This is a genomic window from Vibrio sp. SALL6 (assembly GCF_002002385.1).
Classification (GTDB): Bacteria; Pseudomonadota; Gammaproteobacteria; order Enterobacterales; family Vibrionaceae; genus Vibrio; species Vibrio parahaemolyticus.
This window is the reverse complement of sequence record NZ_MQVK01000015.1, coordinates 57672-115342: the sequence shown is the minus strand read 5'-3', so window position 1 is coordinate 115342 and position 57671 is coordinate 57672. Positions and strand designations below refer to the sequence as shown.

The following is a 57671-nucleotide window of genomic DNA, read 5'->3' as shown; positions in this document are numbered from 1 at the left end:
AATGCCAGCAGGTTCTGAGTTTGGTAGATCGTTTTGCGCTAGCGTTACCCACCACGGTGCGATTTTGTCATCAGCGTCAGTGATTTTCTCTGAAATTTCAACGAAGAACGTGTTGTCGCCTTTTAGCGGGTGACGAACAAGATGTGCTACAACCCAATCACCTTCTGCGAAGTTGTCAGGCTTTAAACCTTTCTTCAGTTTCGCTTTTAGAGACAATTTCTTTAGTTGAGGATGGTCAGGCACGACATTTAGCTTGCCTTTGAACATCTTTACTCGACCGATAAAGCGAGTAAGAGATTGTTCGATCAGCTCTTGTGGTTCTGCGACTTCACGTTCATTTTCAGTACGGATGATGGCCACGACTTTGTCGCCGTGAATGCACTTTTTCATGTACGCTGGTGGGATGAAGAAGCTGGTCTTGCTGTCCACTTCCAGGAAACCAAAGCCTTTATCTGTTGCTTTGATTGAACCTTCTTTTTTAGGCAGGTTTTCTTGGATTTGCTGCTTAAGCTGGGTTAATAGCGGGTTATCTTGAAACATCTTTTCTTAACTTACCAATGGAGTTGGCCACACTATAATCATTGCGGGCTATTATTACTACCTAAAGCACACAAATTCGCTGTGAATTATTGAGGAATTAAACAGCTCAACGGTGCTTTTCTCTTCGGAGAAACGGGCGGTAGGTGGATTTTTATGCGGATATTACCATTAGTGAGAATAAATTGTGATGTAATTCAATTTTTTCTAGCTTTTTTTATGCATTTAAGGAATAATCCGCCTCCCTTAGTCGTCCCTAATGGCTTATCGCGGTTGTGTACTGTGCTAACTCCTGTCTGAATGGATTTAGTAACTGGATGAATCAGTATCGAATTGGAAGAGCATATGGGACTGTTTTTTTGTTTAATTAAGTAGGATCCCAATGCAAGATTCTGTTATTCAATTCAGCGATTTATCTCTGAATGATTCTATCCTTTCTGCTCTAGACGGAATGGGTTTCGTGTCACCAACTCCAATTCAGGCTGCGGCAATCCCACACCTATTGGAAGGTGCTGACGCGCTGGGTAAAGCACAGACGGGTACAGGTAAAACGGCAGCATTCTCTCTGCCTCTTCTAAACAAGCTAGATCTTGATCAACGTAAACCACAAGCAATCGTTCTTGCTCCAACTCGTGAGCTAGCGATCCAGGTTGCGGCTGAAATGAAAAACCTTGGTAAAAACATCAAGGGTCTTAAAGTTCTAGAAATCTACGGTGGTGCATCTATCGTAGATCAAATGCGTGCTCTTAAAAACGGTGCACACGTTGTTGTTGGTACTCCTGGCCGTGTTCAAGACCTTATCAACCGTGAACGTCTACATCTTGACGAAGTGAATACTTTCGTACTTGATGAAGCGGACGAAATGCTAAACATGGGTTTCGTGGACGACGTAACTGCAATCATGGAGCACGCTCCTGAATCAGCACAACGCGTTCTATTTTCTGCAACTATGCCACCAATGCTGAAAAACATTGTTGAGCGCTTCCTACGTGATCCTGTAACTGTTGACGTTGCTGGTAAAAACCACACTGTAGACAAAGTTCAACAACAGTTCTGGGTAGTGAAAGGTGTAGAGAAAGATGAAGCTATGTCTCGTCTTCTTGAAACTGAAGAAACTGACGCGTCAATCGTATTCGTACGTACTCGTCAAGACACCGAGCGTCTAGCTGACTGGCTATCTGCACGTGGCTTCAAAGCTGCTGCACTGCACGGTGACATTCCTCAGTCTCTACGTGAGCGTACTGTTGATCACATCAAACAAGGTGTTATCGACATCCTAGTGGCAACTGACGTTGTTGCTCGTGGTCTTGATGTTCCACGTATCACTCACGTATTTAACTACGACATCCCATTCGATGTTGAGTCTTACATCCACCGTATCGGTCGTACTGGCCGTGCAGGACGTAAAGGTAAAGCGATCCTTCTAGTTCGCACTAACCAAATCCGCATGCTTCGCACTATCGAGCGCGTGACTAAGTCATCTATGGAAGAAATCCAACTTCCTCTACGTGACCAAGTTGCAGAAGCTCGTCTAAACAAGCTAGCGGCTGAACTGGAAGCTGAGAAAGAGCACAAAGCACTAGACAAGTTCGCAGAGCTAGTAGAGAAACTACAAACTTCTCTAGAAATCGATCCTGCGATGCTTGCTGCAATGCTTCTTAAGCGTCAACAAGGTAAACGTCCTCTGTTCTACATTGGCGAAGACCCAATGGTTGAAGCAATTGAGCGTGACAAGCAGCGTCGTAAAGAACGCCGTGAAGGTGGTCGTGAAGGCGGTCGTAGCTTCAACAACCAAGACTGGGATACTTACCAGCTTCAAGTTGGTCGCGAGCAAGGTGTTCAAGTTAAAGATATCGTTGGCGCTCTAGCAAACGAACTAGGCCTAGGTAAAGGTTCTATCGGTGCGATCAAGCTAGCGCAAGGTCACACATTCGTTCAGCTACCAAAAGCAATGACTTCTGAAGCTGCGAGCAAACTAAGCAAACTGCGTATTCGTCAACAAGATGTTGGTGCTGTAGTATGTGACTTCGACGATTTCCGCGAGTCTCGTGGTGGTCGCCGTGACGGTGGTCGTCGCGATGGCGGTCGTCGTGAAGGTGGTTTCCGTGGTAACCGCGAAGGTGGCAACCGTGGTGGTGAGCGTCGTGAAGGCGGTCGTCGTGAAGGTGGCTTCCGTGGTAACCGTGACGGCAACCGCGAAGGTAACCGTGAAGGTGGCGAACGTCGTTTCGATCGTAACCGTGGTGGTGATCACCGTGGTAACTACCGTGGCGAACGTGGTCACGGCCGTAGCCGTCGCACTCAAGACGCATAATCAGCGCAGTACTACACAGTTACATAAATTGTTGTAGAGATTGATTTGAAAGCCGAGCATTAAGCTCGGCTTTTTTATGCGCGTCGGGTATGACTTTGTTTGTCGTCGTGCTCGTTAACCCAATTAATCACTTCATTCAGCGGCAGCGCCGGGCAAAATAGGTAGCCTTGAATAATGTCGCAGCCTCTGCTTCTTAAAAAATACAGCGTGTCCATGTCCTGAACGCCTTCCGCCACCACTGAGTACCCTAAACCATGTGCTAAAGCTATCGTGTTCTCTACGATGGAACGAGAGCCTTCTGTGCGGTTTGCTGTGCACAAAAACGAACGGTCGATTTTAATTTGATCCACAGGTAGATCCCGCAATAAAGAAAGTGACGAGTACCCCGTACCGAAGTCATCCAAACTGATTTTAATACCCAACCCTTTAATTTGGTGAATGAGTGGGTTGAGTTCCACAACTCTATCTATTGCCATGGTTTCTGTGATTTCCAAACTGATCAGATCGGCAAATTGCGGATTGTTTTCAAGCAGTTTCTCAAGACGATGGAAAAGAAGGTTCGAAGAGAGGTCTTTGGCTGAAAGGTTCACGTGTACAGGCAACTTAATGCCTTTTTCGATAAAGGTTTTGAGATCTTTTTCTACCTGGCCCAATACCCACATGGTGATGTTGTGGACTTGGTTGCTGCGCTCCGCGATAGGGATGAAGTCGTTGGGTGAGATAGTTTTCCCGTTTTCATCGTGCCAACGAATCACTGCCTCGAATCCGACAGCTAAATTGGTGTTCGCATCAATCAAGGGCTGGTAGTACAACTGAAACTCTTCTTTCTCTAACGCGCATTGAATGCGAGAGGAAATTTCAAGCTGGTACTTGGCGCCTACGTTCATATCATCATGATAAAATGCGAATAAATTGCCGTTACGTTTGGCGTGATACATGGCAATGTCGGCATGTTTAATCAAAAGATCATTTGAGATCGCGTCGTAAGGATAGGTGCTTATCCCAAACACGACACGTGAAGATACTTGGAACTCATCTAGGTGAAAGCGTGCAGAGAGGGCGCAATCTAGGCTTTCGATAAGTTCTGTGCCCGTTTTTTCACAGGCGGAAGAGGTGAGAATGACAAATTCATCGCCCCCCACACGGAAGATCTTGTCGCTCCCTTTGAGCTTGTCTTGCAATCGTTGACCAATCTGAATCAGTAACTGGTCTCCGCAGAAGTGTCCCATCGCATCGTTCACTTGTTTAAAGTTCACTACGTCAAACAGAATGACAGAGAAAGGGTCACCAGATTGTATTCTGTCATCAATCAGTTCGAAGCAATACTTGCGATTGGGAAGCCCTGTCAGGGAGTCATGAACCGCATTGCGTTTTTCTCGCTCCGCGACGCTGTGTAGCTCTAAGATGGAATCGTTGCTCCACTTGATGACTAAAACGACAAAAATACTGCCACCGAATAAGAGCAAAGAAACACCAGTTTCAAGCAATGATGCCACCGGTTTTTTCATGATTGCGTGCAAGAAAGCAGCATACGCAAAAATGAAGCAACTTATTAACATCAACAGCCATGTCCACCCGGGTACCTCTGTTTTCGAGCAAATATTTTTTGTCATCTGCCATCCCCAGCAGAGCAAAATCAAACCTAAGATCACTAATAAAAAGGCTATTGTGGGCACGCTATTACCCCGAATTATTGATGAGATTGTTATTTTTATACATCCAATAAACAACGTAGCTCATAGGTTTGAATTTGTACAAATTGACCAATTCATAAATTAGCTTTAACAAATCATATTTTTTAGACTTCAAATAAAATCAAAACTTGCTATAGATCAACAAAATTTGTTCAATCAAATCGCTTTCACTAAAAGATTGTTGAAAGATTAAAAAATTATTGAATAATAGGGGAGCAAACAAGAAGTACGCAGCGCGGAAGCGCAATTACAACCTCTGCTCCACAACAGGATAACTACATGTCTAATTCGTTTGTACTGGTGATCAACTCTGGTAGCTCTTCACTAAAATTTGCAGTCATCGATTCCGTATCGGGTGACGCGGTGCTAAGTGGTCTGGGCGAATGCTTTGGTCTATCAGACGCTCGTATGAGCTGGAAATTCAACGGTGAAAAAAAGGAAATCTCCATCGAAGGTGACGATAGCCATCACAAAATCGCTATCGGCAAACTAGTAGGTTTAACCGAAGAGTTAGGTCTAGCTCAAGACATCGTTGCTGTGGGCCATCGTATTGTTCACGGCGGTGAGAAATTCACTAAAACCGTTCGTATTACTGAAGAAGTTACACAAGAAATTGAGAAGCTTGCAGACCTTGCTCCACTTCACAACCCAGCTGGTGCTATCGGCATCCGTGCTGCTGTTGAAGCGTTTCCAAGCCTTCCACAATTTGCAGTATTCGATACAGCGTTCCACCAAACAATGCCTCAACGTGCGTTCACTGGTGCAATCGCTAAAGAACTTTACACTGATTTCGGCATTCGTCGTTACGGGTTCCACGGCACAAGTCATTACTTTGTAAGTCGCGAAGCTGCGAAGATGATCAACAAGCCGATTGAAGAATCGAGCTTCATCTCTGTTCACTTAGGTAACGGTGCTTCTGTTTGTGCAATCAACAATGGTGAATCTGTAGATACGTCTATGGGCTTCACTCCGCTGTCGGGTCTAATGATGGGTACACGTTGTGGTGACCTTGACCCAGGCATCATTGAGTACCTTCTGAAGAAAGGTTGGTCTCAAGAGAAAGTGTTCAACTCACTGAACAAAGCTTCTGGCTTCTTAGGTGTTTCTGGCCTAACAAGCGACGCACGCGGTATTTTGGAAGCAATGGAAGAAGGCCACGAAGGCGCTGCCCTTGCATTCCAAGTGTTCACATACCGTGTGTCTAAATACATCGCTTCTTACCTTGCTGCGCTTGATTCATTCGACGGCATCATCTTCACTGGCGGTATTGGCGAGAACTCTATGCCAATTCGTCGTGAAATTCTGAAAAACCTAAAACTGCTAGGTTTTGTTGAAGATGTGAAAGGTAACGAAGACGCTCGATTTGGTAACGCAGGTGTGATTGCTACATCTGAGTTGCTAGGTGCGAAAGCACTGGTTATTCCTACCAACGAAGAGTGGGTAATCGCTCAACAGTCGGTGGAACTGCTGTAAAACGGCAAAAATTTTGGGAACTAAGTCAAAGCTCTTTCCGTAAGGAAAGAGCTTTTTTTTGATCTATCACTTCACTTTCCTCATATAAGCGTCTTGCCCGAATCTGATTGCGATTTTGTCGTTCACATTGATTAACAAATGTCCTCTAGTGATATTAATGTAATTAATTGTGAGCCAAGTCTAAATTCCAGTATACTGCTACCTGAGTAATATCGAGCTGTATAGATATAAATAATAAACCTTTGATTAATCAATAGATTGGTCGAGTAAGGGAAAGTAATGTTTTTTAATAAGTCGCTTCAACAAGAAAACCAACGATTAAAACAAGAGCTCTACAGCCTACAACAGATCCAGCAAAGCCTAGACGAAGAAATGTTAAGGCTGACGTTGGATGCGAAAGGCAAAGTTACATCGGCAAACCAAAAGTTTTTGCAGCAACTTTCACTGTCAGATAAGGCCATCTTGGCGAAGCATATTTCTGACCTTGTACCATCAAACGTTAGAAATACTGACCACTTTTACCGCATGAAACAGTCGGTTCAAGCAAAAGCATTCTGGAATGGCGCGTTTCAAATCACCAAGGGGGATGGTGAAGAGGCGTGGTTAAGAGTGGTTATTCAGCCTGTGCGAAACACAAGTGACCAGGTGGAGAGCTTTTTTGTGTTTGCCTCTGAACTGACTCGAACGATCACGACATCGCGCGAGTACGAAGACATGCTGAATGCGCTGAGCCGCTCGATGGCAGTCATTGAATTTACGTTAGACGGTACAGTGCTTAAAGCAAATGATAACTTCCTCAGCACGACGGGTTACAAGCATGAACAAATCGTGGGTAAGCATCACCGAATTTTCTGTTTGCCAGAAGAGGCAAACTCTTCGGCGTATCACGATTTTTGGAAAAGGTTGGCAAGTGGGCAGTTTGTTACCGACCGATTCAAACGCGTAGACCAATATGGCTCAGTCGTGTGGTTGGAAGCTTCTTACAACCCGATCCATAACGACAGAGGCGAGCTGTACAAAGTGGTCAAGTTTGCGACCAACATTACTCAGCAAGTGCTTCAAGAGCAATCCATGGCGCAAGCGGCGCAGTTGGCGAATGAAGTATCTCAGGAAACGGGCACTCAAACCGTCCAAGGCCGTCAAGTAATCGGTTCTACCCTTGAGAAAATGCAGACCCTTTCAGAGCAAATGCAGCAAGCCAACGCCGCCATTGAAGATTTGAAAGCACACTCATCGAAAATTAGTGAACTGGTGAATAGCATTAGCGGAATTGCTGACCAAACGAACTTGTTGGCGCTCAACGCGGCAATAGAAGCTGCTCGTGCCGGCGATCATGGACGCGGTTTCGCGGTGGTTGCCGATGAAGTACGCCAGCTTGCCATGCGCACCAATACCACGACAGATGAGATTGTCTCGATGGTGACGGAAAACCTAGAGCGCACCAATAATGCTGTTGCACTGATTTCTCAGTGTCAAAAAGAGGCGCTTGATACGCTAGAGCTCTCTGAAAAGGCGGGCAATGTTATGAACGATATCCAAGACGGAGCAAGCCGAGTGGTTGAAGCTGTCGCACAGTTCAACCGCACCTTGTAATTAATCGCTTCAAAAACTTCTGCTTCAAAGAGCCCATTCTCGGTTCTAGTTTCCCTTCCTCGCTTCGCGAATACCGTTTATAGCGAGGAAGGCAACACGCTGTTATTTCTCGATGAAATCTCACCTGCAATGTATAATGCCGACGTTTCGCAAACGTTAACATCTTCCATTCTTATTACACACCTCGTCAGCATTTGCGATACGAATATAAATAACTTTCGTAGATTAAAATCGATATAAATATCCCCACTGATGACGATTCATCAGGCCTTTTTGTGAGTAATTATGTTTAACTCAGAACGCAAAGCGACCGTGATTCTGGTGGCCACTACGATGATAGCGGCACTGGGCTGGATTTTTTCCAAAGAAACGATACAAGGGCTGCCTCCCTTTGGTTTTATTGGCTTGCGATTTACCATCGCCTCTCTCTGTTTACTGCCATTGTGTTACCGACCACTCAAAGCGGCACGGTTAAAAGACGTGTTGGCGGCTAGCGGTGTTGGTTTGCTGCTTGGCGGCGCTGTGATGACGTGGATTTATGCCATTTCAATCAGCGATACGCTAGGCGAGGGCGCATTTATTATGAGCCTCTCGATGCTGTTCGTGCCAATCGTGGCTTGGGTAATGTTTCAACAACGCCCTCAGCGCATCTTTTGGATCTCGTTACCTATTGCGGTGATTGGTTTAGCGTGCCTTTCATTGGCTGGAGGTTGGAAGCAGTCTGCGAGTCAACTCTGGTTTCTTGGAGCGGCGCTTATCTTGGCGCTACACTTTAATGTAAACAGCAAATATTCGCAGAAGTTGCCCGTTTTACTACTGACTTGTGTGCAGCTGTTTTCAGCAGGCTGTCTAGGTCTGTTGGTGTCGTTCTTGATGGAATCACGACCAGAGCAGGTGGATTCATCCATTTGGTGGTGGTTTGCGCTCAGTACGTTGCTTGCGACGAGTTTGCGTTACGTTATGCAGACGATGGGGCAAAAGTTTGTCCAAGCAGGGAATGCGGCACTAATTATGATCTTAGAGCCGGTTTGGACGGTTGTTCTCAGCATTCTTTGGTATGGCGAAGTTCTGACGGCCAATAAACTTGTTGGTTGTCTGCTGATTCTCTTTTCTTTGGTGATTTACCGCACTGGCGGCAGATTCCGCTTCCCCAAGCGAGCGTAAATACACGCTCTAAAGATGAACGACGATGGCAAATACTGAACATCAAGAAACATTAGATTTTTTAGATAAGCTGAGCGTTTGCTTGTATCGCGCTGGCATCAGTGTGTTTGCCATCGCTCTGTTGGGGTTGGCTGCGTTGGAAAGTCAATGGCTCGACGGGGTGGATGGCAGATATAGAGCAGTCTTTGCGGTATTCGCCATTGCTGGTGCAATGTCTGCGAGTAATATTCACGTTTACAGTAAGTCAGTTCGCACTATCATCAGTTGGTCTGGTTGGATAGGAGCGATCTTGATGGTCTGCGACCCAGAGTTAAATCGAGTGTGGCTCGCATTAGGCTTTATCTTTGTCACCTTTTCTGGGATTGCGTTGAAAGAGTCGTTCTGTTTCAAAGTCCTTGGCTTGAAATTGGTACCTACGCTGTTGGTTGTGACGACATTTGCGTTGTGGTTCGAACAGTCAACCATTGTTGCAATCTCTGCGCTTCTTGCGGGTTTGATCATGGCCTACTTATCTATAGCAAAATGGCGCATGCCACTGCACTTTGATATCGGCATCAAAGCGAATTATGAAGTCTAATGGGCGGGTTAGTTGAGCCCGTCATGCAAAGTGCGTTATTCCATTCTATGACGTAATGCCTGCGAAACCTTCGATGTTGGTTGGCGTTGCAGTTCATCGCTTATCATCCATCCTGCTTTGGCTAACAGCTCCAAATCCACGCCAGTTTCAATGCCCAAGCCTTGGCATAAATACAACACGTCTTCTGTAGCGACATTGCCAGATGCACCATGCGCGTATGGACACCCTCCCAATCCTGCGACACTGCTGTCTACCGTGGTGATGCCCATGCTTAAGGCTTGGTAGATATTTGCCAGCGCTTGCCCCCATGTATCATGAAAGTGTACGGCTAAACGTTGGTTTGGAATGCTCGCTAACACCGATTCCAGCATTTCTTTTACACGATTAGGCGTACCGGTTCCGATCGTGTCGCCCAAGGACACCTCGTAGCATCCCAACTCGATCAACGCTTGCGATATGTTGGCCACTTGTGTTGGAGATGTCGCCCCATCGTAAGGGCAGTCGACGACGCACGACAGATAGCCTCTAACGGGAATATGGTATTTATCGGCCTGAACCATTAATGGCTCGAAGCGTTTCAAGCTCTCTGTAATTGAACAGTTGATATTATGCTGGCAAAAGCCTTCTGAAGCCGAAGTGAAAATGGCGACCTGATTGGCGCCAGCATCTAAGGCTTGCTCTAACCCTTGGAGGTTAGGGGTGAGTGCCGAGTAAGTCACCGAGGCTCTTCGCGTGATATTTTGCATGACTTCTTTGGAATCTGCCATTTGCGGAACCCATTTGGGTGAGACAAATGAGCCGGCTTCGATGTGGCTCAAACCCGTGTCAGAAAGCAAATCAATCAGCCGGATTTTAGTGCGAATCGAAACTGGAGATTCATTTTGAAGTCCATCTCTAGGGCCAACTTCAACAATGGTTACGTTAGTAGGCAGTGTCATTCTTCCTCCGCATCAGGTTGATGGACCCAGCTCGGAGGCCGTTTTTCTAAGAAAGCTTGTAAACCGTCTTGCCCTTGAGGCGATACACGGATATCGGCGATCAATTGGCTGGTGTAGCGGATAAGCTGAGAATCAATGGGATTTTGGTGGCATTGTTCGCACAGTGCTTTCGCTTTTCTCATCGCATCTGGGCTATTGAGTAGCAAAGAAGCGACGACTTCGCTTACGCATGATTCAAGCTCGTCATCTTTTTTCACTTCATGCACGATGCCAAATTGTTGCGCTTTAACCGCAGGGATGACTTCACCACTGAGGATGTAACGACGTGCTTGTCGATTGCCCATCGCACGCATCACGTATGGTGCAATGGTGGCGGGCACCAATCCCAGTTTGACTTCACTCAAGCAAAACTGAGCGGAGTGGCTGGCGATAGCGATATCGCTGCAGCAAATTAGCCCCAATGCGCCACCAAAGGCTGAGCCTTGTACGACAGCGATGGTGGGTTGAGGGAAGGCATCCAACGTTTCCATTAAGCGAGCGAGGCTTTGTGCATCGACTAGGTTTTCTTTTCGGGTACTATTTGCCATCGATTGCATCCAAGCTAAATCCGCACCAGAGGAAAAGTGTTTGCCATTACTGCGCAGCACTAAGCAACGCACATCGGTTCTTAGTGCAAGATAATCTAAGCGATGGATGATCAAATCAATCATGCAGGCATCGAAGGCATTGTGTTTCTTTGTCCGATTCAGCGTCAGTGTTGCAACACCGAATTCGTCAACCTGCCAAAGCACATCATTGTGTCGTTGAGCGTTTGGAACAATGCTTGGTTGTCTTTCCTGCATAATGATTTCCTTGTGAACGTTTATTTCAATTGCGCGGTTACATTCTAAAGATGCCAAATTCGCTATCAGGTATTGGCGCGTTGAGCGCGGCCATTAACGCTTGTGCAAGCACGTTTCGCGTCTCTTTGGGGTCAATGATGCCGTCGTCCCATAATCTTGCACTGGCAAAGTACGGATGCCCTTGGGTCTCATACAAGTCTATGATCGATTCTTTGAAAGTGTGTTCTTCTTGCTCGGACCATTCTTCGCCGCGACGTTGGTTTATCTCTTTGCGCACCTGAGTCAACACGCCAGCGGCTTGCTCTCCGCCCATTACGGAGATGCGTGCGTTTGGCCACATCCACATCATGGTTGGGTCATACGCTCGCCCGCACATGCCGTAGTTTCCTGCGCCGTAAGATCCACCAATGATCACCGTGAATTTAGGCACATCAGCACACGCTACCGCCATCACCAGTTTGGCACCGTGTTTGGCTATGCCTTCTTCCTCGACCTTTTTGCCGACCATGAATCCGGTGATGTTTTGCAAAAAGAGTAGGGGCGTTTTGCGTTTGGCGCACAGTTCGATAAAGTGCGCCCCTTTTTGTGAGGAGTCAGAAAACAAAATGCCATTGTTCGCGACAATACCAATCAACTGACCATGAATGCGCGCAAAGCCGCACACCAACGTGCGTCCGTAGAGGGCTTTAAACTCATCGAAATCCGAATCATCGACGATACGCGCAATGATTTCACGTACATCAAACGACAAACGCAAATTGGCATTTACGATACCGTACATTTCTTCCGCATCGTAACGTGGTGGTAAGATGGCACTGTCTGATTTCGGCGGCTTTGGACGGTTCGCGTTGGCAATCGCCTTGCGCGCCAAGTCTAAGGCGTGCTCATCGTTTTCGGCGTAATAATCTGCCACCCCCGATTTTCGACAATGCACATCTGCGCCGCCGAGTTCTTCACCAGTCACGACTTCGCCCGTTGCGGCTTTTACCAATGGGGGGCCGGCTAAAAAGATGGTGCCTTGTTCTTTCACCATTATCGACACGTCTGCCATTGCTGGGACATAAGCACCGCCTGCGGTGCACAGCCCCATAACAACGGCGATTTGAGGAATGCCTTTGGCCGACATTCTGGCTTGGTTGAAGAAGATACGGCCGAAGTGATCTTTATCGGGAAAAACGTCTGATTGATGAGGGAGATTCGCGCCGCCAGAGTCGACAAGGTAGACACACGGTAGTTGGCAACGCTGAGCAATCTCTTGTGCTCGAAGGTGCTTTTTCACGGTGAGAGGATAATAGGTGCCGCCTTTGACCGAAGGATCGTTGGCAATCACCATGCATTGAACTCCTTCGATCATGCCGATGCCAGCCACGACACCCGCGCATGGGATGGACTCATCGTACACTTGCCAAGCGGCGAACTGACCGATTTCAAGGAAGTTGCTGCCATCATCGAGCAAATGTGAAATTCGTTCTCGAACCGGGAGTTTTCCTTTTTGTCGCTGATGAGCAATGGCACGTTCGCCGCCACCGAGTTTGATGGTGGCGACGTCTTTTTGCAGCTTTTCAACCAGCATTTCCATCGCGGCTTGGTTAGAAAGAAACAGCTCGTCAGTTGGCTTGGTTTTGCTTTTTATGATGGCCATGATGACTTCCTTTTCCTAGCGAGTGAATCAGGAGCTAGCGTGATTCCTCAAACAATTCGCGCCCGATGAGCATTCGGCGAATTTCGGAGGTTCCTGCCCCAATTTCATACAGTTTTGCGTCACGCAGAAGGCGTCCGGTTGCGTATTCATTGATGTAGCCATTACCGCCGAGTAGCTGAATGGCGTTGAGCGCCATTTGTGTTGCCAATTCTGCGCTGTACAAAATCACCCCAGCGGCATCTTTGCGCGTGCATTCACCACGATCACAAGCCGTTGCGACGGTGTAGACGTACGCTTTGGCAGCGTTCATACGTGAGTACATGTCGGCCAATTTGCCCTGCACAAGCTGAAACTCGCCGATGGATTTGCCGAACTGTTTGCGCTCATGCACGTAGGGGACGACGATATCCATACACGCTTGCATAATGCCGAGTGGGCCAGCAGCTAAAACAACGCGCTCGTAATCAAGCCCACTCATCAATACTTCGACGCCACAATTGAGTGCTCCGAGAATGTTTTCTTTAGGTACTTTGCAATTGTTGAAGACGAGCTCAGATGTGTTTGAGCCTCGCATTCCCAACTTATCGAGCTTTTGCGCGTCACTGAATCCGGTAAAACTGCGCTCGACGATAAACGCTGTGATCCCGCGCGATCCCGCATCAGCGTCTGTTTTGGCGTACACCACGACCACGTCCGCATCGGGGCCGTTCGTGATCCACATTTTTGTGCCATTGAGTAAGAAGTGGTCGCCTTTGTCTTCGGCTTTTAGTTGCATGCTGACGACATCCGAACCCGAATTGACTTCGCTCATCGCCAGAGCGCCTATGTGCGAACCATCAACTAATTTAGGCAGATACTTTTCTCGTTGCGTTGGGGTGCCGTTTCGAAAGATTTGGTTTACGCAAAGATTTGAATGTGCGCCGTAGCTGAGCGCGACGGAGGCTGATGCTCGGCTTATTTCTTCCATTGCTACAACGTGGGCGAGGTAACCCATTTCAGCACCACCATATTCTTCGCTGACGGTTACGCCAAGCAAGCCCATTTCGCCAAGAAGTGGCCATAAATGGCTAGGAAACTGATTGTAATGGTCAATATCGGCGGCAATAGGAGCTATATGCTCACTCGCGAACGCATTGACGTGATCTCGGAGCATATCAATGGTTTCACCGAGCCCGAAATTCAGCGGGATGTAGCTCGTTTTCATAACGTCTCCCTGTTGCAGGTGTGTGACTGTGAAAATCGTGCACTGCTTGAGTGAGGGAAATTTGAGTTAGTGGCGTTGTTACTTTTCGTTGTTTTTTAGTGTTTGAAGGCAGCGTTCTTTTGCTGCATTGAGCTCGCCCATGACGACACCAATGTCATTTAACTGCTGTTGCAGCACGGCTTGCTTTTCTTCAATGATATTGAGCATTTTGAGCAGCTGTTCATCCGTTTGTTGCATGTCGTAAAGTTCGAACAGTTCACGTATTTCTGCCAGCGAGAAGCCGAGCCGTTTCCCTCTAAGAATCAGTTTAAGTCGGATTTTGTCCCTACGCTGATAAACGCGCATATTGCCTTTTCGCTCTGGCTCAATCAGGCCGACGTCTTCATAAAATCGAATACTGCGCGTCGTGATGTCGAACTCTTTGGCGAGATCACTGATTTTATATTTTTCCATAACACACTTACCTCGAATAAAAATCCAGCTTCTCGAAATCTGACCATGACTGAATAAAAATTAGGTTGTTATCAATGTGTTTCTTTACCTCACTGTAAAGGCTAGTGCTATGCTTACGTAAACGTCAAGAAATCACAGTGCGATAATTTCGTTGCCGGATAAGGGATAGAGCTTCATCGTTTGAGGTGAGAAAACCTAAATAGGCAATTGTGGTGGGTAAGTTCGTACGCTGTGATACACCGTTAGGGAACGCGAATCATGGGAAACGACATTTGGATTGTCAGTGCGAAAAGAACGCCAATTGGGCGCTTTCAAGGGCTGTTGCAACCGTACTCCGCACCGCAGTTAGGCGCATTTGCCATAAAGGCCGCGATGAAATCGCTGGGTGAAAACGTACTTTCTGAGACCGTAACTGATGAAGTGTTGATGGGCTGCGTACTACCAGCCGGATGCGGACAAGCGCCGGCTAGACAGGCAGCGCTCGGTGCGGGTTTACCACCCAGTACAGGGTGCACAACCATCAATAAAGTTTGCGGTTCGGGAATGAAAAGCGTCATGCTTGCTCATGATTTGATCAAAGCTGGAACTATTCGAACGGCTGTTGCTGGAGGTATGGAAAGCATGACAAATGCGCCCTATTTGTTGAAAGAGGTGCGCAATGGCATGCGATTAGGGCATCACTCCACTTACGATCACATGTTTCTCGATGGATTGCAGGATGCCTACGAAGGGCACTTGATGGGCGTCTATGCTCAGCAAATTGCAGATAGGCTCAAATTCAGCCGTGAGAAAATGGATGAGTGGGCAACCATGTCTGCAAAACGTGCGTTAGAAGCGCAAGAGCGCGGTTTGTTTGATGATGAAATTGCACCCATTGACATCCGGACAAAAACTGCCACAACCCAACTCGATTATGATGAGCATCCTCGCTCCATCGATCTAGAAAAAATTCCTCAGCTCAAACCCGCTTTCGATAAAAAAGGCTCAGTGACTGCGGCGAACTCCAGTGCCATTTCCGATGGCGCAGCCGCGTTGATTTTGATGGATGAAGAGACGGCGCGCCACCAAAATCTTACCCCGCTTGCCATCATCAAATCGCACGCGACTCATGCGAGAAAGCCGGATGAGTTTACGTTGGCTCCGGTCTACGCCATTGAACAATTGTTGTCGCAAATGGATTGGTCGATTGACGAAATTGATCTCTGGGAAATCAACGAAGCCTTTGCGGTAGTGACACAAATTGCGGTTGCGGAATTAGGGCTTGATTCAAGCAGGGTCAATATTAAAGGCGGAGCTTGTGCGCTCGGGCATCCAATTGGTGCCAGTGGGGCTCGCATTTTGGTCACATTGATCCACAGTTTACGACAGCTACAAGCACTGGGGATTGATGGGGATGCAAGTAACAAGAAAGTGATGCGAGGCGTTGCGTCACTGTGTATTGGCGGTGGCGAGGCGACAGCAATAGGTATCGAGATCCCGCTGTAATTTCTGCACAGTTAACAAAGGAGTAAATGATGACTCGTTTGGTTCCCTTATTTATTGATGGTGAGTTTCGTGAGTCTCAAACCTCAGATTGGATTGAAGTCACTAATCCCGCCACCAATGACGTAATCGCGTATGTGCCATGTTCGACAAATGCTGAGATGAAAGCGGCCATCGAAAGTGCGCAAACGGCTTTTCAATCTTGGAAAGAGGTGGCGGTATCAGAGCGAGCGCGTTTGATGCTTCGCTATCAGCATCTTTTGAAAGAACATCATGATGAAATCGCGACCTTGCTTTCGCACGAAACGGGCAAAATCTTTGCCGATGCCAAAGGCGATGTTTGGCGCGGCATAGAAGTGGTTGAGCAAGCGGCCAACATTGCCAGCAACCTGATGGGAGAAACGGTCGAAAATGTCGCGACTGACATCGACAGCTACTCGATAATCCAGCCTTTGGGTGTGTGCTGCGGTATTACTCCGTTCAACTTTCCTGCCATGATCCCGTTGTGGATGTTTCCCATCGCAATCGCGAGCGGTAACACTTTCGTTCTTAAGCCTTCCGAGCAAGTGCCTTTAACCTCGATTCGCTTAGCTGAGCTTTTTGAAGAGGCGGGTGCGCCAAAAGGCGTATTGCAGATCGTTCATGGCCGCAAAGATCAAGTCGATTTCTTGCTTGCTCATCCCGATATTCGCGCGGTGTCTTTCGTCGGCTCAGTGCCTGTCGCGCAGTACATTTTCACCACGGGAACTCAATACTTTAAACGCGTACAAGCTTTTACTGGCGCTAAAAATCACATGGTTGTCATGCCTGATGCTAACAAAGATCACGTCATCAACAACTTGGTGGGATCATCGGTTGGTGCTGCAGGGCAACGTTGCATGGCGATTTCAGTCGCGGTGTTTGTTGGTGAGTCAAAAGCCTGGATTGCCGATCTCAAACAAGAAATGGCGAAAATCCATCCCGGCGCTTGGGATGATGAGGATGCTGCGTATGGTCCTTTGATCAGTGAGCAAGCCAAGCAGCGAGTTTTGGGTTTGATTGAGTTAGGCAAACAACAAGGTGCGGTGTGTGAACTTGATGGCAGCCAATGTGAAGTCGAAGGGTTTCCCGATGGTAATTGGATCGGGCCAACGCTGTTTAGCGGCGTAACGCCGAATATGTCGATTTACACCCAAGAGATCTTTGGCCCAGTTTTGGTGTGTATTGAGGTTGAGACGTTGCAAGAGGCGATCGATCTCGTCAATCGCAATCCTTACGGTAATGGCACGTCGATATTCACCGCTAATGGCGCGGCAGCACGGAAATATCAGCACGAGATTCAAGTTGGTCAGGTCGGTATCAATGTTCCGATTCCGGTGCCTTTGCCATTCTTCTCCTTCACGGGGTGGAGGGGCAGTTTCTATGGTGATTTGCATGCGTATGGCAAGCAAGCTGTGCGTTTTTACACCGAGACTAAAACGGTAACGGCTAGATGGTTTGATGATGACATCCCAACAGGGCCGAATTTGACCATTCAACTGCGCTGAGTGAACAGCAAGGAGCTTTTATGGACTTTGAACTTAATGAAGATCAACGTGCATTTGCCGATACGGCTCAGCAGTTTTCGTTAGAGCGTTTAGCACCAATGGCCGCAGAGTGGGATGAAAAACAGAACTTTCCTAAAGACGTATTGAGAGAGGCGGGAGAACTGGGTTTTCTCAGCCTCTATACGCCAGAAGCACATGGTGGTTTGGGGTTAAGCCGTTTGGATGCGTCGATTGTTTTTGAGCAGCTCTCAATGGGGTGCACGTCGACGACTGCTTTCATGACTATCCACAATATGGTGAGTTGGATGGTGGCGAGTTTCGCGACCGAAGACGTGAGAGCCAACTATTGTCCTAAACTCGTCACCGGAGAATGGTTGGGTTCGTATTGCTTGACGGAGCCCAATGCGGGGTCGGATGCCGCTTCGTTGAGTACAACCGCGCACAAAAAAGGCGATGCATACGTGTTGAATGGCGGCAAAGCATTTATCTCCGGCGCAGGAGAGACGGATGTTTTGGTCGTGATGGCGCGAACGGGCGAAGCGGGTGCCAAAGGTGTGTCTGCATTTGTTGTTCCTGCTCAAGCTGACGGCATCAGTTATGGGCGAAAAGAGCCCAAAATGGGCTGGAACAGCCAACCAACACGCGCGGTTACGTTTGACAATGTCGTTATTCCAGCAAGTCATTTACTGGGCGAAGAAGGGCAAGGCTTCATATTTGCCATGAAAGGATTGGACGGTGGGCGCATTAATATCGCGACCTGTTCCGTTGGTACGGCGCAACAAGCTCTGAATCAAGCTACGCAATATATGCAGGAGCGAAAGCAGTTCGGAAAATCGTTAGCGCAATTTCAGGCGCTGCAATTCAAGTTAGCGGACATGGCGACGGAGCTTGTCGCAGCACGGCAATTGGTGCGTTATGCCGCCAGCAAACTCGATCTAGGCGATTCCGATGCGACGACGTACTGCGCGATGGCGAAACGCTTTGCAACCGACGTCGGTTTTCAAATTTGCGACCAAGCGTTGCAGATCTACGGCGGTTACGGGTACATAAAAGAGTACCCCATGGAGCGTTATTTCCGTGACGTTCGCGTACATCAAATTCTTGAGGGCACTAATGAAATTATGCGTCTGATCATCGCGCGTCGTCTGCTCTCAGAAACGTCAGCGTTGCTCTAACAAGCTATCGGGTCTGCGCCATCAAAAGGGGAAGTCACATTATGTCATCAACGCCACAAGCCATTGAGCACACCATTCAAAATCACGTCGCAGTGATTACGATGAATAATCCCCCCGCGAACACGTGGACGGCAGAAAGCCTTCACGCTTTAAAAGCGTTGGTGTGTACGCTTAACCAAAATAAAGACGTTTATGCCTTGGTCATTACTGGCTGTGGTGACAAGTTTTTCTCGGCAGGTGCGGATCTCAAGTTGTTTGCTGATGGTGACAAAGCACGCGCATTAGAGATGGCGCGCTGCTTTGGTAAAGCATTTGAAACCCTCTCCGAGTTTCGAGGTGTATCTATTGCTGCCATTAATGGTTATGCCATGGGTGGTGGGCTAGAAGTGGCGTTGGCGTGTGATATTCGAGTGGTCGAAGAGCATGCCATACTCGCGCTGCCAGAAGCGAAAGTTGGGCTGCTTCCTTGCGCTGGTGGCACACAAAATCTCACCGCGCTTGTTGGCGAAGGATGGGCGAAACGCATGATTCTTTGCGGCGAACAAATCAGCGCCTCTTTGGCAAAAGAACTAGGCCTAGCGGAGGAGTTAGTGCCAAAAGGGGGAGCCTTAAGTAAAGCGATTGCGATGGCTGAGTCGGTTGCAAATCAATCGCCTTCTTCGGTCGCCGCGTGCAAAATTTTGATTCAAAACATGCGCTCTGCGCCACTCAAACACGGCTTAATGAAAGAGCGTGAATTATTCCTCGATTTATTTGATACCGAAGATCAAACAGAAGGCGTACGCGCCTTTCTTGAAAAGCGTCGACCTAACTGGAAGAACCAATAGGAGGCTTCATGGTAGGAACGGTCACCATTACAGAAACGGATTGTGTCGATGGCGTACATCGCATCGGCGTCGCGACGTTGGATAACACGCCATCACTGAACGCATTGACGTTCGATATGTTGGTTCAACTTCACGATCAATTGATCAAATGGCAACACGATCCGCACGTGGTTTGTGTGGTGTTAAGTGGTGCGGGAGAAAAAGCATTCTGTGCTGGCGGGGATGTGCGGGCGATGTATCACGTCATGCACAATGAGAGCAAAGAAGCGACCGTAGAATTTTGCACAAAATACTTTGCGTTGGAATACGAGTGTGACTATTTAATCCATACCTACAATAAACCCATCATTGGATGGGGTGAAGGCATCGTGATGGGTGGTGGCATGGGGCTGTTTATGGGCACAAGCCACAAGGTTGTTACGCCAATATCGCGTTTAGCCATGCCAGAAATCAACATCGGTCTATATCCAGACGTAGGTGGTACTTGGTTCCTTAGTCAAATCGATCCTGAAGTGGGTTTATTTCTTGGCTTGACCGGTGCGCTCGTTAATTCGAGTGACGCTGTCACTACTGGTCTGGCGGATTGGCTGTTACTGGAAGAGCAATATCCCACTTTGTTAAAAGAGCTACAAAAAGTGCCATGGGGGACTTCTGGTGCGAAGGAACTGGTTAGTGCGCTGTTGGCGTTGTTGGAAGAACAAATCATCGACAGCAAACCAACCACGCAAATCTGCCCTCATCTCGACCAAATAAAAGAAGCTTGCAAAGGCGTAGACCTCAACCTCATTGCTCAACGCATTATGGCGATGGAAGACAGCAGCCCGTGGATTGCAGGTGCGAAAGAAACATTTTCGTCAGGCAGCCCAATTACTGCTCATATCTGCTTTCGACAAGTCAAAGAATATCACCGCTTACCGCTTGCAGACTGCTTCCGATTGGAGCTGAGCCTGTCGGTTCGTTGTGCGCTCTTAGGGGAATTTGAAGAGGGCGTTCGCGCTCGCCTTATCGACCGAGATGGTGAGCCAAACTGGATGTTTAAAACGGTCAGTGAAGTCGATGAAGATGTCATCGACTTATTGTTTACCTCGCTTTGGGCTGACGATGAACACCCGCTCGCCAAGCTCGGTGAACAGCCGCTAGGTTAGCCGTTAGGTCAATAAGGAGAATAATCATGAGTACCATCGCATTTATTGGGTTGGGTCGAATGGGGAATCCAATGGCGCAGAACTTGTTAGCGTCAGGGTTTAACGTGCAAATATTTGACGTGGATGTGGAAGCCGCAAAACAACTGATGCCATTTGGGGCAGTGGTTGCGAGCTCGCTCGAAGAAGTGGTGGATGGTGCAAGCACCGTGATCACCATGCTTCCAGCGGGGTCTCACGTTCGGTCGGTGTATTTAGGGGACTTACACGGGGGCGTTGGCGTGATGAACCTTGTCGCACCGAATACGCTATTGATTGACTGTTCGACGATCGATCCCGATTCAGCAAGATTGGTTGCCAATGAAGCGGCAAACAAGCGTTTGTTATTTGTCGACGCACCGGTTTCGGGTGGCGTCGCGGGAGCTAAAGCGGCTACGTTGACGTTCATTGTCGGTGGCTCGGATGAGGCATTCTCAAAAGCGAACGCCATTTTGCAGTACATGGGGAAAAACGTTTTTCATGCGGGTAAAGCTGGCGATGGGCAGATGGCTAAAATCTGTAATAACCTGATGCTGGGTATTTTGATGTCAGGCACGTGTGAGGCGCTGAACTTAGGCATTGATCATGGGCTCGATCCAAAAGTCTTGTCCAACATCATGTTGCAAAGCTCGGGACGAAACTGGGCGTTAGAGCTTTATAATCCATGCCCGGGCGTGATGGATAGCGCGCCAGCCAGCCATGATTATCAACCGGGCTTTATGAGCAAGCTGATGCTAAAGGATTTAGGTTTGGGATTAGATGCCGCATTGCAAACCCACTCCTCGGTGCCTATGGGAGCGTTGGCGCGTAACCTCTATGCATTCCATAACTCGAGCGGTCATGGCGAACTCGATTTCTCAAGTCTGTTTGAATTCTATAAGAACAACAAATGACCATTGTGCTGGGAGCAATAAGCTCCCAGTTTCGATATTTCGTGTCTGAGCATCGACAAGTTTGGGAGAGCAAATATGGACATAAAAAATAGCGTTATTGCGATTACAGGTGCAGGGCAGGGGCTGGGCCAAATGATGGCGATTACCCTCGCTCAATCCGGAGCTGATTTGGCTTTGCTCGATGTGAATGAAACCGGTTTACGAGAGACACAATCACAATGTCAGATGTTAAGTGCGAAAGCGTTCACTTATCCGGTTGATGTGACAAATGAATCGGATGTGGAAGCGACATTTGACGCCATTCTTCAAGATTTCGGTCAGCTTAATGGACTCATCAACAATGCGGGAGTGCTGCGAGATGGTTTGTTTGTAAAAGCCAAAGATGGCGTTATCAGCAAAATGTCGTTGGAGCAGTTTAATCTCGTCATGAATGTCAATGTCACGGGAACATTTCTGTGTGGGCGTGAGGCTGCTGTAAAAATGATTGAAAGTGGCTCACAAGGGGTCATCATCAATATCTCCAGCGTTGCGAGAGCCGGGAATATTGGTCAAACCAACTATTCCGCCTCCAAAGCGGCGGTCGCTACCATGGCAACAACGTGGGCACGCGAGCTTGCAAGGTACGGCATTCGAGCCGCTGCGATTGCGCCGGGGGTTGTACATACGGCGATGGCTGATCAAATGAAGCCAGAGGCGATCGAACGTCTAGAAAAGATGATTCCGGTAGGGAGAATGGGGGAAGCGAGTGAAATCGCTCATGCCGTCAAATACATTCTTGAGAGTGATTACTTCACTGGCCGCGTGCTTGAGGTGGATGGCGGAATCCGAATGTAAACGTTTTTTTCAGAGAATGATTGCCTCAGGGAGGCATATTTGTCTGCTTAGTGACGAGTCGCATTGAGGGCAGGCTCTGTTTTCTTTTTTAATATCAACACACACATTCACGTAATAAATAAAATTCGTGTCATATTTAATTAAGAATAAATACCATTCAAATACTACGTGAAATCATTAATTTGATGTTGGTCACAATTCTTTAGTTTGATTTTTAATCATCTTATAACTATCACCGGATTTATGATCAATTCATCCGTCCGTTCTTTCCTGTCTATCTAACACCTTATTAAATATGGCGTTTACTCTGTGGCACGTCAATTTTGCGCAAGAGTTTTAGCTGGTGGTTTACATACCTAAATTTCATTATTGGAAGGTTAGTTTCCAGTTGTGACTAATGAGCTTTAACTTTTTACTCCTCATAATGCGCCAAATGTAACATTGTGTTTCAAAGTGTAACATTAAACTCACACTGTAAGTGTGGTTTTAACCACGCTGCAATCCCGTTTGATATTCGATGATCCCAATGTTGCACATGCTCAACACATAAACATTCTAATGACTATAACAACTGGTTCTTAGCTTGATACCGAACGTAATGGCATTTGCTTTGAAACCAGACAACCATCGAGAAAGTTAATGGAAGCCTCAAGATATAAACGCATCTTGTCGAGGGGGAGTTTGGCGTGCGTCATACTTTTGCTCTCAGGATGTAATTCTGCTTTGCTTGACCCGAAAGGTGCCATTGGTGTCCAAGAAAAAGAGCTGATCATCACCGCTCTTTTGCTGATGTTAATCGTCGTGATCCCTGTGATTCTGATGACGATTTACTTCGCTTATCGATACCGAGCAAGTAACACCGATGAAGAGTACGCACCAGAATGGTCGCACTCGACCAAAATCGAAGTGGTGGTATGGACAATTCCCATCATCATTATCGCCATTCTTGCCACCATCACTTGGCGTTCTACCCACGAACTAGAGCCATCCAAACCTCTGGTGAGTGATGTCAAACCGATGACGATTGAAGTGGTTTCGCTTGATTGGAAATGGCTGTTTATCTATCCGGAAGAAAACATCGCGACCGTAAACTACGTGGCGTTTCCGAAAGATGTGCCTGTGACCTTTAAGCTGACGTCAGACAACATCATGAATGCGTTCTTTATCCCGCGTTTGGGTACTCAGATTTACGCGATGCCAGGCATGGTGACTAAGTTGAATCTGATCGCTAACCACGAAGGGGACTACAAGGGCTTTGCGTCGAACTACAGCGGCGAAGGTTTTTCGCAGATGAAGTTCACCGCATCGGCAATGCCGGATCGCGCGGCATTCCTAAATTGGGTGCAAAAAGTGAAAGCAAGCCCTGATCGAATCGAAGATTGGGAGCAATACAGCTCGCTGGCTGAGCCAAGCGTTGCTGCGCCTGTCACTCTGTTCTCAAGTGTTCCTCCGTTTCTGTTCAGCAACGTCGTGACCCAACATCCGGGTTCCATGAACTGTTTGCCTGAAAACCAAGGATAATCACATGTTTGGAAGATTAACTCTGGATTCAATTCCATATCACGAGCCGATCATCATCATCACGCTGGCTATCGTCGCGTTGGTGGGATTAGCGGTGGTGGTTGCCGTAACCAAAGCTGGAAAATGGCAATACCTATGGAATGAATGGTTTACTTCGGTAGACCACAAAAAACTTGGCTTCATGTACATCGCTGTGGCGATGCTGATGCTTGTACGTGGCTTTGCGGACGCAGTGATGATGCGTAGCCAACAGCTACTTTCCTCTGCGGGTGAAGCAGGCTACTTGCCGCCGCATCACTACGACCAAATCTTTACCGCGCACGGCGTGATTATGATTTTCTTCGTTGCGATGCCGCTCGTGATTGGTCTGATGAACATCATCGTACCGCTGCAAATCGGCGCGCGTGACGTGGCTTTCCCGTATCTGAATAACTTAAGTTTCTGGCTGTTTGTAGTTGGTGTGATCCTAACTAACATGTCGCTAGGTTTGGGTGAATTTGGCCGTACCGGTTGGTTGGCGTATCCGCCGCTGTCTGGCATTGAAGCAAGTCCGGGCGTCGGGGTCGACTATTGGATTTGGGCGCTGCAGATATCTGGTGTCGGTACCACGCTAACGGGTGTGAACTTCTTCGCCACCATTTTGCGTATGCGCACGCCGTCAATGCCAATGATGAAGATGCCAGTTTTCACTTGGGCGTCGCTATGTGCCAACATTCTGATCATCATTTCGTTCCCAATTCTGACCGTCACCATCGCACTGCTGACGCTTGACCGTTACTTGGGTATGCACTTCTTTACCAATGATCTTGGCGGCAACGTAATGATGTACGTCAACCTGATTTGGGCATGGGGTCACCCAGAAGTGTACATCTTGGTGCTGCCTATCTTTGGCGTGTTCTCAGAAGTGACGGCAACTTTCTCGCGTAAAAAGCTATTTGGTTACACCTCACTGGTGTGGGCGACGATCGTCATCACCATTCTGGCGTTCGTGGTTTGGCTGCATCACTTCTTTACCATGGGTTCTGGCGCGAACGTGAATGCTTTCTTCGGCATCGCGACGATGATCATTTCCATCCCAACCGGGGTGAAGATCTTCAACTGGCTATTCACCATGTACAAAGGCCGCATTCGCTTTACCACACCGATGATGTGGACAGTAGGCTTCCTAATTACCTTCACCGTTGGTGGTATGACGGGCGTGCTGATGGCAGTACCGGGTGCGGATTTCGTTCTGCATAACTCTGTATTCCTAATCGCACACTTCCATAACGTGATTATCGGTGGTGTGGTGTTCGGCTGTTTTGCGGCGATCACGTACTGGTTCCCGAAAGCGACCGGTTTCACCATGAATGAAACTTGGGGCAAACGCGCATTCTATCTGTGGATTGTCGGTTTCTTGATGGCGTTCCTGCCGCTTTACGCGTTGGGCTTTATGGGTATGACCCGTCGTCTGAGCCAAGACATCAACCCGGAATACTTCCCGCTATTGGCTGTTGCGGCGGCGGGCACGGTTGTGATCGCTCTGGGCGTATTGTCTCAGTTCATCCAAATCTACGTGAGTATTCGTGATCGCGAGCAAAACCGTGATCTAACGGGTGACCCGTGGGGCGGCCGTACATTGGAATGGGCAACGTCTTCACCTCCGCCGTTCTACAACTTTGCTCATCTGCCAAAAGGCGATGTATTGGACGCGTTCTGGTACCAGAAACAAAGTGGTGAGTTCGATCCAATGAAAGAAGTGGAATACGAACGTATCCATATGCCGAAGAACACGGCAACGGGTATTTATGTCTCGGCTTGGGCGCTGGTCTTTGGCTTTGCGATGATCTGGTACATCTGGTGGCTAGCGGCAGCAAGTTTGGTGGGTATCGTTGTGACGTGTATTCAACACAGTTACAACGATGACGTGGATTACTACGTTGAAGTGGAAGAGATCAAGGCGATCGAGGCCGCTCGCCGAGCTCAGCTAGATGAAGTGAAGAAAGGAACCGTGAAAGACAACGAAAACAGCGAAGATCTGGAGGTGACCTATGCAAACTAATGTCGCAGCTCATCATGACCATGATCACCACCATGACACGAATGGCAACAAGCTGTTTGGTTTCTGGGTTTACCTGATGAGTGACTGCGTATTGTTTGCGACTTTGTTCGCGACATACGCGGTGCTGTCTAGCAACTCAATTGCTGGTCCTACAGGTAAAGAGATTTTCGAACTGCCGTTCGTGTTTGTCGAAACCATGTTGCTGCTATTTAGTAGTATCACCTTCGGTTTTGGCATTATCGCTATGAAGCGTAATGACGTGGCGGGTCTAAAGCGTTGGATGCTAGTGACGTTTGCGCTAGGTCTTGGCTTTATCTGCATGGAAGTCTACGAGTTCCATCACCTGATTAAAGAAGGCTATGGCCCACAAACCAGTGCGTTCCTATCGGCATTCTTTACGCTGGTTGGCACGCACGGCCTGCATGTGACCTTTGGTCTGATTTGGTTGGCGGTGGCTTATCACCAGCTTTCTACTAAAGGTTTGAACGACAACATGGCGATGCGTTTCAACTGCTTGAGCCTGTTCTGGCACTTCCTAGACATTGTTTGGATTTGTGTCTTTACCATCGTTTACTTAATGGGGGTGATGTAATGGGCCAACATGTTGAAACCAGCTCGTCGGATTACGTAAAAGGCTTCGTTGCGTCGCTGATCTTAACGGTGATTCCGTTCTACTTCGTCTGGGCGCAAACCTTGCCAGCGAGCACCACCTACGTTGTGATGTTTACTTGTGCTTTGGTGCAGATCTTTGTGCACTTCAAGTACTTCCTACACATGGAAGCGAAAACGTCAGACGGGCGTTGGAACTTGGTGTCATTGATGTTTACCGCCATTGTTGTGTTGATCCTGATCGCCGGTTCGATCTGGATTATTTACAACATGAACGTCAACATGAAGTTGTAGGCACGGGTATGCTGAAAAGTTATTTGTCTATCACCAAACCGGGCATTATTTTCGGCAACCTGATCTCAGTTGCGGCGGGGTTCTTCCTCGCCGCAAAATCAGAACCTGCAAGCCTGACGTTGTTTCTGACAACCTTGGCTGGCGTGGGACTGGTGATTGCTTCAGGTTGTGTGGTGAACAATATTTTTGACCGCGATATCGACCAAAAGATGGCGCGGACACAAAATCGTGAGACCGTAAAAGGGAATATCAATATTGATGTCGCCTTTGTCTATGCCTTGGCGATGTTACTGGTGGGAACGGCGCTGTTGTTCCAATTAGTTAATCCGCTTTCGGCGGTCGTGGTGCTACTCGGTTACGTCTACTACGTGTTCTTCTACACTATGTGGTACAAGCGCAACTCAGTATACGGCACTCTTGTTGGCAGTATCTCTGGCGCCGTGCCACCATTAGTGGGCTACTTGGCGGTGACCAACTTCATCAGCTTAGAAGCGATTTTGCTGTTTACCATGTTCTGCTTATGGCAGATGCCGCACTCCTATGCGATTGCGATGTTCCGTATGCAAGACTATCGAGAAGCGGGGATTCCGGTTTTACCCGTTAAAGAGGGTATTCATAAAGCGCACCGACACATGAAAGCGTATGTGGTGGCGTTTGGTGCAGTATCGCTGGGATTATTTTTACTTGGTGAAGCCGGGTATGAATACTTAGCGGTTGCGGCTGTCGTTTGCTTTATGTGGACGAAAGTGACCTTTCGCAGTATTGACGACAGTAACTACGTCGCGTGGTCAAAATCAGTATTTAAAGTCTCGCTGCTGGTGGTGATGGGGATAAGTGGTGTGCTTGGCGTCGAGTTGATACCTCTTGCTCTTTAGCTTCAGGCTAATCTCTTTAGATAAAATCAAAGCTTACCTCCCTGCAAATACAAGAATGGTCTTACTTTACAGTAAGGCCATTTTACTTTTATGAGTTTTTCGCGTTACAGGCCTTTTGGTACCCCCTCCAGTTTTGCCATCACGTATTCATATCTAGCCATGATAAAAAAGTAAAAACGACCAGTGTGTAGAACATAGTGGAACGAACGACTTCATCAGACGTGTGATAATACCAGCACATAGCAACATTCAACTTTGCGACGAGAAGGTTTTATATGAATTACAGGTCAGTGAAGTTTTAAAGTTGCGGGGTACTAATAAGAGTCAGACAGATGTTTAATTTCATTGGGATGAGTTCCTTGAACGTCATCCACTTTAGAAGCAGTAATCCCACCAAACCTTAACCCAGATTAAAGTTTTGTCCTCCCCGAAACAGTAAGGTGCGCCTTGTTGATGTTAAGTCTCAAGGATTCAGAGAAGGAACAGCCATGCATTATGTATCGCTGTTCCTTTTTCGTTCTTGTTGATTTACAAACGCGTCAAACAATAAAAACGAATTAAGAGGACTGGTTTTGAGTATTTTGTTTTCCGAAGCCCGCATTGGCAGCATGACCCTAAAGAACCGCTTTGTGCGTAGCGCAACGTGGGAAAATATGGCGACGGAAGATGGCCACATGACGGCAAAGCTTTACGATATTTACGAAGAGCTTGCTAAAGGTGAAGTCGGGTTAATCGTCACAGGTTACGCCAATATCGTTGAAGAAGAAAAGCCCAACGCAGGGATGATGGGTATTTACAATGACTCTTTCATCGGAGAATACAAAAAACTCACAGAACTGGTTCATCAGTACGATTCTAAAATTGTGATGCAAATTGCTTATGGCGGTACTAAAACCACCTATAACGTCGGTGAGCGCGTGATCTTTGCTCCGAGTGATGTGCCTGAGCGCGGCACGAATACTCAAGGCAAAGCGATGACGAAGGATGAAATCGACTACATCGTAAAAGCATTTGCATTAGCGAGTAAACGAGCTCAAGACGCCGGTTTTGACGGTGTCGAGATTCATGCAGCGCACACTTACTTAATCAACCAGTTTTTAAGCCCGCACTACAATCGACGCGAAGACGAATACGGAGGCAGCTTAGAAAATCGTATGCGTTTGCTTTTGGAAATCTATTCTGAGACCAGAACGTTGGTGGGGGATGCGTTTCCAATTCTTGTGAAGCTAACCGCGACTGAATTCTTTGACGGCGGTTTAACATTCGATGAAACACGCATCGTGTGTAAGAAACTCGAAGAAGTGGGCGTTGATGCGATCATCGTCTCCGGCAACATTCACGGCAAAGCAAACGAACTTGTTGGTGAAAGATTCGATGGTTACACACTGCAAGAAGAAGGCTATTTTCACGAATACGGGCAAGTGATCAGTCAAGATATTCATATCCCCGTGATTACGGTTGGCGGGTTACGCGATATTGATGCGATCGAGAACATTGCTGACAATACCAACATCCAGTTTTTTGCTGTTTCACGTCCTCTACTCGCTGAGCCACAGTTGATTAAACGTTGGAAAGAAGGCAATCGCGCACCAGTAGACTGTGAACGTTGCTCTAAATGCCGAACTAAGCGCGGCAACTTCTGTGTGGTTTATAAGAACCGAAACCGCCGCAGTTAGTGAGTTTACATAACCAATGAAGAAGCCTCCTCATATCTAAGGAGGCTTTGTTTTTATGGCCGTCTTACCGTAAACACTCGACAGCTGAGTTTGGTTTGGCTTTTCTCATCAACTAAGTCCTATCGATTTTTTAATTCCATCCCATTGATAAAAAATGGGAATAATATTAATCGTCAAAAATGTCAATAATAAGACAGTGTTTCATAGATGAAACTCAATGGCGTTCTAAACTTTAAGCGTTTTTATTTCAAACTAGGCACAAGGGTAAGGTAAAGGATCTGCAATATTGAACGCTCAATGGATTGCCGATTCTGCACTTTAGGTTTCCAAGCTTGTGCCGGAAGTGAATGATGACGCTCGAATGCGGTTTGTGTTGATGCGTGTGTTGTTTACTAGAAAATGGCTACTAAAACGTCACGTTTAACAGTGAGGAAGCTTGTACAAGCTCGTAGTTGCATCACTTTTTACAAGCGCTCATGTAAAACGTGAGAGGCAACTAATATGAAGAGTTTAGAAAACACAACCATTGAACATTTCAAAAGTCACTTTCAAGGTGACGTCGTTTTACCTACCGATTCTAATTACGATGAAGTTCGCCAAATCTGGAATGGCATGATTGATCGCAAGCCGAGTTTGATTGCTCGCTGTAAGTCGACAGATGACGTTGTGATGTCGGTTAACTTTGCGCGAGACAATGGTCAGCTACTTTCTGTACGAGGTGGGGGACACAATATTGCGGGCAACGCTGTCTGTGATAATGGGGTCATGATCGACCTGTCGCTCCTTACCCAAGTCCGAGTTGATGAAAATGCCAAGAGAGCGTTTGTTGAGCCGGGCTGTACCTTGGGCGACTTAGACGAAGCCACTCAAAAACACGGGTTAGCGACCCCGGTAGGAATTAACTCTACCACTGGTATTGCTGGTCTTACTTTAGGTGGTGGTTTTGGTTGGTTGAGCCGTAAATACGGTATGACGATAGATAACTTAGTCTCTGCAAACGTTGTTACTGCCGACGGACACCAATTGCTTGCCAGTGAAACAGAAAACGAGGATCTTTTCTGGGCGCTGCGCGGAGGCGGTGGTAATTTTGGCATCGTTACGCAGTTTGAATTCCAATTGCATCCCGTAGGCCCTGAAGTACTGAGTGGTTTGATTGTCTTCCCGTTTGAACAAGCCAAATCGATCATCACGCAGTTTGCAAAATTCACCGAATCTGCGCCAGAAGAGTTAAGTGTGTGGATGGTGAGTCGTAAAGCACCGCCACTCCCATTCTTACCTGAAAGCGTTCACGGTAAAGAAGTTGTCGTACTGGCGATATGTTATGCAGGCGACCCATCCGAGGGTGAAAAGCTAATTGAACCACTCAGAGATTTTGGTGACGCACATGGTGAGCATGTTGGCGTACAACCATTTGCTGCATGGCAACAAGCGTTTGATCCCTTACTCACTCCGGGCGCACGTAACTATTGGAAATCGCATAACTTTAACTCGCTAAGCGAAGGTATCATTGATGCGGCGATAGAATACGCAGGGAAGTTACCATCGCCTCAATGCGAGATTTTTATCGCTTCTCTTGGCTGCGCGGCATCTAGACCAGAACCTGAATCTATGGCTTATTCTAGCCGTGACGCTAATTACGTATTAAATGTGCACGGAAGATGGGACTCCGCAGAAGATGACCAAGCTTGTATCGCGTGGGCGAGAGACTTTTTTGCCAAAACCAAACCGTATGCCAGTGGCGGTGCGTATATCAACTTCCTTACACAAGACGAAGCTGAACGTACAGAGTCTGCCTATGGCCCAACCTTTGCGCGCTTACAACAAATCAAGAAGAAATACGACCCAACCAATCTGTTCAAAATGAATCAGAACATCAAGCCAGACTGAGTGCTATAGGAACGGAGTGATTTTTAAATGACGGAATTTTTCTCCTAATATCAACTCACAGTTTATATCGACTAATCGTGGCTCCAAAAATCTGATGGAGCCACTGTTAGTTAAGAACCTTCGAACTACGTGTCTTCATCTTGATAGTTTAGATAACGTACACACAAATCATGAAATGCTTTAGCTTGAGGCGAGATCGTGCGATCGGTTAACGTAAATATACCAATTTGCCTTTCAAGCGGTGGATCGATAAGAGGGATCCAAACCAAGCGTGTTTCATTGGTTGGGAAAGCGAGTTTAGGTAAAGTGGTGACGCCAATGCCAAGTTCTAAGACAGAAAACAGCGAAGTGATATTCTCGACCGAATAGAGCGCTTGCTCACTCAGTGCTCTGGCTGGGGTTGGAGCGAGAAGCGTACAGGTACCATTACGAATAAAAGGTTGTTCGAGCAAAGTTTGCCACTCGATTCCCTCTGTTTGATTGGCAATCAAGTTATCTTTTAAACACACCACACCAATGGGGTCGCACAACAGCGGCGTAAAGTCAATGCCGCCTTCATCAAGGTGAGAGGGGTTACCGAGCGCCAAGTCGACTTCACCGGAGAGTAGGCGAGCCTCGACGCCCGCCGCGTTATCATCGATCAAGCTCACTTCTACATTTGGATACTGTTCACAAAAGGCACCCAACACACTCGGGATGAGCTTTGCTGCCACAGAAGGAACGCTCGCAATTCGCACTCTCCCTTGCTGTCCGGCTGCGGCAGCTTTGAGATCGTTGTCCAGCGCACTGTAGATATTGAGAAACTGAACCACTTTGGGCAAACAAATCTCACCAAAGGGTGTTAATTTGGTTTTGTTGCCGGGTTCAAACAGCGTTTGTCCTAGCATTTTTTCTAGCTCTTTTATCGAAGTGGAGAGCGCAGCCTGAGATCGATTTGCACGATGTGAAGCAGCTCGAAACCCACCTTCCTCGACTACCATCACAAAATGCATTAATTGTTGAAGTTTAATACTCATCCCTAATGCCTCTTAATCCCTTTATTTACGTTATTCTCAATGAGGTGATAAGTTTTATTTATCAAATGTAAAAAAATTACCGTTAGATTTATCACCTGTCAATGTGCATCATTTAACTATATTGAAACAAAGCTGTTACAAGGGTTAAAAGGCACGTGAATACTTCTACTAAAAAACATCCAGTAAAAACCAGTCTGTTTGCTTCTAAAGCGCCCCTCGAATGGGCAATTGTTAACAATGGAACTCTGTATACAGCACAAATTCCTATTGATGATACAGGCGCGGTTGTTGAAGGTGGCATCGAAGCACAAACACGCCAAACCTTTAACAATCTCATTCACACTCTGGAGTGTGCCGGGGAGTCTTTGGACTCGGTGTTGCAGGTCCTGATTTACGTGACCGACAGAGAATACTTAAAAACCGTTAACCAAGTGTACACGGAATATTTTGAAGCGCCGTACCCAAATCGCGCCGCCATGGTGGTTGCAGGGTTAGCACGAGAAGAAATGTTGGTGGAGTTTGTCGTCTACGCGTCGGCAAGCCAACCCGAATAAAACCACAACAAGAATAATTAGAGATCAGTGAGCTGATGGCTTGCCATCACAAATCGGAAGAACAAGGAAAGAACCATGACTTTTATTAACAATGTTCAAGCAGAAAAATCCCTCTACATAGCTGGTGAATGGCAATCGGGCATGGACACCATCGCCAATATTAACCCTTCTGATATCAGCGAAAACATTGGTGATTTCGCACAAGCGAGTGTGTCGCAAGTAGAGCAAGCGATTCAAGCGGCTAAATCAGCGCAGCCAGAGTGGGAAAAAACACCAATTGAGCGTAAACAAGCAGTATTGCAAGCAATTGGTGATGAGCTAATCGCACGATGTGACGAATTGGGCACCTTGCTTTCGCGTGAAGAAGGTAAGCCATTTGCGGAAGGTCGAGGTGAGATTTACCGTGCTGGCCAATTCTTCCAATACTTTGCTGCTGAGGTACTGCGTCAAATTGGCGATAACGCTGCTTCCGTCCGTCCAGGTGTCTCCGTTGAAGTTACTCGCGAAGCCGTCGGCGTTATCGCCATTATCTCTCCTTGGAACTTCCCAACGGCAACAGCGGCTTGGAAAATTGCTCCAGCGCTCGCATTTGGTAACAGCGTCGTCTGGAAGCCTGCCAACCTAACTCCAGCAAGTGCCGTTGCACTGACTGAGATTATCCATCGCCAAGGTTTACCTGCTGGCACGTTTAACCTCGTTTTGGGTAGCGGTTCGCAAGTAGGTAATACCCTCATCAATTCGAAAGATGTGAACGGCGTGAGCTTCACTGGCTCTGTGGACACAGGCCGTAAAGTCGCCGCGGCAACGGCACCAAACTTTGTGCGTTGTCAGCTAGAAATGGGCAGTAAAAACGCGCTCGTGGTGGCAGATGATGCAGACATTCAAATTGCTGTCGAAGCAACAATCGCGGGCTCATTCTCCGGTGCTGGTCAAAAATGTACGGCGTCTTCTCGTCTTGTTGTTATGGACGGAATTCACGACGCGTATGTTGAAGCGCTAATCAAACGCATGAGTGAGCTCAAAGTTGGTCACGCACTGGAAGATGGCGTGTTCATGGGCCCAGTGGTTGATGGTAACCAATTGAATGCGAACTTTGAGTGGATTGAAAAAGCGCGCCGAGCAGGGGCTGAGTTGGCTTTCGGTGGTGAGCGTTTAAATCTAGAGCATGACGGTTACTACATGTCACCAACGCTTTTCTTGAACACACAAAATAGCTGGGAAGTGAACCAAGAAGAAGTCTTTGCACCAATGGCCAGCGTGATTCGCGTCTCTGATCTAGACGAAGCGATTGCAGTGGTGAACGATACGCGCTTTGGCCTCACAGGCGGCATTATCACGCAAAGCCTGCGCAACAGCGCGATCTTTAAGCAGCAAGCCCAAACAGGCTGCGTGATGGTTAACTTGCCGACCGCGGGCACGGATTATCACGTTCCATTTGGTGGCCGCAAAGAGTCAAGCTTTGGTCCTCGTGAGCAAGGTCAGTACGCCAAAGAGTTTTACACCGTAGTGAAAACCGCTTATCAGCGTCCTTATTAAGGAGAGGTGGGTAGTTGATGGTGTCAGCTACCCACTCTGAAAGGCTAAGAAATTTTTTAAGGAGTGGTTATGTACCAACAACGGATTGTGATTGACGGATTGCAGTACTGCAATTGGGAGCGAGAGTACTTCCAAACGCTTAAGGCGAGTGGCATTACTGCCGTTCATGCCACCATCGTTTACCACGAAAATGCACGTGAAACCTTAACGCGTTTTGCTGAGTGGAACCTACGCTTCGAGCAAAATGCCGATCTCATCATGCCGATTTATTCAATGGCAGATGTAGAAAAAGCCAAAGCAGAAGGTAAAGTCGGTATCTTTTTCGGCGCGCAGAATTGCTCACCGATCGATGATGAAATTGGTCTGATTGAAGTGATGCGCCGCCAAGGTCTGTTGATCATGCAACTGACGTACAACAACCAAAGCTTGCTGGCGACAGGTTGTTACGAACAAAACGATTCCGGTGTAACTCGCTTTGGTAAGCAAGCGATTGAAGAGATGAACCGAGTCGGGATGATCATTGATATGTCCCACAGTGCGGAACGCTCAACACTTGAAGCCATCGACCTTTCTTCGCGTCCAATTTGTATCAGCCACGCCAACCCGACGTTTGCGCATGACGCACTGCGTAATAAATCCAATACGGTGATTAAAGCGCTGACTGAACGCGGTGGTTTGATTGGATTTAGCTTATACCCGTTCCATTTACCAAATGGCAGCCAATGCTCCTTGGATGATTTCTGCCAGATGGTAGCGAAAACCGCTGACATGTTTGGCGTCGACCATTTAGGCATCGGTAGCGATCTGTGTTTAAACCAACCGCAACAGGTATTGGAATGGATGCGCAACGGCCGTTGGTCAAAAGCGATGGACTACGGTGAAGGTTCAGCAAGCAACTCGGGCTGGCCAGATGCGCTGCCATGGTTCTGCGGCAGTGCAGGAATGGAGAACATCTACAACGGATTAATGCGTCACGGATTTAGTGAATCTGAGGCAGGAAAAATATTGGGTGAAAACTGGTTCCACTTCCTCAAAGAAGGATTAGAGCCTATTTCATAGCATTCCCCAAATTAGGAATCGCCTGTCAAAATAACAACAATACTGCAGGCGTAAAACTCACATTTGTGGCCAGTCTTTGACAGCTGCAAAGAACCTCTGGAGCCAGAGTATGTCTGATTTAACCAATAGCATGAAAGCTTCCACGATGAGCGTGTCATCGGGCAAGTCAAAAGCAAAATACAACACATCAATTGCGGAAAAGACGACGGATAAATTAGGGCTGAATAACCCTGCGTTTTGGTATAGCGGTGGCTTTATCGCGCTGTTCGTTGCTATCGCTCTTTATGATGGTGAACTGTTATCAACGCTCGTTAACGCCGGATTTGGCTGGGCAGTGCTAGTGTTTGGTCCTTATTGGCAGTTACTACTTCTTCTCACTTTTCTTATTGGTCTTGGGTTAGCAGCAGGGCGAACAGGCAAGGTGAAGTTGGGTGGAATGGCAAAGCCAGAAATGGACTCTTTCCGTTGGATGGCAATTATATTCTGCACCTTACTTGCTGGTGGTGGTGTTTTCTGGGCTGCGGCTGAGCCTATCGCTCACTATGTTAGCCCGCCACCTTTGTATGGTGCGCAAGATAACCCGCAACAAGGAGCGGTAAATGCGTTGTCGCAATCTTTTATGCACTGGGGCTTCTTGGCTTGGGCGATTGTGGGCAGCTTAACTTCAATTGTGGTGATGCACTTGCATTATGACAAAGGCTTACCATTGAAGCCGCGTATTTTGCTTTACCCAGTATTGGGTGAGCGAGCGCTTAAAGGGCAAGTCGGGGCGTTGATTGATGCGTGCTGCATAATCGCCGTGGCGGCTGGCACCATAGGGCCAATCGGGTTTCTGGGGTTGCAGGTTAGCTACGCGTTAAATGCTCTATTTGAGATTCCTGATGGCTTTACTACTCAGCTTATTATCATTTTGTTTGCGATTGCGCTCTACACCCTGTCGGCTCTTAGTGGCTTAAACCGAGGCATGCAACTACTCAGCCGTTACAACGTAATTCTGGCTATGGCGTTGATGGTTTACATCCTGTTTTTTGGCCCTACGAACTTTATCTTTAACGGATACATTCAAGGGGTAGGAACTATGTTGGACAACTTCATCCCGATGGCGACGTACCGAGGTGATGAAGGTTGGTTAAGTTGGTGGACGGTGTTTTTCTGGGGCTGGTTCCTTGGTTACGGGCCAATGATGGCAATCTTCATTGCTCGAATCTCTCGTGGTCGCACTATCCGCCAAGTTATTTCAACAATCAGTATTGTGGCTCCGCTAACAACATGCTTTTGGTTCACAATTGTTGGTGGTTCTGGTCTTGCATTTGAAATTGCAGACCCAGGTAGTGTGAGTACGGCGTTTGAAGGCTTCAACCTACCAGGAGCTTTGCTTGCAGTTACTCAGCAACTGCCAATGCCGATGTTGACTTCGATCCTATTTCTGATTCTAACCACGATCTTCATTGTGACGACGGGCGATTCTATGACATACACCATCAGTGTCGTGATAAGTGGTGAAACGGAGCCAAACGCGATCATTCGTACCTTTTGGGGGGTAATGATGGGTGTCACGGCACTGATTCTGATTTCTCTTGGGTCTGGTGGAATCTCTGCCCTGCAATCTTTCATTGTGATAACCGCGGTTCCGGTGTCGCTGATTTTGTTGCCATCACTTTGGAATGCGCCACAAATCGCAATCAATATGGCGAAAGAGCAAGGGTTATAACGATTCGCTAATTTAAACAACGTGGAGCTTGTGCGGCTGTCTTCCTCCTGCATCCGTACAAACCCTAGTATTCTTACAATAACAAATAGGTGGTGAGCAAAATGGATGCACATCGTTCTACTTATACGGAAGCAACTATGCGCGACGCAGAAATTGTCATGGCAGCTGAAAGGCTTGGCGCAATGCACCAAAATCGAATCAGCTTTGTTCGTAGTTTGATTCGCAATATGGCAAGTCAAAACTGGCAAGTAACCAAACATGATTGGCAACTTTGCCCTCGTGGTTATGGTCACGTGATTTATAAATTGGCCACGCCAGCACACGTTTATCATTTGGTGGTTTTTTGTGATGAAATTGCCGACGATGAACGGAATGACCGCGTAATAGCTGAAAAGTGGGACGTCACTTTCGCACTGGTCCAAGGCGATGTTGATGTTACTTTGTTAGAAAGGCTAAGAGCGAATGTACCGCTGCAAGAAGCGGGGCGTAATCCGAATAACGTGCTTGTTCTTGCTCGTGCAAACAAAAGTGTGCGTGTGTTTGAGCACATCGTTAACGCACTTTCTAAAGGAAAGCAGCCCGAGCCTAAAGAGTTGGCGGAAGTGGGGTATATCCTGCGAACCACAGCCGTGTATGGCAATGGAAAATTTGGTATCGCCGATTTCAAACTGATCGAGAACAACCCTGATTTCAGCCAGTCTTTTAGCGCGCAAATGTGTGCGGTGTATATGCTGCGTGAGTTCAGTTTGGATTGGGTGCATTTTCTGGCGCTTCAGAAAGGTGGTGAAAACGCGGTTGCCTTACATCGTGGTTTGCAGCGCTACCTTGGTGTAGGTAATGCAACTGGCTTAGGCATGGCTCCATACTTGATTAACCACCCGTGCATCGTTGACCAATGGATGACTTCTCGCGAGCGTGCAGTAGCGCGAGTCTTTGCCATGCCGTGTGAAGCTTCATTCCATGCTCCATTGCAAGGATTACTGCAAAAAGCACAGCGCCATCTAGAGCAAGTCATCACCATCAATGAACATCAAGACAGGCTCAATCATCAAGCGATAGCAGACATCAAACAACTGCTATCGGAGCTAACAACGTTAATGGCATCACATCCGAACTGGGCGAGTTTGGTCGAGCATAAGAAAACAATGAGTGTGGAAGCCCAAGAAATCCTCACCTCTTGCTTGATCGAACTCTATCCATCTTTGGTGGATGAATTTGCTAGCCAAATGAATACGGATGAAACGCTATCGATTCCGGGCGGGAAAAAGATCCAAGATTTACTTGAGGTGTTGCAAAGCAAATACCGCTGGGCGATTGATGCAGATTACTCACTAGCCGAGAACAACTACTGGTTCTGGTATCGTTCACAAGACAAAGAAGAGCCAAGGCTTGGTGTTCGTGGGGAGGAAGCAGGAGAAGAAAAAGAACTGCCGCTTGATATCGGCAGGCAAGTGAATCGCTTGTACCAGGCCTTGCTTGGTTGTGATGAAGAAATGTCCGTAGCGGAGTTTCTATTGCAAAAACCGGCTTATCGTTCGATCACACGTCGCGTATGGACGTTAGGCAACCGTGCGATGGGGGATATTCAAATGAATGTGCTGCGTAAAGATGCGTTACCAATGCACTTACTGCGCTGTAAGTTGGCGATCTTTGGTGCGACTAAGTTTGATCCGCGCTCGGACCGTTGGGTTCGAGTAACTTTCTTCCAAGGTGCGCCGTTGTTAGATGAAATTCACGCCCCTAAACTGGCAGACACATGGATTTTCCCTAGCATGCCGCCGCGTGACGAAATTGCGCAAAGTGACAATCAAAAAATCAACGGAGGATTTGCATTATGATCGTCTCTCACAACGAATTGGTGGCCGCGGTTAATAAGGCATTTCTTGGGATGCGCCGTCACTGTGGTGAGGCGGATGTCATTGCGAACATGGTGGCGGACTTGCAAATGGTTGGCTTACATGGAGTTCGCCACTTTAATAACGCCAGTCTGTTTCTTGGGTTAGATTCAGACTGCGCCGTATCGGTGACCAACAGCACACCGTCAAGCATAGAGGTAGAACTGCACAACGGGAGTGTAGCGTGTCATTTACCCGCTGTGTTGGATTTCGCGCTCGAGAAAATGATCAACCGTAAGTCGATTACCATTACGTTGAAACAGTGTCATAACCGTTGGCTGGGTTTCAGTGAGTTGTTGAAGCTCTCTGCGAAAGGCATCGCGTGTCGCGCACAATGGGTCAATGGCTCTAGTCCCAAGCGAACGCTTTATGTGTTAAACCGCGGACGAATCGCACCAGAAGTCTTTTTCTCGGATCAGTTTGATGGGCATGATACGGATTTGCATAGTATGGTTATCGAGCTCTCCGTGAACGATTTCGATATCGAGAAAAGTGCACAAGGGTATACCACCCACATTGAAGGTGATGAGTTAAGCCGCACGCAACAAGCTTCTTGGCAAAATGGTATCTTTGTCGAAGACCAAGAATGGGAAACACTGAAACAAACCGCAACCGCGTTGCTGGTAGAGAATAGTGAGCGTTCTATGCTCGGTGCTGGTGGTGTGGTTTAAGCTATGAAAGGCGATGATTCCAAGTAGAAGTGATGAAGGCTGCTGTAAAGCGGCCTTTTTTGTGCGCGAAGTTTGGTCACTTCTGAAGTTCAAAGGCTATGATTATTGTTAAATAACAAACGAAGCAATCTTTTAAACTTGCAGAACCAACAAAAGGTGAAGCGAGTCTTCTTCTAAAATGATAGGAAAAGGTTTTCCTTAGAGTTTGAAAGCGCTGATTGCTACAGTCAGCGCTTATAGTTTTACATCAGTTTTTTATTTAGTTTGTTTGTGTAAATATGGACCATTTGGCAAATAGGTTGCTTTATCTGTGTAAAATACTTGGTAGTTAGCCATTCGAGTTAGTGGCATGTAATCAGGAGCTGCACGTTGAATTGCCGCGGTAATGACTGCACCGATCAAATCCGCGATTGCATTACCAGAAGAACTATTCTGAGGAGTGTACTCCATCTTTTTAGCTGCTTCCCAAATAGTGTTTCCTTCACGGTCTTTAAACGTATATGTGAACTCTACTTCTGTAGTACTTGATATAAGAACATATTTTGTATCCCACTGTTCAATCGTCACGTATAAAAATACATCAGCACCGAACATATCAGCGAGTTTATTTGTTGGAAGTGCTTGGACTTCTGCAGGCTCATATAAGCCCTCGTACTCAAGAATGGTTTTTACAGTATTTGATGGGTACACATAATAACCTTTCTCAGCCAACATCACTGGAAGAGAACTATATACAGCCAAAGGAGCATCAACATCAACGCTCTTATTCACGACAGGAAGTATCAGGATTGATTTAGGATTGATTTCCTCAAAGCCAGTTTGTCTTTCAATTTGTGTCGTTTGGCATGCAGACAAAAGCGAGATACACGTAATTAAAAATAGCGTTTTAATCATGTTCATTAATTCTGTGCCTCTTTTTCATTGTCTAGTCTTTCTAGGTTTTGAATAAGCGCACTCATTAAAGGAGCACTTTCAGGCCAAGTTTCCGCTTCTTTTTTATAGAAAGCGATCGCTTTGGAAGTATTTCCAGATTTGAGATTAAACGTGCCTACCTCGGCATAAAGGCCTGGTGCTGGCTTTTGACCACTTTCTTCTAATTCGACTAGATGTGTCTCCAATACAATAGGAAACTCTTTTGCTTCAATTGGATCGTAGTAGTATTCGTATAGTCCCTCATCGTAGCCACCCCAATCATATAGAGTGTTTGTTGTTTGACACCCGAACAGAAGAATAGACGCAGAAATTGCGGTAATAGTTTTTAAAAACTTCATTTGACTATTACCTCTCTCGTGACGCCATCGCTTACATATATTTTTTGTGATGAGATTAAAGCGCCATCTTGGTAAAACTCAATGACGTGAGTGCCAGGGAGGACACGAAGAGCTTTCTTTCCTGCGGTGTATTGTTTAATGGATCCATTATCCAACCCATCAATGACAACGGTGTAGTCGGAACCGCCTTCTGCTGAAACTGAAAAAGTGAGTTGTGGTCGATTATCTACAGTTTTACTTTCTGTCGTTGGCATTTGAACGCATCCAGCAGCGAAAAACAGAGCAAGAGTCGGGATTATTAGTCTAGTTTTCATTATTTCTGTTCCACAACATTGAGTTTGTTGGTATCAAGGTTTGAAATTGAACCTGAGCTTACTACGGTGACGGCACCTTCGTTTGTTGCAGTATCACCAAAAGTCTGAACAACTTTGATTTCAGCAACTTTTTTCCCTGGTAAGGTGATGTCGAAACCAGTTTGTTTTGATTTGATCTGTTTGCCTTTTATTTCAATGTCAAAAATCATACCCGGCTTAATGCCTTGTGACTTTCCGCCACTGATGTAAATTGTGTCATCCTCAACAGAAAGAATATCTGTCATCCACGGTCTGGTTTGGATTTCTATAGTTAACTTATTGATTGCGTCAGCAATTGCATTTGAAATTGCCGAATCATTCAAAGTTCCGTCATAAGAAGATTTAGACCCAAACCCTGCTACGGATGCGGACTCAGAACTAGACTCCCCCGCACCAGATAAAGAGTGATACACAAGTCCGGTCTTACTATCTACGAGTCGCAAGTCGACTTTTGCAAAAGCTACTTGCTTTTTAGTTGACGATAAAAAGCCACGTTCACCTTCGGTCTTGCGTCCAAACTCTGTTAGTGAGCCAATGATCAGTGTGTCCACACCTACGATATTTAATTCTTCACCCGTAAGTTTTGCTTCGTCCTTTAGGCGATCAATATCTGGCCTTTCAAATACCATGTACTGACCTGATTCTGTAAGAGCTTTGGACAACATGTCAGTCACTTGCTTACCTAACACATCGCCTTTGTCATCTCGCAGTAGACTCTTTCCATAAATAGTCTCATTAGTTATTCGACCCAAGGCTACTTTACGTTTTAGGACTGGTGATTGGTTAAGGTTTGCAATGGCTTCTTTTTGGGCTTTGAGCTGCTCAGCTTGCGAGTGAGCACCCTCTGCGGGTTTAGTTTGTGGGCTTTGAGTAGCACAACCACTTATTAGGGCAGTGCTTATTGCAACTGCTACTATTCGTGATCTCATTTTCCTTTCCTATTTTATTTGTATTTGGAACTCATATTGTTTATAGAGGCATTAATTAATGCGAGTAATATCACATAAGCCTCTAGTTGCAATGATACAGTGGGAGATGTGTACTGTAAAAGGTAAAAAATGCTTAGCTGTCGTAATGTTATACAGCTAGCTACTAGATCAACAAATTCTGTAAAAACCACACTCATCAAACCAGTCATATTCTCTATCCAGCTGTTCGTTTCTTACACAAAAAGTTAACAAATTAAATTTTTATACATTTTTATTGCATAAAAACCACTTGTTGGTAATATGAATGCCAAGTGACAATTAATGCGGTATTGCAGCATGAGTATTCAGGTAAGCGGAATCAATAAATCCTACGGTGATACACAAGTTCTTCACGATGTGAGTTTCAATTGTGAAAACGGTGAAACGCTAGTGTTACTGGGCCCAAGCGGCGCGGGGAAGAGTTCTTTATTACGTGTTCTAAACCTTTTGGAAGGGGCGGATAACGGCAAGTTAAACATCGCTAATGACGTCTTTGATTTCTCGGCTGAAATCAAAGAAAAGCAAGGTTTAGCGCTTCGCCGTAAAGTGGGCATGGTATTTCAGCAGTACAACTTGTGGCCACACATGACGGTAATGGAGAACTTGATTGAAGCGCCTATTAAAGTGTCTGGAATGGATAAAGAAGAAGCTAAAACCCAAGCTATGCAAATTTTGTCTACGTTGCATTTGGCTGATAAGGCCGACGCATGGCCGATGCAGCTTTCTGGTGGTCAGCAACAACGTGTGGCGATTGCTCGTGCATTGATGATGAAACCGGAAGTCTTGCTTTTTGATGAACCGACCGCAGCTCTTGATCCTGAAATTACTAACCAAGTCGTTAAGATTATTAAAGATTTAAGCGAAACTGGCATCACCCAAGTCGTAGTGACGCATGAGGTCGATTTTGCTAAGAAGATTGCTAGCCACGTTCTGTACCTCGAGAAAGGACACATCGTAGAGCATGGTACGCACGACGCTTTTGCTAACCCGCAAACCACACAGTTTGCTGATTATCTAAAGCACTAAAAACAACACCAATAAGTTCAGTCAACTAACAGATAAGCTCGGCTGTCATTGCGAGTGTCAGCCCAAGACGTACACACGGAGTATTGCAATGAAAAAGATTCTACTAACTTCACTAATCGGCCTTATTTCTGCAAACGTGGCAGCAAACGCAGTGGCACAAGATGAAATCAAATTCGCGATGGAGGCGACGTACGCCCCATTCGAATACATGGATGAGAACAATCAAATCCAAGGTTTCGATGTGGATCTGGCAAATGCTCTATGTAAGGAAATGGACGCAAAATGTAGCTTCCACAACCAATCTTTCGATAGCTTGATCCCTGCATTAAAATTCAAACGTTATGATGCGGCTATTTCTGCAATGGACATTACTGAAGCGCGTCTTGAGCAAGTCAATTTCTCGAATGCTTACTACGACAACTCGGCAGCGTTTGTTTCTATCAAAGACAAAGTCGCTGACCAAAACGCGTTAGAGGGTAAGCGTGTAGGCGTTCAAAACGGTTCAACTCACCAAAGTTACCTTATCGAGCAAATGCCGGGTGTAACGTCGGTTCCTTACTCAAGCTACCAAGATGCTTTCATCGACATGAAGAATGGCCGTATTGATTCTGTATTTGGTGACACAGCGGTAGTGGCGGAGTGGTTCAAGAAGGAAGACACCCTTGCGTACGTTGGTGAGCGCGTTACGAATCCTAAATACTTCGGTAATGGTTTTGGTATCGCAGTAAACAAAGGCAACGATGAACTTGTGAACAAGCTAAACACAGCGCTAGAAGCCGTGAAAGCGAACGGCGAATACGACGCAATCTACAACAAGTACTTCGGTAAGTAATATGGGGTTAACGGGTTACTCTTTAGCGCTTGTACAAGCTAGCTGGATGACGGTTCAGCTAGCCTTCACAAGCCTTTTAGTCGGTTTGATTCTGGCAGTGGTATTCGCCAGCGGTGAAATGTCTCGTCGCGTATTCGTGAAATGGCCTACAACGGCGTTTGTGACGATTGTACGTGGTTTGCCAGAAATCCTTGTCGTGTTGTTCATCTATTTTGGTTCGACTCAGGTTCTGTTTTTAATCACCGGAGACTTTATTGAGGTTAGCCCGTTTTTGTCTGGTGTGGTGGCGTTATCGTTGATCTTCGCTTCCTATGCTTCTCAAACTCTGCGCGGCGCATTAATAGCCGTAGGCAGAGGACAGAGAGAAGCTGCAAGCGCACTCGGTATCAGTCAGTTTCACGCGTTTGTGCGCATTGTGTTGCCACAAGCCGTGCGACATGCGCTTCCTGGTTTAACCAACCAATGGCTGGTTTTGCTAAAAGACACGGCGCTGGTTTCTTTGATTGGCGTGACGGATCTGCTGAAACAAGCTCAGCTTACGTCGGCAGCAACGCACGAAGCGTTTACTTGGTATGCGACGGCAGCGGCGATTTACTTAGTGATCACGCTTATCACGCAGCGCGCGGTCAAAGTGATTGATAAGAAATTCTCAATCCAAGGCATGAGTATGGGGCAGGAGGCAAACGCATGAACGAACAACATGTATGGCAAATGCTGGATGGTTTAGGCACTAGCCTTCAATTAACGGCTGCGTCTTTGGCTGTCGGCTGTATTCTTGCACTATTGATGACCTTGACGTTGATTCTACGCACTCCGGGTTTGCACTGGGTAAGCCGTGGCATCATCACGCTGTTTACTGGGACACCGTTGCTGGTTCAGATTTTCTTGGTCTACTACGGTCCGGGTCAATTTGATGCAGTTAGAGAGAGTGTGCTGTGGACTTGGCTGAGCCAACCTTGGTTCTGTGCCATGTTAGCGTTGGCATTAAATACGGCTGCGTACAGTACTCAGCTTTTCAAAGGTGCGTTTAATGCGATTCCTTCAGGTCAATGGCAAGCGTGTCGTGCTCTGGGTATGAACAAAAGTGCCACGTTACGTGTGTTACTTCCTTATGCGATTCGCCGCGCGGTGCCTGCTTACTCAAACGAAGTGATTTTGGTGTTCAAAGGCACGTCTTTGGCAAGCACCATCACCATCATGGACTTGATGGGCTATGCTCAGCGCATTAATGCTCAAACCTACGATACATTAATGGTTTTCGGTGTAGCAGGCGCGTTTTATCTGAGCGTGAATGGGATTCTGACGCTTATCTTCCGCCAAGTTGAGAAGAAAGCTCTGGCTTTTGAAGCCGTATAAATACCAAACCATTGTTGATTTAAGTTCATCACATCTTCAATTTCACCATGCCTCTGCGACTGACTCTCTGGTAGGGGCATTTTTTATTTCTCTTCTCTTGTTTTACCCGGAAGTGGAAAACTGCGCATCTTTCACCAAACTTAAGTGAGTAGATTTTTCTGGGTAGTAACATGGAACGACGACATTTTCTTGCGCTATGGACATTGATGTTTGCGCCATTTCTTAAAGCGGAAAGCTCGATGCGTCCGACGCCCTCTCAGACCGAAGGGCCATTTTATCCCGTGGTGAAGATTCCACTTCGCCAAAATTTAGTATTGAAACCGGATACTTTGATCGGAGAGGCGATAACATTGCAAGGTAAAGTGTTGGATGTGTTTGGTCGTCCTATCTCTGGCGTAAAAATAGAAATTTGGCAGTGTGATGGCCAAGGGATTTATGACCATCCGAATCAACCCAGCCAAAACAAGTTTGACCCAAGTTTTTCAGGTTTTGGCGCGACAGTAACTGAAGAAGATGGACGCTATCTTTTCCAAACGCTGTTTCCTGTCCCATGCAGCTCAAGACCTCCTCACATTCACGTCAAACTGTGGCGTGGCGACCACGAATTGTTGACCACCCAACTCTATTTGAAAGGACAGACGGGCAACGAATGGTGGGGTGGTAAAGCTCGTGACCATTTACAGTTTGAGCCGGTAAAAATTGATGGGCGAATAGTCGGAACGTTCGATTTCGTGATTGCTTAATCTGTTTGATGTTCGCTAGTAAGGCATCAACTCAGCCAGCTGCGACAAGCATTCTTTGTCTAGTATGGGATGAGGTTCGACACCAGTTACCAAAACAATATCCACCGACGGTAGTGGAGGCAGATCTTCTAAGATCTTCAGATCATCTGTGACACTGATTCTTCCCATCGCGCCAATCGCCATGCCAGAGCGAACAATGGCTCGCTGCGCAGAAGAGGTGTTACAGCAAGCTAAGAGTTGATATGGCGTTCCTCTTTTGGTCAGCGCATTAATAGCGGCGGCGTGGTATTTACAATCGGTTTGAAATAGCGCGAGAGGGACTGGCTGTGATTCGTCGATAGTGAAATCGGGGTGACTGATCCACACGCCTCTATCACTTGCGAGCCAGTATCCTTCTTCGCTATCGGGTGCACGAGTCACGATGGCGGCGTCTAATTTGCCTTCATCTAGCCATTCGCGGAGCGTCACGCTTGGCTCACTGTACACCTGGATAGAGCAGGTCGGTTCGGTTTGCTGCAATACGCGGATGACTTTAGGCAGCAGACTATCGTTATAGTCTTCTGGACATCCTAAACGCAGTGGGCGTTTGTTTTCGTAGCGTTTTACTTGCTTGACGGCTTGATTGTGCAAACTTACGAGTTGCTCTGCATGCGCACGAAGTGACATACCCGCTTCGCTCAGTACAAGGTTGCGACCTTCCTTTTCGAATAAGCTGACACGGAGTTCATCTTCAAGCTTTCGCATTTGAGCACTAAACGCAGATTGGGTGCGATTGATTTGTTTTGCAGCACGAGTGAAGCTGCCTGTTTCAACAAACGCAAGAAAGCTGCGCAGCGCGTCAATATCCATATTCTTTTCTATCCATCGTTTTTGTTGAAGTGTCCCATCAAAACTATCCGTTAGTTTGAAATAAAACAATCAGATATTGTGATTTCACGCTTTAATTAATAACAACACCATTTGGCATGGAGGCAACAATGCAACTCTTTATCGGGAATCAAAACTATTCAAGTTGGTCATTGAGAGCGTGGCTCATTTTTTCTCAATACGGTTTAAAAGTGGATGTGACTAAGCTAACGCTGTTTACTGAAGACTTCTACGACAAGCTGGCGAGCGTAACACCAACGGCCAAAGTGCCAACATTGGTTGATGGCGAAGTCACGGTTTGGGATTCCTTAGCTATTTTGGAATATGTGAACGAGCAGTACCTACAAGGAAAGGCGTGGCCGAGCCATGTAGCGGACAAAGCGAAAGCGCGCGCGATTTCGGCTGAAATGCATTCGGGCTTTTTTGATTTGAGAAACGAGTTACCGATGAACTGTCGCGCGCGTCGAAAAGTAGAACTGAGCGATGGAGCACTAAAGGATATTGCACGCATAGACGCAATTTGGTCTGAGCAAATGGCAAAGTTCCCAGACGCTTTTTTGTTTGGTGAGTGGTCGATTGCCGATGCTATGTATGCACCGGTTGCGTTGCGCTTTGAAACTTATGGCATTGAATTGTCCCAAGGCGCTAAAGCTTACCAGCAAAAAGTGCTAGCAAGCCAAGCGGTACAAAAGTGGCTAGCGGAAGCAAGTCAAGAAACAGATATTGTGCAAGAAGATGAAGCAGGAGTAGAGGTTTAAGTCCTCGATTTTGCTTCACCCTTTAAGGAGAGAGCATGATAGACACGGTGCTATCATGCTCTATTGACTACATATTCTGATAATTAGGCCCGCCACCGCCTTCTGGCGTCTTCCACGTAATGTTTTGTGACGGATCTTTTATATCGCACGTTTTACAATGTATGCAGTTCGCAGCGTTGATTTGAAACTTCACTTTCCCATCAATTTCGACTACTTCGTAAACTCCGGCAGGGCAGTAACGCTGGCTTGGCTCATCAAACAATCCGAGGTGCACATCGATGGGGATGTGAGGATAAGTCAAAACAAGATGGCACGGTTGGTTTTCTTCATGTTGTGTGCTGGATAAAAACACTGAAGATGGTTTATCAAAGCTGATTTCTCCATCCGGTTTTGGATACTCAATCGGCGGGCATTCATTTTTGGGTTTTAACTGTTCGTGATCGTGGGAATGGTCTTTCACTGTCCACGGTATTGGCTTTTTAATCAAAGGAAGCCACAAGTTGTGTTCGAAGGTAGAAAGAGCTCCGCCAAACAGGCTACCGAACTTATGCAGGTTCGCTCCAAAGTTACGCGTTTCGGCGAGTTCATCGTACTGCCAAGAGGCTTCAAATCGCGATTGATAATCAGGTTCACACCTTGAGTCTTGTAATGCTTGATGAATGGCTTCTGCTGCTAGTAAGCCTGATTTCATCGCGGTGTGGCTGCCTTTTATCTTCGCAACGTTAAGTGTTCCTGCGTCACAGCCAATTAATAAACCGCCGGGGAATTGTTGTTTAGGTAAAGAAGATAACCCACCTTTTGCGATGGCTCTTGCGCCATAAGCGATGCGCTGCGCTCCTTTAATGTATTTTTTGATTGCAGGGTGGTGTTTAAAGCGCTGAAACTCATCGAATGGGCTCAAGTGGGGATTGCGATAGTTAAGATCGACAATCAACCCGACCGCAATTTGGCGGTTTTCCAAGTGATAGAGGAATCCACCACCAGTTGTGTTGGTTTCGCTCAATGGCCAGCCGGCGGAGTGGATGACGTTGCCAGTAAATTCTTTCGCATCAGTTGGCAGTGCCCAAATCTCTTTCAAGCCTAATGCGTAATGCTGAGGTTGTTTGCCTGCATCCAAATCGAAATGACGAATGAGCTCTTTTCCTAAATGCCCACGGCACCCTTCAGCAAACAGCGTGTATTTGGCTTTAAGCTCAATGCCCGGTTCGAAATTGGCTTTCTCTTGTCCGTTTTTATCCAGCCCCATATCGCTGGTGGTGATTCCAGTAACGGCACCTGATTCATCGTAGTTAATTCCCGCAGCGGCAAAACCAGGAAATACTTCAACACCAAGCTGCTCAGCTTGAGTAGCAAGCCAGCGACAAAGATTAGCAAGGCTAATAACGTGATTGTTTTCGTCATTATGCATGGGTTTAGGCGTGAGGAAGTGGGGCACACGTATATGATTAAGCTCCGTCGTTAGATAGAGAAAATCATCATGTTGAACGGGGGCAGAAACGGGTGCTCCCATTTCCTTCCAATTTGGGAAGAGCTCATCTAAGGCGCGAGTTTCAAACACCGCGCCAGATAATATATGTGCGCCGACCTCAGAGCCTTTTTCTACCACACAAATTGACAGCGCTTCGCCTTCACGATCTTGGTTCAACTGTGCTAATCGACATGCTGCACTTAACCCCGCAGGGCCAGCTCCGACGATCACCACATCAAACTCCATGCATTCACGTTCCATTTTTGTGCTTCCTTTTTATTTTCGTCATCTGGGTGACATTTTTCGTTTATATAGAAAACTATAGCTCAGTTAACGTAAACGTGAATTTGATGAGAGGTGGTCATGGCTTTGAAGCATGAAAGAGTGACATGAGTATGAAAATCAAACCATTAGTGATGATTGTATCTGTTCGGTTGGTGGGTTTGAATTAGCGCGTAAAGCAGAAAAAAGGCTTCCATTTAGGAAGCCTTATGTCGTTATGACTTAGTTACACTTGGCCTTTGCAGATGTTCTGCAAGCACCTTGGTAAAGCGCGCGGCTTCACCGCCGGTGCAAGCTCTGTGGTCAAAGGTAATGGACAGCGGCATTGCTTTTAAGGCCACGGCTTGACCGTTACGGATCACGACTCGGTCCACAATTCGTCCTGCACCGACAATCGCGACTTGCGGTGGCGAAACCACTGGTGTTGCGAAAATGCCGCCAATGGCCCCAAAGTTGGATAAAGTAATGGTTGCGTGTTGTAAGTCTTCTCGGCTGATCTTTCTGTCTCGGATGCCTTTGACGGTTTGATCGAGCCAGCGACGAACGTCTTGCGGTTCATACTCATCCGCGTGGCGAAGCACGGGGACATACAGTCCGTGACGGCTATCCACCGCTACACCAAGATTGACGGTAGGATGGACACAGCGCGTCATGGTTTCTGCATCGAACCAAGCGTTGAGAGCTGGCTCTTGTTGGCAAGCGTAAACGATAGCTTGCACCAAACGAATGCTGATGTCCTCGTTTGGCAACCAATCTTCCAATAACGCTTCTTCGGTAATGGTCACCGCTGCGACGTTTTGATGCGATTCTGCCATGGTCGAGACCATCGTACGGCGCGCTCCTTTGAGCACTTCCGTGCCAGGAACTTGTTTGCCAGCCTCTTCGTAAACATCGGCATCGACGATCAAACCGCTTGGTCCGCTACCGACCATCGTTTTCAAATCTACGCCTAGCTTTTTCGCTAGCAAACGCGCGGAAGGTAAAGCGGTGATGAGTTTGTCTGCCGATTTGTTGTGGCTGCCGCCCACCCAAAAATCATCAACATTTACGTTATGAGATTGGTGAGATACGGTGCCAACAACGGTTGCGGCATCGGCGGTTTGTCGTTTTTCCGCAGAGACAGTGTTTTCTGCGCCACTTTCGTCGATTTCTAGAAGTAGGGCGCCAATATTAATCACGTCGCCTTCTTCACCATGGCGGCTGACAATTCTGCCTGCGTACGGAGCTGGAACGTCTACGGTTGCTTTCGCCGTCTCAACGGTGAGGATCACTTGGTCGAGTTTGACCATGTCACCCACATTGACATGCCATTTTACAATTTCTGACTCAGCGAGACCTTCGCCGAGATCGGGTAAGTTAAACGTCTTCATTTCCAATCCTCCACGAGCTCGCGCGCTGCGATCACAATGTCTTCTTCCTGAACCATGAAATAATCTTCGTTACGGTAATAAGGCATAATGGTATCCATACCTGTGACTCGTTTAGGTGGCGCTTTTAGCAAGCACATCGCGTGCTCGGCGGTTCGAGCCAGCAGCTCAGAACCCACACCACACGTTTTACTGGCTTCATGTACAACCAGCAGGCGTCCGGTTTTCTCTAGTGAACGGAAAATCGTCGCGGTATCAATCGGCTTAATACTTGCCAGATCAATAACTTCGACTTCGATCCCTTGGCTTGATAGGGTTTGCGCAGCTTGGAGAGATTCAACAACACATGCTCCCCATGTCACGAGCGTAATATCTCGACCTTTGCGCAGCGTAAAACAAGTGTCTAACGGCAATGCTTCCCCGTCATCAATCACTTCGGATTTAACGGTGCGATAGATGCGTTTGGGTTCAAAGAACATCACTGGATCGTTACTGCGAATGGCAGCAAGCAGCAAACCGTAAGCACGCTGTGGGGAAGATGGAATCACCACTTTAAAGCCTGCGGTATGTGCAAACAGTGCTTCAATGCTTTCTGAGTGGTGTTCCGGCGCGTGAATGCCGCCACCAAAAGGCGCGCGGAATACAGCCGGACAAGTGAGGCGTCCACGAGTTCGGTTACGCATTCTGGCCGCGTGACACATTAGGTGCTCCATAGCCGGGAAGACGAAACCTTGGAACTGAAATTCTGCAACAGGGCGTAAACCTTGAGTTGCCATGCCCACTGCAACGCCGCCGATTAAGGCTTCTGCAAGCGGAGTATCGATGACGCGTTTTAGTCCATACTTTTGTTTGAGCCCGACGGTTGCGCGGAATACGCCGCCGTTATCGCCCACGTCTTCGCCAAGTACGACGACGTTTGGATCGTGTTCCATTTCATGATGCAGAGCGAGGTTTACTGCTTCAACTAATGTAAGTTCAGCCATGTTTGCCTCCTTGCATTCGCATTGCTTTATTGATCAATTCATCGCGTTGAGCGTGAAGCTCTTGAGGAAGCGATTCGTAGAGGTAATCGAATCCAGTTTCAGGCGCTTGTTGAGGCAAGTTTAGGTAGCGTTCAACCGCGAGTTCGACTTGTTCCTTGCAGTCGCTTTGCCATTGTTGCTCTTGTTCATCGCTCCAAGCACCTTGATTGATCAAAAAGGTTTTTAGTCGGCTCACGGGCTCGAATTGCCATGCAGTTTGCACGTCATCTGCATTACGATAACGCGTCGCATCGTCGGCGGTGGTGTGGTCACTTAGGCGATAACTTACCGCTTCGATCAGTGTCGCCCCTTTGCCTTTTCGTGCTCGCTCTAATGCGGTCATGGTAGCGTCATACATAGCAACAACGTCGTTGCCATCGACGGTAATCCCTGGAATGCCAGCGCCTTTTGCTTTTTCAGAAAGAAACTCCGCCGCGCATTGCAAACTGCGTGGTACAGAAATCGCCCATTGGTTGTTATTCACCACAAAAACCAACGGAATGTTCCATGTTCCTGCGCAGTTGATGGATTCGAGAAAATCTCCTTTGGATGTCCCACCGTCGCCACACATGACCAGTGCCGCTTCGTGGTTGCCTTGAATTTTCAACGCAGAAGCAACGCCGACCGCATGTGTACATTGTGTTGCGATTGGGACACAAAATGGCAAGTCTCGGCTTGGGATAGGGCTGCCTTCTGGCGCGAAGTCACTGCCGCGCTCATCGCCGCCCCAATATTGAAGATTTTTTTCCATACCAATGCCACGACACCACATCGCTGGCATATCGCGATAATAAGGGACGAAGACGTCATCGGTTTTTAATGCCCGTCCTACCGCTATACCAATGGCTTCTGAGCCAAGGTGTGAAGGGTAGGTACCTAGCTTACCTGTTCGTTGCAACGCAACGGCTTTCTGATCGTAGGTGCGAGTTAATACCATGTCGCGGTAAAACCCGACCAAAGTTTCAATGTCAGCCCAGTTGGGTAGTTGGCCGACTAGGTTCCCATCATGGTCGATAAACCGATGCATGGGTAACGCCTGAACGTTCATCTCAAGCTCCTTTTGACGCTGCGGGTCTTTTGGACTGCAGCTGTTCATTATTAAACCAAAGTCTGTATGGGTACTCAGTCTTTGATATCAGCGCAAAAGGCCATACCTAGGGTTGCGAATGTCATCGAGCGTTTGAGGCATCTATTTGTCCTTTAAACGATTGGTCTCTCACACCGCTGCTTGTTTGAAAAACACATTGTTTTAAAACGCAAGACCTCGTGTTGACTGCTATTCACTTGGCCCAACCCTCTGATTCAATCTTGGTATAACCAGATACAGTAAGTGTAAACAAAATGTTAAATCGTGCTTTAATTCGACTTTAACCCATCAGTAAAGTTTTGCTTACACCCCATTTTTGCAGAGTAAAATACTGGTTTTTTATATTATTCATTTCAAAGGCTGAATTTAATCACTTTCATTTGTTACAAAATTGCAACAAAATTGGGCTGTGAAATTTGACAAACAAAGCTAAAGTATTTGAGTGTCGTAGATTTATTTGTTGCAGAAAGATAACTTCTTCCCAATCAGACGGAATCAAGGTAGGGTGGCAGTCAATTGAAGAAGTTTGGATTCCAACGTGCCTAAGCGGCGTTAATTCGAACCTAGTGTGGCTCAGTGTTTAGATGACTACACAGGCTTTGAACGACGGGGGAGTGCAACACTTAGAATTCAGATTGGAGAAGTTATGTACCACGTTCACGTTTACTTTCCTTTGCAACAATTGGAAAAAGCACAAGCTCTGAATGAGATCATCCGCCAAGAGCGTCAAGATGTGTTGCGCGTGTATCCATTGGTCGACAGATTAGTCGGCCCGCACAAGATGCCGATGTTTGAAATGCACCTTGAGTCGATCAGTGAAGAGTTTTTGGCTTGGTTAGATACCATTCGTGGGGATTTTTCTGTGCTTATTCACCCGGTCAGCGAACGAGAATTGCGTGATCACACAGAGAGCGCGATTTGGTTAGGTCGCGAACTAGGTGTTTTCGAAGAAAAGCTAGAAAATTAACGATTTTTGCCCAAATGGCATAGACGTATGACGTCGATATCATTTGGGCGCGTTCCCTCTCTTCCTATTTCCTTCCCTGCAATCCGTCCCGTAGTGTGCTAGACCTAAAGGTGTGTCTTCGCACGTTTAAAACCGTTAGCGTGCTCGTTTTTAAAACTAATATTACTCGCTGAGTAAACATATAAGATAGAAAAATCATCGCAATTCTAATCGCTTAGAAAGGCTTAAATACGCGTTAACCGATGTGTAACGTTAGCGATGACAATTAGGGAAGTGCAGTTTACGACCTCAATAGCAACGGCAGTGGCACAGACATTTCTAAGGGGGGAGTATGTTGACGATACTGTTGATTGCATTGGCGCTGTATATTTTCTGGCTACTGTTTCGAAATGGCCCTGCATTTGCCGAGCGACTCCCAGACCACAAACGCAATTGGGTTGGCCCCACCGCTAATCAAGAAGAATGGCGCGGCTATTGTGCGGACGTATTTCAACCTTTTAGTTCCCGCACGACTTTCTATGCTATTGCCTATTTTGCCAATTATATTGCAGTGGCGAATGCGATCTCTTGGTCCATTGTCTACGAAGGCAATTATCCTGTTATGATGAGCCGTTTCGGCAGCTACTTTATTGTTAGTACGCACGACGCCATGCTGGTAGCTGGGTTTGTTTCTCTGGCTTTTTTTATCATTAACTGGCAACTGGCGATGCATTGTGCGAGTTTACTTAGCCAATATTTAGTGCGAATCCTCATCATTAATCGCACGCGTTTTGTCGCCATGAGTTTAGTGTTCAGCAGCTATTTTGCTTACTTGTTAACGATAGGAATTTTTTGGCTGTTTCACGACACGTACTCAATTTGGCAAGGATTGAAACTCACGCCTGCTTTTCTTTTATTAGCGTTATTGTTAGCCGTCGTGTTACCTGCCATGAAAAAAGAAACGTCCGAAAGCGAATAAGCGAGAATCGCTCTACCGTTTGAGTAGTAATTCATGTGCCATTGAGTTAGCATTGCCGACCTTTTTTTCGTCAGTGGGAGGACTCATGTATATTGGCTTTGACTATGGCACTGCAAACTGTTCAGTGGCAAAAATGGAATCAGGCAAGCCTGTTTTGCTAAATCTTGAAGGGGATAGCCCGTTCATTCCTTCCACCCTTGCAGCTCCGACTCGTGAGTCTGTGTCTGAGCATTTGTTTCGTCACCGTGACATCAAACCGTTTGATCAAGTTGGAGAGCAGGTACTGCGCCGCGCAATCAACTTGAACCGAGAAGAGAGCATAGAGCTGGAGCCAGAAGACATCGCGTTTGGTCAGGCAGCGTTGAACCGCTATTTAGAAGACCCACGCGATATCTATTACGTGAAGTCACCAAAGTCGTTTCTTGGTGCATCTGGCTTGCGTGATGTTCAGCTTAGCTTCTTTGAAGATCTGGTTTGCGCCATGATGGACAACATCAAAGCTCAGGCAGAAAACCATGCTCAGCAAAGCATTACGGATGCGGTGATTGGTCGCCCAATCAACTTTCATGGTCGTGGTGGAGAAACGGCGAACATTCAAGCGGAGAATATTTTGCTTCGCGCTGCGAAGCGTGCCGGTTTTCAAAATATCGAATTTCAGTTTGAGCCCGTCGCCGCTGGATTAGAATACGAGGCGACGCTTAGCGAAGACAAACTGATTTTGGTGGTGGATATCGGTGGTGGTACAACCGACTGTTCTTTGATTCAGATGGGGCCATCTTGGCGAGGAAAAGCAGACAGGACGGCAAGCTTATTGGCACACAGTGGCCAGCGTGTCGGCGGTAACGATCTGGATATCGCGTTGGCTTTCAAACAGTTGATGTTCCCGTTTGGGATGGAAAGCAAGATGGAATCGGGCATTGTGATGCCGACGACTCAGTTTTGGAATCCGATTGCTATCAATAACGTTGAAGCGCAAAACGACTTCTACTCACGTGAGAATTTAGCGGCGTTAAAATTGTTGAAGAAACAGGCACAAGAGCCAGAAAAACTAGCGCGCTTGCTAGAGGTTTATCACGAATCATTAGGCTACAACATTGTCCGCCGTGCAGAAGAAGCGAAGGTGGCACTCTCTGATCAAACGGCTTACCGTACTGGCATCAACTTATTGTCGGAGCTGATTGAAGTGGACGTTCAGCGCGATGAGATGATTGAAGCGATTGAATCACCAAAGAACAAGATGACGGCGCTGGTAACAGAAGCTGTTGAGCAAGCAGGCGTAAAACCGGATGCGATCTTTATGACTGGTGGTTCCGCTCGTTCGCCGATTTTACGTGACGCGGTACAAACCGTGTTGCCAAATATTCCTGTCGTCAGCGGTAACTATTTTGGTTCGGTAACCGCAGGCTTGGCACGCTGGGCGGACGTTTGCTTTAAGTGATCTTTAGTTCTGAGCGAGTTACTGATGTCACGTGCTAAATAGAACCTTTTTCTAATAAAAGAGCCCGGCAGTATGACCGGGCTCTTTTGTATGGAATGAAAGGGACTTAGTGGTGCATGTGTTTTTCCATATGACCTTTCTTTTCCACCGCCATTTCAACATCGATTTTGCCTGCGTTTTTGAACGTCAGCGTCATTGGGAAGCGATCACCTTCTTGCAATGTTTGCGTTGGGTTGAAGATCATTAAGTGGAAGCTGCCTGGCTTAAATACCACGGTTTCGTGTGCCGCTACACGCACTTCATCGATTTTAATCATCTTCATTACTCCGTCTTCGTTCGCGTGAGTGTGGATCTCCACGCGGCCAGCGATTGGGCTTTCTGCTGCGATCAACGCGTCTTCCGTATCCCCATGGTTGGTCAGCTGAAAGAATCCGCCAATAACAGGAGCATTTGGTGGCGCTTCACGACTCCAAGGATGATCGATGTGTATTTTTCCGGCTTCGTAATCGTGAGCAAGGCTCATAGGGCTAGCAATGAGAGCGATAAGTGACAAAGTGGCGATTTTCATTTGTTTAAGCATGTGTATTTTCCTTTTAAATAGAATGAGTTCCCGAGCAAATGCTCAATGGGATAATTGTTATTATTGTGAGCCTGGGTTCTTAAAGAACCATTAGGTAGGAAAAACACAAGGAGGGGATTGCTTTGGTGCGATATGCTGGTAAACCAATCTGCCGCATTGAGCAAAATGGTAGGGCGTGAGCGCGTGTTTAACGCGGCGTAACCACTGAATGTTAGCAAGATAAAGCCCAACCGCGACAAGCAAGAAAAATTGCACGGCTTGCAGCAGTGGGCATTCAAACTGGAAACCGTCGTGTAGCTTCAAGTTATCAATAAATTCGGAAGACGGTTGAGCGTTTGCAGCGATGAGTGTATTGATATCGACCCACTTAAAACCTTCAGCGGTACAGAGCAACACCTTTTCATTCTGAACTTTGTTAAGCCAGCTTTTATTGTGCACTTGCGTGGGATTGAGCGCCGCAGTGGAGGCCAAATACAGCTGAAACAGTACCGCGAAAATAACCGCAATAGCGGCGACGCGTTGTTTCTTAGGTTGTATTTGAGTGGTTTCCATACGATTTGGTATCTGGCTGATTCGGCGCAGGATACTAACAAATAACCTTAAAAATGTAACTGCAAGATTTCCAAAAAGTGAT

Annotated in this window: 53 protein-coding genes (1 of these 53 only partly in view); 34 read left to right on the top strand and 19 right to left on the bottom strand. The window is 47.0% G+C overall.

The genetic code is table 11. The annotated features are described in order from the left end of the window. Positions 1-540 carry the 5' portion of an exoribonuclease II gene (rnb, locus tag BIW15_RS09080; protein ID WP_077280884.1) on the bottom strand. The gene continues 1467 nt to the left of window position 1, outside the view, so 540 of the gene's 2007 nt are visible here — the first part of the coding sequence; it begins with the start codon at positions 538-540; its stop codon lies beyond the left edge, outside the window. Between the two features lie 379 nt (positions 541-919). Between rnb and BIW15_RS09075 the strand changes: the two genes are divergently transcribed. Continuing rightward, positions 920-2851 carry a DEAD/DEAH box helicase gene (locus tag BIW15_RS09075; protein WP_077280883.1) on the top strand — a complete coding sequence of 644 codons (1932 nt, stop codon included), beginning with the start codon at positions 920-922 and terminating at the stop codon, positions 2849-2851. A gap of 74 nt (positions 2852-2925) precedes the next feature. On the opposite strand, the gene BIW15_RS09070 is transcribed toward BIW15_RS09075, so the two are convergent. Next, positions 2926-4464 carry a bifunctional diguanylate cyclase/phosphodiesterase gene (locus BIW15_RS09070; protein WP_021821499.1) on the bottom strand — a complete coding sequence of 513 codons (1539 nt, stop codon included), beginning with the start codon at positions 4462-4464 and terminating at the stop codon, positions 2926-2928. Positions 4465-4824: 360 nt separating this feature from the next. Between BIW15_RS09070 and BIW15_RS09060 the strand changes: the two genes are divergently transcribed. The 4 genes from BIW15_RS09060 to BIW15_RS09045 all read left to right on the top strand — a co-directional run bounded on the left by BIW15_RS09060 (position 4825) and on the right by BIW15_RS09045 (position 9352). Then, positions 4825-6018, top strand: a complete 1194-nt coding sequence (locus BIW15_RS09060) for an acetate/propionate family kinase (RefSeq protein WP_005483382.1) — start codon at positions 4825-4827, stop codon at positions 6016-6018. Between the two features lie 279 nt (positions 6019-6297). Beyond that, positions 6298-7611, top strand: a complete 1314-nt coding sequence (locus BIW15_RS09055) for a methyl-accepting chemotaxis protein (RefSeq protein WP_062854826.1) — start codon at positions 6298-6300, stop codon at positions 7609-7611. Between the two features lie 285 nt (positions 7612-7896). After that, a complete protein-coding gene (locus BIW15_RS09050) occupies positions 7897-8775 on the top strand; it encodes a DMT family transporter (protein WP_005485953.1) in 879 nt (292 codons plus the stop codon). 25 nt (positions 8776-8800) lie between these two features. After that, the gene (locus BIW15_RS09045; RefSeq protein WP_077280882.1) at positions 8801-9352 is read left to right on the top strand and encodes a DUF2301 domain-containing membrane protein; all 552 of its coding nucleotides are present in this window, start codon (positions 8801-8803) and stop codon (positions 9350-9352) included. 35 nt (positions 9353-9387) lie between these two features. Here BIW15_RS09045 and BIW15_RS09040 read toward each other — a convergent pair whose 3' ends face one another. The 5 genes from BIW15_RS09040 to BIW15_RS09020 all read right to left on the bottom strand — a co-directional run bounded on the left by BIW15_RS09040 (position 9388) and on the right by BIW15_RS09020 (position 14431). After that, entirely contained in the window at positions 9388-10290 is a 903-nt protein-coding gene (locus BIW15_RS09040; protein WP_025535720.1) for a hydroxymethylglutaryl-CoA lyase, read from the bottom strand. Continuing rightward, complete coding sequence (locus BIW15_RS09035) at positions 10287-11132, bottom strand: enoyl-CoA hydratase-related protein (RefSeq protein ID WP_020835089.1); 846 nt, start codon at positions 11130-11132, stop codon at positions 10287-10289. Before BIW15_RS09035 ends, BIW15_RS09040 begins: the two co-directional genes overlap by 4 nt. A gap of 37 nt (positions 11133-11169) precedes the next feature. Next, entirely contained in the window at positions 11170-12774 is a 1605-nt protein-coding gene (locus BIW15_RS09030; protein WP_077280881.1) for a carboxyl transferase domain-containing protein, read from the bottom strand. A 34-nt stretch (positions 12775-12808) separates the two neighbouring features. Next, positions 12809-13978, bottom strand: a complete 1170-nt coding sequence (locus BIW15_RS09025) for an isovaleryl-CoA dehydrogenase (protein WP_077280880.1) — start codon at positions 13976-13978, stop codon at positions 12809-12811. A 78-nt stretch (positions 13979-14056) separates the two neighbouring features. Next, a complete protein-coding gene (locus tag BIW15_RS09020; protein ID WP_005455792.1) occupies positions 14057-14431 on the bottom strand; it encodes a MerR family DNA-binding transcriptional regulator in 375 nt (124 codons plus the stop codon). A gap of 258 nt (positions 14432-14689) precedes the next feature. Here BIW15_RS09020 and BIW15_RS09015 point away from each other — a divergent pair, with 258 nt between their 5' ends. From BIW15_RS09015 to BIW15_RS08950, 14 genes are all read left to right on the top strand, one after another. After that, positions 14690-15916 (top strand): thiolase family protein, encoded by a 1227-nt coding sequence (locus BIW15_RS09015; RefSeq protein ID WP_077280879.1) that lies wholly within the window; start codon positions 14690-14692, stop codon positions 15914-15916. 29 nt (positions 15917-15945) lie between these two features. Then, the gene (locus BIW15_RS09010) at positions 15946-17439 is read left to right on the top strand and encodes a CoA-acylating methylmalonate-semialdehyde dehydrogenase (protein WP_077280878.1); all 1494 of its coding nucleotides are present in this window, start codon (positions 15946-15948) and stop codon (positions 17437-17439) included. A 20-nt stretch (positions 17440-17459) separates the two neighbouring features. Next, on the top strand, positions 17460-18614 hold the full coding sequence (locus BIW15_RS09005; protein ID WP_077280877.1) for an acyl-CoA dehydrogenase family protein: 1155 nt from the start codon (positions 17460-17462) through the stop codon (positions 18612-18614). Positions 18615-18655: 41 nt separating this feature from the next. Then, positions 18656-19441 (top strand): enoyl-CoA hydratase, encoded by a 786-nt coding sequence (locus BIW15_RS09000; RefSeq protein WP_077280876.1) that lies wholly within the window; start codon positions 18656-18658, stop codon positions 19439-19441. An 8-nt stretch (positions 19442-19449) separates the two neighbouring features. After that, positions 19450-20586, top strand: coding sequence for an enoyl-CoA hydratase/isomerase family protein (locus tag BIW15_RS08995; protein ID WP_077280875.1), 1137 nt, complete (start codon positions 19450-19452; stop codon positions 20584-20586). Positions 20587-20612: 26 nt separating this feature from the next. Further along, complete coding sequence (mmsB, locus tag BIW15_RS08990) at positions 20613-21515, top strand: 3-hydroxyisobutyrate dehydrogenase (RefSeq protein ID WP_005498503.1); 903 nt, start codon at positions 20613-20615, stop codon at positions 21513-21515. A 75-nt stretch (positions 21516-21590) separates the two neighbouring features. After that, on the top strand, positions 21591-22349 hold the full coding sequence (locus BIW15_RS08985) for an SDR family oxidoreductase (RefSeq protein ID WP_065871381.1): 759 nt from the start codon (positions 21591-21593) through the stop codon (positions 22347-22349). 639 nt (positions 22350-22988) lie between these two features. Further along, the gene (gene cyoA, locus BIW15_RS08980) at positions 22989-23870 is read left to right on the top strand and encodes a ubiquinol oxidase subunit II (RefSeq protein ID WP_005455699.1); all 882 of its coding nucleotides are present in this window, start codon (positions 22989-22991) and stop codon (positions 23868-23870) included. A gap of 4 nt (positions 23871-23874) precedes the next feature. Next, positions 23875-25911 (top strand): cytochrome o ubiquinol oxidase subunit I, encoded by a 2037-nt coding sequence (gene cyoB, locus BIW15_RS08975; RefSeq protein ID WP_031429012.1) that lies wholly within the window; start codon positions 23875-23877, stop codon positions 25909-25911. Further along, positions 25901-26503 (top strand): cytochrome o ubiquinol oxidase subunit III, encoded by a 603-nt coding sequence (gene cyoC, locus BIW15_RS08970; RefSeq protein WP_021821510.1) that lies wholly within the window; start codon positions 25901-25903, stop codon positions 26501-26503. Before cyoB ends, cyoC begins: the two co-directional genes overlap by 11 nt. Continuing rightward, positions 26503-26814, top strand: coding sequence for a cytochrome o ubiquinol oxidase subunit IV (gene cyoD / locus BIW15_RS08965; protein ID WP_005455698.1), 312 nt, complete (start codon positions 26503-26505; stop codon positions 26812-26814). The genes cyoC and cyoD overlap by 1 nt, the downstream gene beginning before the upstream one ends. Continuing rightward, complete coding sequence (gene cyoE / locus BIW15_RS08960; RefSeq protein ID WP_195183103.1) at positions 26775-27689, top strand: heme o synthase; 915 nt, start codon at positions 26775-26777, stop codon at positions 27687-27689. The genes cyoD and cyoE overlap by 40 nt, the downstream gene beginning before the upstream one ends. A 572-nt stretch (positions 27690-28261) precedes the next feature. Then, a complete protein-coding gene (locus BIW15_RS08955; RefSeq protein ID WP_077280874.1) occupies positions 28262-29365 on the top strand; it encodes an NADH:flavin oxidoreductase in 1104 nt (367 codons plus the stop codon). Positions 29366-29866: 501 nt separating this feature from the next. Beyond that, positions 29867-31252 (top strand): FAD-binding oxidoreductase, encoded by a 1386-nt coding sequence (locus BIW15_RS08950; protein WP_077280873.1) that lies wholly within the window; start codon positions 29867-29869, stop codon positions 31250-31252. 125 nt (positions 31253-31377) lie between these two features. On the opposite strand, the gene BIW15_RS08945 is transcribed toward BIW15_RS08950, so the two are convergent. Then, positions 31378-32268 (bottom strand): LysR family transcriptional regulator, encoded by an 891-nt coding sequence (locus BIW15_RS08945; protein WP_029799252.1) that lies wholly within the window; start codon positions 32266-32268, stop codon positions 31378-31380. A gap of 155 nt (positions 32269-32423) precedes the next feature. Between BIW15_RS08945 and BIW15_RS08940 the strand changes: the two genes are divergently transcribed. The 6 genes from BIW15_RS08940 (at position 32424) to BIW15_RS08915 (ending at position 39694) form a co-directional block, all read left to right on the top strand. Next, positions 32424-32822 carry a RidA family protein gene (locus BIW15_RS08940; protein ID WP_025539764.1) on the top strand — a complete coding sequence of 133 codons (399 nt, stop codon included), beginning with the start codon at positions 32424-32426 and terminating at the stop codon, positions 32820-32822. A 75-nt stretch (positions 32823-32897) separates the two neighbouring features. Then, complete coding sequence (locus BIW15_RS08935) at positions 32898-34358, top strand: aldehyde dehydrogenase family protein (protein WP_025499708.1); 1461 nt, start codon at positions 32898-32900, stop codon at positions 34356-34358. Between the two features lie 69 nt (positions 34359-34427). Next, the gene (locus BIW15_RS08930) at positions 34428-35417 is read left to right on the top strand and encodes a membrane dipeptidase (RefSeq protein ID WP_029799255.1); all 990 of its coding nucleotides are present in this window, start codon (positions 34428-34430) and stop codon (positions 35415-35417) included. A 109-nt stretch (positions 35418-35526) separates the two neighbouring features. After that, positions 35527-37128, top strand: coding sequence for a BCCT family transporter (locus tag BIW15_RS08925; protein ID WP_029800756.1), 1602 nt, complete (start codon positions 35527-35529; stop codon positions 37126-37128). A gap of 101 nt (positions 37129-37229) precedes the next feature. After that, entirely contained in the window at positions 37230-38966 is a 1737-nt protein-coding gene (locus BIW15_RS08920) for a hypothetical protein (RefSeq protein ID WP_029798541.1), read from the top strand. Beyond that, a complete protein-coding gene (locus tag BIW15_RS08915; RefSeq protein WP_025767672.1) occupies positions 38963-39694 on the top strand; it encodes a DUF3726 domain-containing protein in 732 nt (243 codons plus the stop codon). Before BIW15_RS08920 ends, BIW15_RS08915 begins: the two co-directional genes overlap by 4 nt. 255 nt (positions 39695-39949) lie before the next feature. Here BIW15_RS08915 and BIW15_RS08910 read toward each other — a convergent pair whose 3' ends face one another. The 4 genes from BIW15_RS08910 to BIW15_RS08895 are packed head-to-tail and all read right to left on the bottom strand — an operon-like array spanning position 39950 to position 42247. After that, a complete protein-coding gene (locus BIW15_RS08910) occupies positions 39950-40594 on the bottom strand; it encodes a GNA1162 family protein (RefSeq protein WP_029798540.1) in 645 nt (214 codons plus the stop codon). Then, positions 40594-40965: a DUF4810 domain-containing protein gene (locus tag BIW15_RS08905; RefSeq protein ID WP_025499700.1), complete on the bottom strand. Its 372-nt coding sequence runs from the start codon at positions 40963-40965 to the stop codon at positions 40594-40596. The genes BIW15_RS08910 and BIW15_RS08905 overlap by 1 nt, the downstream gene beginning before the upstream one ends. Next, entirely contained in the window at positions 40962-41279 is a 318-nt protein-coding gene (locus tag BIW15_RS08900) for a hypothetical protein (protein ID WP_025499699.1), read from the bottom strand. The genes BIW15_RS08905 and BIW15_RS08900 overlap by 4 nt, the downstream gene beginning before the upstream one ends. After that, positions 41279-42247: a CsgG/HfaB family protein gene (locus BIW15_RS08895; protein ID WP_025499698.1), complete on the bottom strand. Its 969-nt coding sequence runs from the start codon at positions 42245-42247 to the stop codon at positions 41279-41281. The genes BIW15_RS08900 and BIW15_RS08895 overlap by 1 nt, the downstream gene beginning before the upstream one ends. A 336-nt stretch (positions 42248-42583) precedes the next feature. On the opposite strand from BIW15_RS08895, the gene artP reads away from it, so the two are divergent. The 5 genes from artP to BIW15_RS08870 all read left to right on the top strand — a co-directional run bounded on the left by artP (position 42584) and on the right by BIW15_RS08870 (position 46243). Beyond that, complete coding sequence (gene artP / locus BIW15_RS08890; protein ID WP_005483352.1) at positions 42584-43312, top strand: arginine ABC transporter ATP-binding protein ArtP; 729 nt, start codon at positions 42584-42586, stop codon at positions 43310-43312. Positions 43313-43400: 88 nt separating this feature from the next. Beyond that, positions 43401-44144, top strand: coding sequence for an arginine ABC transporter substrate-binding protein (locus BIW15_RS08885; RefSeq protein WP_025558729.1), 744 nt, complete (start codon positions 43401-43403; stop codon positions 44142-44144). Between the two features lies 1 nt (position 44145). Next, complete coding sequence (gene artQ, locus BIW15_RS08880) at positions 44146-44835, top strand: arginine ABC transporter permease ArtQ (protein ID WP_077280872.1); 690 nt, start codon at positions 44146-44148, stop codon at positions 44833-44835. Further along, complete coding sequence (gene artM / locus BIW15_RS08875; protein WP_020842245.1) at positions 44832-45500, top strand: arginine ABC transporter permease ArtM; 669 nt, start codon at positions 44832-44834, stop codon at positions 45498-45500. The genes artQ and artM overlap by 4 nt, the downstream gene beginning before the upstream one ends. A 170-nt stretch (positions 45501-45670) precedes the next feature. Beyond that, complete coding sequence (locus tag BIW15_RS08870; protein ID WP_077280871.1) at positions 45671-46243, top strand: protocatechuate 3,4-dioxygenase; 573 nt, start codon at positions 45671-45673, stop codon at positions 46241-46243. Positions 46244-46258: 15 nt separating this feature from the next. On the opposite strand, the gene BIW15_RS08865 is transcribed toward BIW15_RS08870, so the two are convergent. Continuing rightward, complete coding sequence (locus BIW15_RS08865; protein WP_025550252.1) at positions 46259-47092, bottom strand: LysR family transcriptional regulator; 834 nt, start codon at positions 47090-47092, stop codon at positions 46259-46261. A gap of 128 nt (positions 47093-47220) precedes the next feature. Here BIW15_RS08865 and BIW15_RS08860 point away from each other — a divergent pair, with 128 nt between their 5' ends. Next, positions 47221-47868: a glutathione S-transferase family protein gene (locus BIW15_RS08860; protein WP_077280870.1), complete on the top strand. Its 648-nt coding sequence runs from the start codon at positions 47221-47223 to the stop codon at positions 47866-47868. A gap of 67 nt (positions 47869-47935) precedes the next feature. On the opposite strand, the gene BIW15_RS08855 is transcribed toward BIW15_RS08860, so the two are convergent. From BIW15_RS08855 to pdhA, 4 genes are all read right to left on the bottom strand, one after another. Beyond that, the gene (locus tag BIW15_RS08855) at positions 47936-49597 is read right to left on the bottom strand and encodes an electron transfer flavoprotein-ubiquinone oxidoreductase (protein WP_077280869.1); all 1662 of its coding nucleotides are present in this window, start codon (positions 49595-49597) and stop codon (positions 47936-47938) included. 236 nt (positions 49598-49833) lie between these two features. Then, positions 49834-50988, bottom strand: coding sequence for a dihydrolipoamide acetyltransferase family protein (locus tag BIW15_RS08850; RefSeq protein WP_025633587.1), 1155 nt, complete (start codon positions 50986-50988; stop codon positions 49834-49836). Continuing rightward, positions 50985-51968 (bottom strand): alpha-ketoacid dehydrogenase subunit beta, encoded by a 984-nt coding sequence (locus tag BIW15_RS08845; protein ID WP_077280867.1) that lies wholly within the window; start codon positions 51966-51968, stop codon positions 50985-50987. The genes BIW15_RS08850 and BIW15_RS08845 overlap by 4 nt, the downstream gene beginning before the upstream one ends. Further along, positions 51961-53055: a pyruvate dehydrogenase (acetyl-transferring) E1 component subunit alpha gene (gene pdhA, locus BIW15_RS08840; protein WP_005483380.1), complete on the bottom strand. Its 1095-nt coding sequence runs from the start codon at positions 53053-53055 to the stop codon at positions 51961-51963. The genes BIW15_RS08845 and pdhA overlap by 8 nt, the downstream gene beginning before the upstream one ends. Positions 53056-53740: 685 nt before the next feature. On the opposite strand from pdhA, the gene BIW15_RS08835 reads away from it, so the two are divergent. The 3 genes from BIW15_RS08835 to yegD all read left to right on the top strand — a co-directional run bounded on the left by BIW15_RS08835 (position 53741) and on the right by yegD (position 56457). Next, a complete protein-coding gene (locus BIW15_RS08835; RefSeq protein ID WP_005455725.1) occupies positions 53741-54061 on the top strand; it encodes a DOPA 4,5-dioxygenase family protein in 321 nt (106 codons plus the stop codon). A 331-nt stretch (positions 54062-54392) separates the two neighbouring features. Continuing rightward, entirely contained in the window at positions 54393-55019 is a 627-nt protein-coding gene (locus BIW15_RS08830) for a hypothetical protein (RefSeq protein ID WP_005483333.1), read from the top strand. A gap of 85 nt (positions 55020-55104) precedes the next feature. After that, the gene (yegD, locus tag BIW15_RS08825; RefSeq protein WP_031382086.1) at positions 55105-56457 is read left to right on the top strand and encodes a molecular chaperone; all 1353 of its coding nucleotides are present in this window, start codon (positions 55105-55107) and stop codon (positions 56455-56457) included. A 106-nt stretch (positions 56458-56563) separates the two neighbouring features. On the opposite strand, the gene BIW15_RS08820 is transcribed toward yegD, so the two are convergent. Then, positions 56564-57037 carry a copper chaperone PCu(A)C gene (locus BIW15_RS08820; RefSeq protein ID WP_020835115.1) on the bottom strand — a complete coding sequence of 158 codons (474 nt, stop codon included), beginning with the start codon at positions 57035-57037 and terminating at the stop codon, positions 56564-56566. Positions 57038-57127: 90 nt separating this feature from the next. Further along, positions 57128-57589 carry a hypothetical protein gene (locus BIW15_RS08815; protein WP_077280866.1) on the bottom strand — a complete coding sequence of 154 codons (462 nt, stop codon included), beginning with the start codon at positions 57587-57589 and terminating at the stop codon, positions 57128-57130. Positions 57590-57671: the final 82 nt, after the last annotated feature.

Coding starts and splice junctions, on each gene's coding strand:
- BIW15_RS08835 (WP_005455725.1), top strand. CDS start 53,741: ATGTACCACGTTCACGTTTACTTTCCTTTGCAACAATTGGAAAAAGCA.
- BIW15_RS09050 (WP_005485953.1), top strand. CDS start 7,897: ATGTTTAACTCAGAACGCAAAGCGACCGTGATTCTGGTGGCCACTACG.
- artP (WP_005483352.1), top strand. CDS start 42,584: ATGAGTATTCAGGTAAGCGGAATCAATAAATCCTACGGTGATACACAA.
- cyoD (WP_005455698.1), top strand. CDS start 26,503: ATGGGCCAACATGTTGAAACCAGCTCGTCGGATTACGTAAAAGGCTTC.
- BIW15_RS08885 (WP_025558729.1), top strand. CDS start 43,401: ATGAAAAAGATTCTACTAACTTCACTAATCGGCCTTATTTCTGCAAAC.
- BIW15_RS08845 (WP_077280867.1), bottom strand. CDS start 51,968: ATGGCTGAACTTACATTAGTTGAAGCAGTAAACCTCGCTCTGCATCAT.
- BIW15_RS09030 (WP_077280881.1), bottom strand. CDS start 12,774: ATGGCCATCATAAAAAGCAAAACCAAGCCAACTGACGAGCTGTTTCTT.
- BIW15_RS08915 (WP_025767672.1), top strand. CDS start 38,963: ATGATCGTCTCTCACAACGAATTGGTGGCCGCGGTTAATAAGGCATTT.
- BIW15_RS08935 (WP_025499708.1), top strand. CDS start 32,898: ATGACTTTTATTAACAATGTTCAAGCAGAAAAATCCCTCTACATAGCT.
- BIW15_RS08950 (WP_077280873.1), top strand. CDS start 29,867: ATGAAGAGTTTAGAAAACACAACCATTGAACATTTCAAAAGTCACTTT.
- artQ (WP_077280872.1), top strand. CDS start 44,146: ATGGGGTTAACGGGTTACTCTTTAGCGCTTGTACAAGCTAGCTGGATG.
- pdhA (WP_005483380.1), bottom strand. CDS start 53,055: ATGAACGTTCAGGCGTTACCCATGCATCGGTTTATCGACCATGATGGG.
- BIW15_RS08995 (WP_077280875.1), top strand. CDS start 19,450: ATGGTAGGAACGGTCACCATTACAGAAACGGATTGTGTCGATGGCGTA.
- artM (WP_020842245.1), top strand. CDS start 44,832: ATGAACGAACAACATGTATGGCAAATGCTGGATGGTTTAGGCACTAGC.
- BIW15_RS08930 (WP_029799255.1), top strand. CDS start 34,428: ATGTACCAACAACGGATTGTGATTGACGGATTGCAGTACTGCAATTGG.
- mmsB (WP_005498503.1), top strand. CDS start 20,613: ATGAGTACCATCGCATTTATTGGGTTGGGTCGAATGGGGAATCCAATG.
- BIW15_RS08815 (WP_077280866.1), bottom strand. CDS start 57,589: ATGGAAACCACTCAAATACAACCTAAGAAACAACGCGTCGCCGCTATT.
- BIW15_RS08870 (WP_077280871.1), top strand. CDS start 45,671: ATGGAACGACGACATTTTCTTGCGCTATGGACATTGATGTTTGCGCCA.
- yegD (WP_031382086.1), top strand. CDS start 55,105: ATGTATATTGGCTTTGACTATGGCACTGCAAACTGTTCAGTGGCAAAA.
- BIW15_RS08925 (WP_029800756.1), top strand. CDS start 35,527: ATGTCTGATTTAACCAATAGCATGAAAGCTTCCACGATGAGCGTGTCA.
- BIW15_RS09015 (WP_077280879.1), top strand. CDS start 14,690: ATGGGAAACGACATTTGGATTGTCAGTGCGAAAAGAACGCCAATTGGG.
- BIW15_RS08910 (WP_029798540.1), bottom strand. CDS start 40,594: ATGAACATGATTAAAACGCTATTTTTAATTACGTGTATCTCGCTTTTG.
- BIW15_RS09000 (WP_077280876.1), top strand. CDS start 18,656: ATGTCATCAACGCCACAAGCCATTGAGCACACCATTCAAAATCACGTC.
- cyoC (WP_021821510.1), top strand. CDS start 25,901: ATGCAAACTAATGTCGCAGCTCATCATGACCATGATCACCACCATGAC.
- BIW15_RS09060 (WP_005483382.1), top strand. CDS start 4,825: ATGTCTAATTCGTTTGTACTGGTGATCAACTCTGGTAGCTCTTCACTA.
- BIW15_RS08895 (WP_025499698.1), bottom strand. CDS start 42,247: ATGAGATCACGAATAGTAGCAGTTGCAATAAGCACTGCCCTAATAAGT.
- BIW15_RS08905 (WP_025499700.1), bottom strand. CDS start 40,965: ATGAAGTTTTTAAAAACTATTACCGCAATTTCTGCGTCTATTCTTCTG.
- BIW15_RS08830 (WP_005483333.1), top strand. CDS start 54,393: ATGTTGACGATACTGTTGATTGCATTGGCGCTGTATATTTTCTGGCTA.
- BIW15_RS09005 (WP_077280877.1), top strand. CDS start 17,460: ATGGACTTTGAACTTAATGAAGATCAACGTGCATTTGCCGATACGGCT.
- BIW15_RS08860 (WP_077280870.1), top strand. CDS start 47,221: ATGCAACTCTTTATCGGGAATCAAAACTATTCAAGTTGGTCATTGAGA.
- BIW15_RS08900 (WP_025499699.1), bottom strand. CDS start 41,279: ATGAAAACTAGACTAATAATCCCGACTCTTGCTCTGTTTTTCGCTGCT.
- BIW15_RS08920 (WP_029798541.1), top strand. CDS start 37,230: ATGGATGCACATCGTTCTACTTATACGGAAGCAACTATGCGCGACGCA.
- BIW15_RS08850 (WP_025633587.1), bottom strand. CDS start 50,988: ATGAAGACGTTTAACTTACCCGATCTCGGCGAAGGTCTCGCTGAGTCA.
- cyoA (WP_005455699.1), top strand. CDS start 22,989: ATGGAAGCCTCAAGATATAAACGCATCTTGTCGAGGGGGAGTTTGGCG.
- BIW15_RS09075 (WP_077280883.1), top strand. CDS start 920: ATGCAAGATTCTGTTATTCAATTCAGCGATTTATCTCTGAATGATTCT.
- BIW15_RS09045 (WP_077280882.1), top strand. CDS start 8,801: ATGGCAAATACTGAACATCAAGAAACATTAGATTTTTTAGATAAGCTG.
- BIW15_RS09025 (WP_077280880.1), bottom strand. CDS start 13,978: ATGAAAACGAGCTACATCCCGCTGAATTTCGGGCTCGGTGAAACCATT.
- BIW15_RS09070 (WP_021821499.1), bottom strand. CDS start 4,464: ATGACAAAAAATATTTGCTCGAAAACAGAGGTACCCGGGTGGACATGG.
- BIW15_RS09010 (WP_077280878.1), top strand. CDS start 15,946: ATGACTCGTTTGGTTCCCTTATTTATTGATGGTGAGTTTCGTGAGTCT.
- BIW15_RS09055 (WP_062854826.1), top strand. CDS start 6,298: ATGTTTTTTAATAAGTCGCTTCAACAAGAAAACCAACGATTAAAACAA.
- BIW15_RS08820 (WP_020835115.1), bottom strand. CDS start 57,037: ATGCTTAAACAAATGAAAATCGCCACTTTGTCACTTATCGCTCTCATT.
- BIW15_RS09035 (WP_020835089.1), bottom strand. CDS start 11,132: ATGCAGGAAAGACAACCAAGCATTGTTCCAAACGCTCAACGACACAAT.
- BIW15_RS08855 (WP_077280869.1), bottom strand. CDS start 49,597: ATGGAACGTGAATGCATGGAGTTTGATGTGGTGATCGTCGGAGCTGGC.
- BIW15_RS08945 (WP_029799252.1), bottom strand. CDS start 32,268: ATGAGTATTAAACTTCAACAATTAATGCATTTTGTGATGGTAGTCGAG.
- BIW15_RS09040 (WP_025535720.1), bottom strand. CDS start 10,290: ATGACACTGCCTACTAACGTAACCATTGTTGAAGTTGGCCCTAGAGAT.
- BIW15_RS09020 (WP_005455792.1), bottom strand. CDS start 14,431: ATGGAAAAATATAAAATCAGTGATCTCGCCAAAGAGTTCGACATCACG.
- cyoB (WP_031429012.1), top strand. CDS start 23,875: ATGTTTGGAAGATTAACTCTGGATTCAATTCCATATCACGAGCCGATC.
- BIW15_RS08985 (WP_065871381.1), top strand. CDS start 21,591: ATGGACATAAAAAATAGCGTTATTGCGATTACAGGTGCAGGGCAGGGG.
- BIW15_RS08865 (WP_025550252.1), bottom strand. CDS start 47,092: ATGGATATTGACGCGCTGCGCAGCTTTCTTGCGTTTGTTGAAACAGGC.